We start from the raw sequence: 56,511 nt of genomic DNA, 5'->3' as shown, positions 1-56,511 counted from the left end.
GGCCATCTCTTGAATAGTTTGTTCATCAATATTTTCAGATTCCATAAAGGCTTTATCAATGAGCCGGTAAGACTGTTCCAAATCCACAGCATAAAATACTCTGGTCTCAGCCGTATGATCTTTATATAAAAGTTGTTTCCCGTCTTTAGTTTCTGTCGGGAAGGATGTAGAACGGATGACAGGGAAAATTTTCTTTTCTTTTCCCGACAGCGTTTGAGACTCATTCATAACTGTCATGGCTTCTTCAATATAATAAACAACCTCATCAATCACTTTTTCTTTTTCATTTTCATAACGATTGAGAATCCCAGGCAATGAAAGTGTGATTCCTTTTTTAGTTTTGTTATCTTCTATTCTGAGTTTATCCTGTTTTTTATCATACGACAGGATTCGGTTTTTACCTTTTAATCTTTCTTCTAATATTTTTCTCAATTCTTTACTATCCATGGTCTCACTCCACTTTTACTCATGCTCGTAATCATTTTACCATGTTCACCGCACAATGATAAAGCAAACTAAGCTAACATCGGGGCTTTTTTTACACCGACGCGCATAATAAACAAAGCCGCTGCATGAATAAACTCCTTTGGAGTAAACACCGGCGCAGGAGCACTTAAAAGATACGGGATTATACGACCTTAATTGTCCGTTTCACATAATGATTATAAAAATGTTAAATCTGTTAAACAGATGAATCATACAGAGTAGTTTTTGTGTTAAAATTTTATTGAAAATTATATAAAAGGAGAGTTAGAAATGGAATTAACAATTTACTTAGCCGGGCAAATCCATGACTCATGGAGGGAAAGCATTCGCCGTAAAGCATCATCAATGGAATTGCCAGTATCATTTGTCGGTCCAATGGAGGATCACGACCGATCAGATAACATTGGTGAAGAAATTCTTGGAGAGCAGCCGAATCCGGTTCTGAAGGATGAAGCAGCTTCCACGATTAATAACTTGCGAACTCAACTGCTTTTGAAAAAGTCGGACTTAGTGATCGCTTATTTTGGGGAATCATACAAACAATGGAATACAGCTGTTGATGCGGGCGAGGCTTGTGCTCAAGGAAAACCTCTTATTTTGATTCGCCCGAACAAACTTCATCATGCTCTGAAAGAATTATCAAACAAAGCGCAGGTTGTAGTAGAGAACGAGGATCAGGCGCTTGAGATTATCAAATATATTTTTGCTTAAAGAGATATTAAAGGGTGAGAAGATTCTCACCCCTTTGATTTACTGTAAAATTGGTACTGGCCATAAAGCAGCTGCATAATATGAAAAAACATATCCGTACGTGTTATTAAGCCGTCAGTTAAAATGCCGATTGTTCCTTCGCCTTTGCTAACATCCAATTGATTAGTATATTTATCAATAACGTCTCCTAATTCAATTCCTGTCCGAAGTCCTTCCGCGATAGATTCGGGAAGAGGAATCCGGGCCCCGCTGGCTGTGAATACTTGTCCGTTCCGATCAACTAATGCTCCCCAATTACAAACATAGACTGTATTGTTTATTTCCATAATACCGCCTTCAAGGCCGACGCCAAAATCTGCGTTGCTTTTTTCTATGACTCCCTTTGCTCTTTGGACAGCCCCGCGTTTTGTTTCATCATCAGACCTTGGCTGATCCGATACGCCGGACGGAACATCAACAGCCTGAACAGTTAAGTTAAAAAATTCACTTAAACGCTCAACAGCTCTTATTTTTGCAGGATTATGCGAACCTACGCCAAATGTAACCATATCAAAAACCACCTTTATTAAACACTTAAAAAGCTTGAAAGCCCGTTAAGTCATGTCCCTTTTTATTATGAATTGACGCAACTGTCGTCTTATCTGTTGCTTTGACCAGTTCAGTTAGCAAAGCTTTTGCAGCTGCGTAATCGTCAACATGAACGATGGACGCTGATGTGTGAACGTATCTTGAACAAATGCCAATGACAGCAGAAGGTACGCCTTGTAAGTTTGTATGTACATTCCCCGCATCTGTACCGCCTGGTGAAACAAAATATTGATAAGGAATTTGATGCGTCTCTGCAGTGTCTAATACAAATTCTCTCATGCCGCGATGTGTAATCATTGTTCTATCAAAGATTCGCAGCAATGTCCCTTTGCCTAAATGTCCGAATGCCTTTTTATCACCGGACATATCATTTGCCGGCGAGGCATCAACCGCAAAGAAAATATCAGGCTTGATCATATTTGAAGCTGTTTTAGCTCCTCTTAGACCAACTTCTTCTTGGACGGTTGCACCGGAATAAAGCGTGTTTGGCAACGACTCTCCTTCAAGCTCTTTAAGGAGCTCAATAGCTAAGCCGCAGCCATAACGGTTATCCCATGATTTAGCCAATATTTTCTTCTTATTAGCCATAGGTGTGAACGGACAAATAGGTACAGCAGCCTGCCCCGGCTTTATCCCTAATTTTATCGCATCTTCTTTATCATCAGCCCCTATATCTATGAGCATATTTTTAACATCCATTGGTTTATTTTTTTGCTCATCTTCCAAAAGATGAGGGGGAATCGATGAGATAACGCCAATAACTGTTCCTTTGTCAGTTAAAATTTGAACCCGTTGGGCAAGCAGCACTTGGCTCCACCAGCCGCCAAGCGTTTGAAAGCGAAGCATGCCATTATCTGTAATCTGTGTAATCATAAAGCCAACTTCATCCATGTGGCCGGCCACCATTACTTTCGGACCTTCATGATCTCCCTTCTTAACCCCAAATACACTGCCCAGGCGGTCTTGAATCAATTCATCGGCATATTTCTCAAGTTCTTGTCTCATAAATTGGCGGACTTCATGTTCAAACCCTGATGCACCGCGTAATTCTGTTAACGTTTTAAAAAGTTTTAATGTATCATTATTCATATAGTAACTTCCTTTCCAACATTATTAGGACCTGTTCAAAAAGTTTAAAAGCTGTGTTTATATCGTTTTGAACATTCGCTTCTTATATTTATCTTACAAAAAAAACTTATCCGCTTCCAATTTCACGATATGACGCTATCATTTGATAAATTAAAATTAAGAATTATTTTCTTGGTTGCTTTCCTATTCTTCTGTATACTTTAAGTATAGAGTCATTTTATTTTGAGGGGTGAAAAAAATGAAATTTAAAAACATAGCTATTGCATTCGGTGTTGGCTTAGCAGGAGGATATGTATTACAAAAATCCTTACAAAAATCGCAATTAAGCCCGGAGCAAGTGATGCAGATTGTGAAAAGAGCTGCAAAAAAATCACTTAACATTGATGGCGCCTGGGTATACCTTACTCCGGAAGATTATTATCAAAATGGCCTTTCTTATAAAGTGTACAAAGGCGGACTGACCGCTAAAGACGGTGAAAACCTTGAACATTTCGATTTTATCGCTGACGCATCAACAGGTACAATCCTCGATTTAAAAGCGCAATAAAGTGAAACTTACGGATGACAAGCCCTAAGGCGAAGACAGAGCGTTATTCTTTCCGCCAGTATAAAAAAGCTTGGCAAATGCCAAGCTTTTTTATACTGCCTTCAACTGTAAAAAATCCAAACAATCAACGGTCCAAATATAGAATCTAAAATAGCACATAAAGTCATCGCTACCGAGCTGACTGTGGCTGCCTTTTCTCCATATTCAAACGCCTTGGAGGTTCCGATGGCGTGGGAGGCGCTCCCTAAAGCAATCCCTTTTCCTAATATACTGCTGATTCTTAACCACTTGAGGATATATGGTCCTATAACAGCGCCGGTAAATCCGGCAATCATAACAAAAATAACAGTTAGAGATGGCCTGCCGCCCAATTCCTCAGCAATCCCCATTGCAACCGGCGTCGTCACAGACTTCGGAACTAATGACATAACGAGGCTTTTCTCAACCCCAATAGATTTTGCAAATAGCAACCCGCTGACTATACCGACAATCGAACCGACAATAACACCGCTTAAGATTGGGATGAGGCTTTGTAACAAAACAGCTCTTTGTTTATAAAGCGGGTATGCCAAGGACACAACAGCCGGCCCCAATAGAAGGTTAATAAATTGTCCGCCTAACATATATGTTTTATACGGAACCCCAAAGAGGATAAGCAATAAAACCAGACATAATGTTGATGATAGAGCAGGAATTAGAAATGGTGTATTAAACCTGCGATATAAACGGCTCATAAAAAAATAAATCACTATCGTTAATAGAATCATAGCGATGGCGATGGTTGCTTTTAACATGCTTTATCCTCCTTCCTTTCAGCTTGATGATCCGATTTTCTTTTTGATAAATAATGTGTTGTCAAACCTGAAAAAACCATGACCATTAGTGTACTTAAAATCGTAATAAAGAAAAGAATGACACCGCTGCCCATAAAAAAATGATAATAATTCATTACACCTGTTGTTGCAGGAATAAAAAACACCGGTAAATAAGCAAGTAAAAATTGTGATCCAGTTTCGATAGACTTTAAAGGAACGATTTTAAAACATAGCAGCAGAAACAGCAAAATCATTCCAAGAATGCTGCCCGGTATCGGCAAATGAAGCACATTTTGCAGACAATTACCTATAAAATAAAAAACATATAAAAGAGCAATTTGCAGTATAACAATTACGAATTTCATTTATTTCACCTTATTTCATTTTTAGGTTTCGTCTATTATTTCAACTGGCCCTTCCTTAAGGCATTATATCATCCTTTTATTCTCATTTTTATCGCTTTCATTCAAGATAGAATATTGCCGCAAATCACAAGCAAACAAAAAAACCGAAGAACGATGATTATCATTCTCCAGTTTTTTTAATTTTAAATTACTCGGTGTCTACAAGACCGTTATAAATTTTATACTCCAGTGTTGAAAATTTCTTCTTATTCCAGATGATTAAAAATATAATTGGTACAATAATTAAAAGTGCGAGAAGACCTAAAATCGGACCTAATTCAAGTGTAACGCTGGAAGTATATTTTTTTTGAAAATCTTTAACTGCCGGTATGCTGTTAACATCTCCCGGTGTCAGGACCTGATTGATTTCCGGAGCATAGTAGACATAATCGTTCCAGTCTTTGTAAAATATCTTATCTCTTACTGTTTTGTACGATGCTACAGCCGCTGTCAGCTTCGTAATTTTTACTTTTTTACCAGCCTTATCGACTTTAACAGGCTTTGAAAGATTAATCTGCTCTACATGCTGTAATTGAAGTGAACCATTTTTGTAATCATAATGACCCGTTTTGTTTTGCTTGTTAATTTCATTGTACATTTTTCCACTTGTAACCGTTCTAGCTTCAACGAATCCAAAAGCACTAAAAAAGACCATCATAACAGCTGAAAATGTTACAAATAGTTTTTTTACCATCTTTTCCCCTCCTAAACTAATCATACCACATAACTAGTCAAATGAGTGCGAAAATTTAGTCTTTGCTATTAACCTTTGAAGCTTAGCGAATACGTTTTATTTCATCGATGAAATTACCCTCTTTATCCCATTTTATTGCTCGATAGCAGGCATCATGATAAAAAGAAAACCAAGCTTTATTTTCCATGGTTATTGATCACGAAACACAGCTTCACACCGGTAGATTCGCTGGCCTTTTTTCGAAAATTTCTCTTCATATTCTGTTGTTACATTGCCCTCAAATGAGGAATTATGAAGATCCAGGCTTATGTTTTTTATTAACATGCCGTATCTCGAAAAGCTTTCAAGAGAATATTCAAATAGACCCTGATTATCAGTTTTTAAATTAATTTGTCCGTTTTGATCAAGAATATATTGATATTGGGCTAAAAAGGTATGATACGTTAAACGTCTTTTTTCATGACGGCTTTTTGGCCAAGGATCGGAAAAATTTAAATAAATGGCGGAAATTTCACTTTCAGCAAAATATTCACTAAGTTCTCTTGCATCAGCATTTAATAACTTAACATTATCAAGTTCTTGTTCCAAACATTTATCTAAAGCCGAGACAATGACACTTTCTTGAAGTTCAATGCCTATAAAATTAATGTCGGGATGAGCTTTGGCCATACCAGTGACAAACTTTCCTTTTCCGGTTCCTATTTCTAAATGGATTGGCGCTGAACGGTTAAAAAGGCGGTTCCAATTTCCGGCATGCTCTTGAGGATTCTTAATAACAATCTTTGGATATTTAGCAATTTTGTCTTTTGCCCATGGTTTGTTTCGTACTCTCATGAAGTTATCCTCCTTAATGATGTCAAAGGAAATTTTACCATAAAACCCTTCCTGCTTAAATAACTTCTTATCTCCTTATATCATTTTACTGTCTGCTAAAAAGTATAATAAAAACCACTTCCGTTTATCCTAAGAAAAAAAGATAAGGGAGTGGCTATTTTGGTTCTATCTAAACAGCATAAGTTAAATTTAATTCGCGATATATTAAATTCTCATCATCTAGATGGCGCTGCAAGTGCAAGAGAATATGAACAACTCCACAGAAGTACGGAATCATTAATGTCGGAAATGGCTGACGAGCCATTAAATGGCACACTTGAAGCTATCCATCAATACAGCAGGCAGGGTATGCAATTAAAAGCCTACGATACCCACTTATCAGACAACAAGGAAAATTTCCAGTCATGGCTCAATCAATTACAATAACTTTCGAAGTAACGGCAAGAAAATTGATTGAGCTTCAGTAAATCTTTTTCGTAAAGCAATGCTTCTTTCGGTTGATGGTGATCTTGATGCCAGAACATGAAGAGCAGTGTTTGTGAAATCATATACCAATGCATTCTCAGCTTTAAATGCTCAGTTAATGGCTGCCCATAATTTTCTAGCCATTCTTTCCATTGCTCTTGATCAATATACCAATATAATAATAAGGCCAAATCAAGTGCAGGGTCAGCTATCACTGCCTGATCCCAATCAACTAAATAAAGCTGGTTATCTTCATCAAGAATCCAATTATTATGATTAATATCTGAATGGCAAACCACTTTCTCGGAACTATCTGCTGCTCCCGCCGTCCGTTTTAAAAATGTCATCGCCTCATCTACAGCGGGATTTTTTTTGCGATTCTTGTAACGTTCATGACATTCCTTCAATATTGATTCAGTTGTCATCGGTGTCTTTCCCAGACGGGATAACATAAAAACAAGCGGCTCAGAAGTATGAATTTTTTTCAAAAGATGCGCGACTTTATCACTTTTCATCTCACTTGCTTTAAGTTCCCTGCCATTCAAGTATTTTTGAAACGTGACAACGTCCCCGTTCTCGAGTCGCTTGGTTCTCAGTAATTTAGGTACGATACCTTCAGCAGAAAGTACAGCAAGAAAAGGCGACGAATTTCTCTTAAGAAAAATTTTCTCGTTGCCCGACTGTGCGATATAAGCCTCACCGGTAACTCCACCAGCAGACGAAATTACCCAATCATCATTATCAAAAAATTGCATCAAGATAGGTCACCCTTTAAGTGCGTGTTCAAAAGGAGGTCAAAAAGAGACGATACTGGCTAAAAACGTCACGTCCATGTGACAACGCCAGTACTAGCACGTCCTGTGCGTCGGAAGTTCAAGGAAGCGCCGCCTCCGAGCAACGAAGCGACGAGCAAATGCTTCTCGAACTACTGCGAGCTGCGACGAGAAGTTGGCGATGCTGCGTTGAATAGACGCCGGCGCAGGAGCACCTTACAGTCTCGACAGCTATTTTTCCCGGACTTTTTGACATCCTCTTTAATACGAAAAATGCGGTTTACTCAAGCCATCATCCATTTTGCACATATTGCATTAATTTAACCAACATTTTTATGGAGTGTGTAAAAGAGAATCAATTTATAGGATACCACTTTTTAAACTTAATTAAAACATTTTAATTTAATTGATATGTTGGTTCCTGATTCTTCCGGTTATTTGCTTTCGTTGAACAATATTTATACAGCGTCTTGGCAGCGACAAGCTGATCATGCTTTAATAACGAATGAGGCTTATTTAAATTTTCAAGCCAACCTGCCGCACCCCGGCAATCGTAGAATTCAATTTGCCCGGCATTTTCAACATTCTCAATATAACTTTGCATTGATAATAAACAAAGGCGAACGGGCCGTGTGATATGATGTTGCTTTAAAATATTCGAAACAATAGCCCCTGTATGGCGCAATGATATTAAGGGGTTAACAATATTAATTTGACCGCGGGAGGTGATTTCCCGCCATTTTCTTTGCGAAAGTGTTTGAAACACACTTTGCTTTTCCCCTTGTAAATGTTTAACACACCATATTTCATACGGTGTTAAAATAATTGACTCAAGCGGTACGGCTGCTTTTTTCATTTGTATGACCGGGTTACAAAATAATAGTGTAACATCATTTAATTCTGCGAGACATTGTTTGAGCCAATGATCTTTAAGGTAATGAGGCGGGCATTCCGAAAATTTTTCCGCTGTACTTGTTGCCCATTTGATTTGTTGCTTGAACAGCCATAAATGAAATTTAGCTTTAAATTCCTCTTGTGTTGTTATACCTCTTAACTTTGATTTATATATTTGTCCGGCTTGCGTCTCCCAAGCAGTCTTCCATTGTTCAAAACGCCGGCGTTTTATTTGAATAAAGCGATTAATATAAGTATTTAAATCCAATTGGTATCTGGATATGCATTCATCTAATTTAATCAAGTGAGCCATTTTCATTCCCCTTTTTTTAATTCAAAGCGCTCGATTGGCTGATACCTTGGTGTTTGATTAAGAACGACTTGATATAAAACAAGTTCATGATTTGTCCATTTGATTTCCTGATCGGCAGATATTTTTTCTGACAAAAGCTCCTTAATCGATACGCCATGCTGTGCGCCCCACCTTTTCGCAATGGTTATATGCGGGTGATAAGGGCGTTTATCAAGCTCAAAACCGGCATCAGAACAAATTTGATGGACAGCTTGTTGAAGTGCAAATAAATGTTCGTCCCCTTTTATATCACCATATATCACTCTCGGCCTATCCTTTCTTCCAAACATATCAACACCTTTTAATTGACAATCAAAGGGCTTAGAGTTTTTCGTTAAATGATTCAGTTTTGTTTTAACAGCGGTTAATTGATCCTGAGAAGACCCGCCTAGAAAGACACAAGTAATATGATAATCTTCAATATCTGTCCAATAACGGTAGTCCAAATCATTTTTCAATAAATTCGCCCACTCATACAGCAGTTTTCTTACATTTAAAGGTACCGGGAATGCAATAAAATAATGAGAACCTGTTTGTTTATTCATACTAATCATACCGCCTTTCTAAATATAACGCTTGGCTTTCTTTTCATAACTCCTAAACTTTACTATAATAAAAATAAGATATTGCTGTTGAAGGAAGTGTCAATTATGAAAGTTGTTAATACAATTGCTGATTTAATTGGAAATACACCCCTTGTTAAACTAAACCGCGTGACAGATCCAAATGGGGCCAGTGTCTATGCGAAGCTGGAATATTTCAATCCGAGCCGCAGTGTTAAAGACCGGGCCGCATTTAATATGATTATAGAAGCTGAAAAAAAAGGATTATTAAAAGAAGGTACAACCATCATTGAACCAACCTCCGGGAATACAGGCATCGGCCTTGCCATGAACGCCGCCTCAAGGGGATACAAAGCAATTATTGTTATGCCCGACAATTCCACTCAAGAAAGAATTAACTTACTTAAGGCCTACGGTGCAGAAGTCGTCTTAACACCGGCTGATGAAAAAATGCCAGGTGCTATAAATAAGGCTAATGAACTCGCCAAGGACATCCCAAGCAGTTTTATTCCCATGCAATTTGAAAATGTGGATAATCCAAACGCTCATCGAAAATCAACAGGGCCCGAAATCATTGAAGATATGAAAGAACTCGGAAAACCGCTCAGCGCTTTCGTATCCACAGCAGGCACGGGCGGAACGATCACGGGCACAGGCGAGACATTAAAGAAGGCGTTTCCAAATATGACTATTCATGTTGTAGAGCCGGAAGGATCACCAGTGTTATCAGGAGGTAAACCGGGTAAACACAAATTAGTCGGTACAAGCCCCGGTTTTGTTCCGTCTATCCTTAATCTCGACATTTTTGATGAAATTATTAAAATTAGCGATGAAGATGCCTACGATATGACAAGAAGATTGGCCAGCGAAGAAGGAATCCTGGTCGGTCCTTCCTCAGGGGCTTCCGTATACGGAGCTGTACAAGTTGCCAAAAAGCTGTCACCGGGAGAAATCGTCGTTTGCATTACAAATGATACAGGTGAACGCTACTTATCAGGAGATTTATTCAGATTCGCAGATTAAAAACTCGCCTCGGCGGGTTTTTATACCATTTTCTAGATAATCCTTCCAGATAAAATGTACTAATGATTTGACATTTTAAAAGGAATATTGTGTAATATGGGTAATATCAATTAACATTTCCTTAACCAAATAGAAAATGTTCGAAATTGAACATTTTTCATTACTCCAATAAATAACGTATAGACGAGCCATAAATCCAAGTTGAATTTCATGCAATAAGGGAATGGTTTGAATAGTTTTCCTAATCGGAAAATAAACATAAATTAATTAACATGGTCATTTACCATGTAATTAAAAACGTTAGGGAGTGGTTATGTGAGTCCTTCAACTGATCGAATGTTGAATCGTGTAAAATCCGTCTACTTATTTATCCGGAAGAGGGGCACCGTAACGACACAAGAATTAGTTGAAGAATTTGATATGACACAAAGAACCATTCAAAGGGACCTTAATATTCTTACCTATAACAATTTAGTTAAAAGTCCCAGCCGGGGTAAATGGACAGTCACAAAAAGAAAAGTCAACGTTTCATAAAGTGAAACTTCCATCATTGGGGGTTTTGTTCATCCCCCAATGGATGGTTAGCTGAACAAATCGGGGTGTTATCGAAGCTACTACTTGAGCAAACTGCCTGCAATTTGCGACGAGAAGTTGGCGTTACCACCCTGAATAAACAACGTCGCAGGAGCACTCCGTTATCTCCCGCCTAACTTCAGCGCCTTAACTCAAGTTTTGAGGCGGAAGTTTTACGGACGGTTGCACCGGGATAAAGTGAAAAAGGTTGTTAAGCCCAGCTTAACAACCTTTTTCAGCCTTTTATTCCAACTGTTGTTCGTTATCTAATAACTGATTTTTCGCTTCTTCTTTGACAATTAATGGATCAGGCGACCATTTTATGACTGTTTCTGCCGGAAGAAATTTAATTCCTTTACCCGTTAAGCGCTCCCAAAAACCCTCAGACAGTTTTAATCCTTTTATCTTTTTTTGAACGGGATCAATAACAAAATCTTTAATTGTTCCAATTTCCGTTCCTTCCTCAGTTACACATTTGCGATTAATCATTTCCTTAAGAGAAAGAAATTTAGAATCTATGGTTGCGTCTTCGCTTCTAACCTGACCGTTATAATATATTTTCTGGCTTTCAATCTTACAGGCCCCGGCATTTATAAAATATAACTGCTTACTTTGTTCATTTCCATAAATAGGGACGTCACTGGAAGGGATATTTCCAACATTCCCCTGGCTTCCAGAGCCCATCGCCCCAAACATATCCATAGATTTCTCAACCATCTTTACATCCGCGAATTTATCATTTTGCTGATCCTCATATACAAAGTAGGAAACAGCTCTTTCATTGCCATTTATAAGAATATCTTTAACCGTTCTTCTGTCTTGTTCATTAGATTGGGCATATATGAGAGGATAATGCTTTAAATCATGATATAACATAAGCATTTAAAAGCCTCCTTTTCGTTTACATACAAATACCCAATTGATTAAATTTTCAAACTTAACTTTTATAGAGTTTTTCAATTTCTTCTTTAGTTAACGGCCGGTATTCCCCCTGTTTTAATTTTTCATCAAGAACAAGCGGCCCCATTGTCAGACGTTTTAGATCTATAACTTTTTTACCAACTGCCAGAAACATTCTTTTGATTTGATGGAATTTTCCTTCTGTGATCGTTATTTTGACTTCAGAAATCGCGGCTGAATTTATAATTTCGAGTTGACTGGGCAGTGTCACATAACCGTCTTCAAGCTTTACGCCTTTCCGGAAATATTTTACGTCCTCTTCTGTCACAACGCCGCTAATATGTGCTATGTAAGTTTTTTCCACGTGATGTTTCGGCGACAACAGCTGATGAGCCAATTGTCCGTCATTAGTAATAAGTAAAAGTCCGGTTGTATTTTTGTCTAAACGGCCAACCGGGAAAAGATGATGGATAGCGTCTTTAGGCTTCAATAAATCTAAAACTGTTTTTTGAGACTCATCTTCAGTTGCAGAAATGACTCCTTTTGGTTTATTTAACATAAAATATGCAAACTCGTTGTAGATGACTGGCTCATCATTTACATAAATTTCATCTTTATCAGGCATGACGTGTTGCTTCGAATCTTTGACAATACATTCGTTAACGATAACAGCCCCTTGTTTTAACAGTTTTTTTACATCTTTCCGACTGCCGTATCCCATATTGGCTAATAATTTATCTATACGCAAATCTCAACACCTCATAAAATTAATTTTACTTTTATAAAAAAAAGGGTAATATTGTCTTAGGAGGGGATGCCTATGACAGAGAAAATTGGGTTGTTGGCTACAGCTCGTAAAAAAAGCAATACACCTGATAAAGTGATTGATTTTTATAAAAGCCCATTATTTATAAAATCGGTTCAATACGCCCAAAACCACTATGACCGTTTTTATTTTTATAACGCCAAAGATGGTTTGCTGCTGCCCGATCAAATCATGTCACCATATGATGTTTCCATTAAGACATTTACAATCCAGGAAAAAAAGCGCTGGGGGCAAAAAGTCATAAAAGCCTTTCTTACTTATGAATCCCCTCAAGATAAATTAATCTTTCTTCATGGCGGACAGGTTTATCGAAAATTCCTTGAACCCGAGTTAAGAAAACAAGGATATATCTTCGAAGTACCGCTTAAAGGACTTGGCATCGGAAAACAATTAAAATGGTATGAACAGCATATAGATAGCTAATTGCTATAAATGTTATAGGCAATTGCTTAAACACATTTTCCCTCCATTCATAGACTAAAGATAAGTGCTTATCAGTGAATGGGAGGAGATACGGCATGATCGATCATAAACAACCATATTTTACAATGTTTGATAATAGATTCCCATCTTTTCAAGGACAAGGTGACATACATCCTACACCTTATGATGCCCCATTTGTCGGTGCATCATCTTATAGTCACATAAGTACACCATGGACTGATGGATTAATCAGCCCCTCCGGCTACGAAGCTTCTTTGCCAAGCAGACCGCCGGGATCATCAGCCGGCCAAGGAATTGGAATGAGCTGGAATCATTTATATCATCGCTTCCAACAACTTGAAAAGGAAAATGAAAATAATAAAAAAATGTTAAAAGTCTTTGGGAAAAGACTCAATATTATTGAACAAAGGCTTGGTATTCCAGCCCCGCCATTTGAATTTAATTAAAAACCGCTTCAGATAGAAAATGATTCTTTCCCATTTTATTTACAATCCCAATGAACGGAAATATGTAAAAAACCCCCTTGAAAAATAAAAGAGGGTTTTTTACATTAAAAGCTATAATAACATAACTTAGTTCTATTTCATAAACCTGCCTATAAAAGGTATTCGGTTGCCCAATATTTGACGGGCCAGTCCTGAACGGAACGACAATAATGCAAATACACCGCCGCCAAGAATAACAGAGATGATTGATACAACAGCCCCATGCAAAAGGCTTTTCGGAATCGTACCACCTGTTAATAATAAAACAATTTTAACAACAATTAACATGACTACAGTGAATATTGAAATCAGCAGAAAACGTTTTGCAATAAAACCATATTGGTAACCCGTTGTTCTCGTTATTGCCACCATATTTATGAATACAGAGGCAATGTACCCGACGTTTGTTGCAAGAATAGGACCTACCATACCAAACCACATCATAAAAAGCGGATTTAAAATTAATTTGATCAAAACGCCAACCAGCAGACTAAAAATCGTCACCTTTTGCATATTAATCCCCTGTAAAATTGAGGCCGTGACTGAAAAAAGAGCAAACAACAGTGCAGTTGGCGCATACCATCTTAAAATATGTCCGCCGATAATAATTCCGTTAACATCGTATAGCATACCATATATCATATAACCCAAAATTGACATGCCAGCCGCAGCAGGGATCGTTAAAAATAAAACCAGCTGCAGGGCCTGAGTCGTCTTCTTCTGCACTTCGTCCCGGTTACCCTCTGCATAGGATTTCGTCACGGATGGCACAACACTTAAGGCCAGTGCTGTCGCCAAAGATACTGGAATCATGACAAGCTTTTGGTCATTCATCATTAAATTAGCGATAATGGATACTAATTCATTGTGGCTGTAATGTTGATATATCGATAAATAATGTTTTGATGTCAACTGATCAATAGCTTGATAAAGGTTCATCGCAATCCCAACGGCTACAAAAGGAATGGCATAGGCAATCAATTCACGGTACATTTCCGATAACGACATATTCGATTGAACCGTGCTTTGCGCAACATATGCGTCTAAATGCGATTTTCGTTTTCGCCAATAGCCAATGAGAATAAGCAGTCCAAAAAACGCGCCGACAAAAGCGGCAAATGTCGCAAGTTCGACTGCTGTTAAGACAGAGCCATGAAAAATGACCATGACCAGAAAGGCACTGATTAGAATGAAAATAATACGGACCAGCTGTTCAATGACCTGTGACAGAGCAGTTGGCCCCATCGACTGATACCCTTGAAAGTACCCGCGAATAAGGCTCATGGCCGGTACAATAATTAAAGCAACGCTTATTACCCGGATAACTGAAACAACATCTGCAAAATCGCTTCCTTGTCCGCTTGATAATCGGGCAATAACCGGAGCAAACAGATACAAAATTACAAACCCTAATATCCCGGTGATCGTCATAATCTTGAGGCCTGATTTAAACAGACGCCTGCCGGTAGCATAATCTCCTATGGCATTATATTTAGAAACAAATTTAGAAACAGCGAGCGGTACCCCCATCGTTGCTAAGCTTAAAATGATAGAGTAAGGTGTATAAGCAAAGGAATAAAGATAATTGCCTTTATCGCCAACTAAAGCTGTAAATGGAACAACAAATATTAATCCAAGAAATTTTGATAAAAAAGTTGCGACAGTTAAAATAAACGTCCCTCTAAGCATGCGGGATCAATCCTGCCATATATTGTACAACTCCTAGAACTTATAAATTTTTTTATATTAGTAAGTTTCAAAAAGGAGGACAAAAAGAGCCGAGAAGTTCAAGGAACGACAGTCTCGAGGACCGGAACGTATGGGTTTAATACGTGAGGACCGGAGAGACCGAGTGACGAAGAAATTCGACAGATATTTTTCCCGGACTTTTTGAACATCCTCTATTATTAATTAATAAAAGCCATGAATTATTGTACCACAATGAAATCCAAAAAGGGACTTAATCAATTTTTTTATACGTTAAGAAAATCTAAATTGGCAACAATGTTGCCAATTCGACGCAGCGGCCAATTTTAAGTTCTAAGTATAAGTGCAGCTAAGCCTCTGTCTACGCCTAACGGCTTGCCAATCGGCAAGTTTTCTTTAAATTTCATAAATGACTAATGCTGAAAAGCAAAAAATCGTGCCGTCATCTTTTGTATCCTCAGCGACGGCTACTTGATAACGGATGTCTTTAACCTTTTTTGAATCAATCGTTTCCAAAAAGGAATTAATTTCACTCTCCAGATCTTTTTCATGCTCTTCGTCGAATAATTTTACTTTTAACATAAAAGACACCTCCTTTACGTTAAAAATACGTTAAGGAGATGTCAAATCCTCTAAATTTACACAACAGTAAAGAAATAATCCGGATGATCATGTTTACCGCTTTTTTCAATAATTCGTGCCGCAATTTTTGCTGCACGTTGGTCATCGGTAATAAATACAATTCTTTTCTTACATAATGTTTGATATCTTGCTTTTCTTTTTAAGTATGAGAGAGGTATATTTCGAGCCTCATTTATCGGTTTGTGATGTGACGTAATAAAATCCCGGATATCTATCACACAATGATTCTTTTGATCAATTTGTTCAAAGGATATTTGTTTTACATGCGTTCTTTTGGATATCAGCCGCTGCCACGCAAAGTAAATGCCAACCAATAAGAGGACAAAAATTATAAAACTCATGGTATTCACCGTTTGAGTCCAACCGTTGTTATTCTACGTTTCCTTGCCATTTTATCATGCCGCCAACCATATTTTTCACTTTAAAACCTTTATCTTGTAAAAATTCAGCAGCTTTTTCACTGCGGCGGCCGGAACGGCAAACCATAACGTAGTTTTTACCATTATCAAGATCTTGATATTTTTCCGGTATTTCGGATAAACGGATATGCATTGCTTCAGGAATTTTACCAGCTTGAACTTCTTCATCTTCCCTTACATCTATGACACATACGTCTTCTTTATTATTAAGCATGTTTTCTAATTGTTTTGGCTGAATGATCTGGATTTCGTCCGCCATTTTATCTGGTCACCTCAAATATAAAAATTCTTTTCTTATTGTTACGCCCATCTTTTAAAAAGTCAAGCAGTTAATACGTGTTCAATTTGAACATCCTTGAACATCCTTAAAAATAAAAGATGGCATAATGCCACCTCTTATTTTACGCCTAATTCATTTATAAATACACATTTAAGCGTGTCAAAGTTGTGTCATTTTGCGACAACATTTACAAGTTTGCCAGGTACAACAATGACTTTCCGTATGGTGCTGCCTTCTAAACGGTCTTGTATCGTTTCCAATGCTTGTTTTTCTAATTCGTCTTTATTAATATCTTTGGCAACCGTTAATTTTGAACGGACTTTACCATTAATTTGAACCACAATTTCTGCCGTGCTTTCTTCAAGTTTTGATTCATCATATGTTGGCCAAGCAACAAGACTGACCGGCGCTTTATTTCCTAAAATTGCCCATAATTCTTCGGCGAGATGCGGAGCGACCGGGGACAGGCATTTTACGAAACCTTCCACCATATCTTGCGGCAGTTTATCTTGTTTATAGGCGTCGTTAATAAAGACCATCAATTGCGAAATACCGGTATTAAAATGAAGATTTTCAAAGTCCTCGGTAACCTTTTTAACTGTTTGATGGTACAGTCTTTCAAAGGACTCTGAAGGTCTATAATCCCGGGCAACTTTTGGACTTAAAGTGCTGTCTTCTTCCGTTACCAATAACCGCCAAATTCTATCTAAGAATCGGCGCGAACCGTCAAGACCTTCCTCAGACCATGCAATGGATGCATCAAGCGGACCCATAAACATTTCATATAAGCGGAGCGTATCGGCACCATGCGAAGCGACAATATCATCAGGGTTAACAACATTGCCTTTTGATTTACTCATTTTTTCATTATTTTCTCCGAGAATCATCCCCTGGTTAAATAACTGCTGGAATGGTTCCTTCGTTGGTACAACACCGAGATCATATAAAACTTTATGCCAAAAACGGGCATATAGCAGATGAAGAACAGCATGTTCAGCTCCGCCGATATAAATATCAACCGGCAGCCATTTTTTCAGCTTTTCCGGATCTGCTAATTGATCGTTGTTATGCGGATCAATGTAGCGCAGGAAATACCAGCAGCTTCCTGCCCATTGCGGCATCGTATTGGTTTCCCGGCGCCCTTTCTTTCCCGTTTCCGGATCAACAACATTGACCCAGTCCTTAATGTTGGCTAAAGGCGATTCACCGGTACCAGACGGCTTAATTTCATCAGTTTTCGGAAGCTCCAATGGTAACTGGTCTTCTGGAACGGGAACCATTGTACCGTCTTCCATATGAATAATAGGTATCGGTTCACCCCAATAACGCTGACGGCTAAACAGCCAGTCTCTCAGCCTGTAAGTCGTCTTTTTATTTCCGAAGCCTTTCTCTTCTAACCATGCGATCATTTTTTCAATCGCTTCTTTTTTGTTTAAGCCATTAAGGAAGTCAGAGTTAATGAGTTTGCCGTCGTCAGTGTAAGCCGCTTCTGAAATATCTCCGCCTTCAACGACTTCAATGATTGGCAGATCAAATTTACGCGCAAATTCATAATCCCTTTCATCATGTGCCGGTACAGCCATAATTGCGCCTGAGCCATATGACATTAAAACATAGTCAGCAATCCAAATCGGCAACTTTTCGCCATTAACCGGATTGATACCGTAACCGCCTGTGAAAACACCTGTTTTTTCTTTGGATAATTCCGTTCTCTCTAAATCACTTTTTCTAGCTACTTCGTCACGATAAGCTTGAACAGCCGGCAATTGTTCATCAGTGACAATTTTATCAACAAGCGGGTGTTCAGGAGCAAGAACCATGTAAGTTGCACCGAACAGCGTATCCGGCCGGGTTGAAAATACTGTCAGCTTCTCGCTGTCATGTCCGGCTACATCAAAGGTAATTTCGGCGCCTTCTGATTTGCCGATCCAGTTGCGCTGCATATCTTTAATACTTTCCGGCCAATCAAGTTCTTCAAGGTCTTCCAGAAGACGTTCAGCATAAGCGGTAATCTTAAGCATCCATTGCCTCATTGGCTTTCTAATAACAGGATGACCGCCCCGCTCACTTTTCCCGTCAATCACTTCTTCATTTGCCAACACGGTTCCAAGCGCAGGACACCAGTTAACAGGCACTTCATCCATATAAGCTAAGCCTTTTTCATATAGCTTAAGAAAGATCCATTGTGTCCACTTATAATAATCCGGGTCAGTCGTATTAATTTCGCGATCCCAATCATAAGAGAAACCCAAAGATTTAATTTGCCGTTTAAAAGTATTAATATTCTTTTGAGTAAAGACACGCGGATCGTTTCCTGTATCCAAAGCATATTGTTCAGCCGGCAGTCCAAAAGCGTCCCAGCCTATCGGATGCAACACTTCATAACCTTGCATTCGCTTCATACGGGCGATAATATCAGTTGCTGTATATCCTTCCGGATGACCAACATGAAGCCCTGCTCCTGAAGGGTAAGGGAACATGTCCAGTACATAAAACTTTTCTTTATTGCTTTGATCATCTGTTTTAAATGTTTTATTTTCTTCCCAATACTTTTGCCATTTTTCTTCAATTTTTTTATGGTTATAAGGCAAGGGACATCCTCCTTCTGCTTAAAAAACATAATTGCTTTATAGAAATTTTACCATTTTAGAGGCTGTTCAAAAAGTTGAAAAACATTTATCCCGGTGCAAAGGACAAAAGCTGCCTATTCAGGCAGTACCTTCTTAACCATCAGCGGGGATGAACAAAAACCCCGCTGATGGAAGTTTCACTTTATTGAACATACACTTTAAAGCATTAAAAAAACCTCCCGCCCTTAACGTTAGCGTTAGGGACGAGAGGTTGGTCACAAAGTTAAATGTTTCCCGCGGTACCACCCTGATTAGTGTAATAATTATCACTCACTTATTGGCACCTTAACGCGGTCTACGGCAATGGCTACTAATCAATTCACCAGTGCAACTCAGAGGCGAGTTCATAATTCGTTACCATTGACTTGCACCCACCGTCAACTCTCTTAAGCTTAACAAAATTACTATTATTCCTCTTCATCGTTATTTGTACAAACTCAACTTAATATTTAATTAGTATTTTATGCAAATCATGAAAAAGTGTCAATACTTTGTTCATATATTTTATATTTTACCCTCATAATCTATGTTTTATACCCTATTAATCGCTTAATTTTAAGGGTGAGGGTTCTTTGTTCAAATTTTTGTCATAAATGAGCGTTGTGAATACCGCTCCGATATAAATAAAGAGAAGAATATAAATCAAAACATGAATGTTGGTAAGATCGACAATAAACCCGCCAATCAAAGGACCGACCATCCGGCCGCCTGTTGAGACACTGTTAACAAAACCTTGATAAAAGCCCGACCTGCCCTTTGGTGCGAGATCCTGAGCAATTGATGGAACCGCAGGCCAGACGAGCATCTCCCCTAAAGTTAAAATAATCATAGATATTAAGAATCCCGTAAACTGATGGGAAAATAACAAAGAAATAAAAGAAATAACAAAAATCGCAATCCCGGTGAGGATTTGTGCTTTGGGCAGTTTGAGATACTTCGTCATTAACGCCGCCAAAGGCTGTCCCAACACAATTAAAAGTCCATTAATTGACCATAACAAACTGTACTTAGCTAAAGGGATGCCAAGCGACTGTGTGTAAACCGAAATTGTCGACTGCCACTGAACATAGGCAATCCAACAAATGAACAAACCGATACATAAAACAACCAAGGCATAAAACTTATGTTTATTTTTAATAGCCCCAGATTGTTCGATAATGCTGGTTTGTACATCAATGGCTTCATTTCTGGGATCAATAGACTTGTATGTTAATAAAACTAAGATTGTAAAAAATAGATACATGAAGCCGTTAACGACAAAAATGTAAACAAAAGAAATCGAGGCAATAAATCCCCCTACTGAAGCGCCTAAAGCTACACCAAGATTTTGCGCCACATACAATGCATTAAATGATTTCCGGCCGCCTTCAGGCCATACCGTACCTGCTAATGCATACATAGATGGAAATATCAATCCTGAACCAAAACCAATAATAGTTAGAAAAATAGTATAAGGCCAAGTACTATGGAAAAGCGCCATTAAAAATCCCGAAACAGTCGCAACAATGACACCGGATAGAATAGATTTATAACCGCCGATACGGTCAAATAGTATACCGCCAATTAAATTGCCTACGATACCGGCACCGGAGTTTAACATAAGTACAAATCCGGCAAACGTTAAAGAATGGCCAAGATGCTCATGAATATAAATTGTATTTAAAGGAAAAAGAAATGAAGTCCCGGTAACATTTAAAACCATTCCAATAATTAAAAGCCATAATGATTTTGGCAACTGCCATACCTCCTTACTTTATAATAGTTTCAGCTAACCAGCAGCAATTGAAATGCATGTCAAAAATCCCGGCGCTTGAATTGTGCCGAGTTACTTTATTTGTTTAAAGCATAAAAAATTCCATTTTTACAATAGGCCAAGACAAAGTCTAACCCTTTTCCGACTAAAAAACAATATGTTTTATTGAACTAGTTTCCATTTTGAGTTAACAAGATATCATGCTAAAATTTAAAAGGCATGTGCGTTATAGAAGAAGTAAAATTTTTTCAGGTTTTGGCAGACATTTGACAGTTTGCATGTATAGGAAGGAGTAATCCTATGTCACATAAAGATATCCCCTCACATTTCGGGGATAAAAAGCGTTATTACTCATGGAGCACTTATTTACGGCAACAATTTGGAGAAAAAATTTTTAAAATCCCAATTGACGGCGGATTTGATTGTCCAAACCGTGATGGAAAAGCAGCTTACGGCGGATGTACTTTTTGCAGCCAAAAAGGTTCAGGAGATTTTGCCGGAGACCGCCGCGATGATTTAATAACCCAATTTAATATAATTAAAGACCGTATGCATCAAAAATGGAAAAACGGCAAATATATAGGTTATTTCCAAGCTTTTTCTAACACTTATGCTCCCGTTGATATTTTACGGCAGCGTTATGAAGTTATTTTAGAACAAAATGGGGTTATTGGCCTATCAATAGCCACAAGGCCGGATTGCTTGCCCGATGATGTCATGGAATACCTTGCAGAGCTTAACGAAAGAACCTTTTTATGGGTTGAGTTGGGACTGCAATCCGCTCATGACAAAACAGGAGAGCTAATCAACCGCGCTCACGACTTTGATTGCTATAAGGAGGGCGTCAGCAAGCTCCGCAAGCATAACATTCGTGTCTGTACCCATATCATAAACGGGTTACCCGAGGAAACACCGGAGATGATGCTGGAAACAGCCAAAGAAGTGGCTAAATTAGATGTACAAGGCATTAAAATTCATTTACTGCATCTGTTAAAAAAGACGCCAATGGTTAAGCAATATAAAAAAGGCATGGTCAAATTTCTCGACTTTGAAACTTATGTAAAGCTTGTAGCTGACCAGCTCGAAGTTTTACCTCCTGACATGATCATCCACCGCTTAACAGGCGATGGACCGGCAAACCTCCTCATTGGCCCAATGTGGAGCACGAATAAATGGAAAGTCCTGAACGCCATCGATCAAGAACTTGAAGCGCGTGCAAGCTGGCAGGGAAAATTCCATTATGGGGTCAGACCCCATAAAGCTGTGGATTGCGTTGATATTGTAACTGAGAGGTGAAGCATCTTGATTATTAAAAATGCCGTTGAGCTTAGCCATGAATATCTGGCAAAAGTGATTCAGCCTGGCGATACGGTTGTTGATGCTACGGTAGGAAATGGTCATGATACGCTTTTTCTGGCAAAGTCAGTCGGCAAAAACGGCTGTGTCTACGGGTTTGATATTCAGAAAGAAGCGATTAATAATACAGAGAAAAAGTTGGCTTCTTGCGATGAAAATGAGCAAGTAAAACTTATTTGCAAGGGCCATCATGAACTGAATGCTTTTATATCAGATTCCACAGAGATAAAAGCTGCTGTTTTTAATTTAGGTTATTTACCCAGCGGAGATAAAACGATTGTTACCAGACCTGAAACAACTATTCAAGCCGTGCAATCGATACAGGAACGGCTTCATAAACACGGATTAATTGTTCTGGTCGTCTACCCAGGACACCCCGAAGGAAAAATTGAGGCTGATGCAGTATTGGATTATGTAAAACATTTAGATCAAAAACAATGGCGGGTGCTAAAATACGAAATGTTTAATCAAATTAACAACCCGCCGTTTTTGATTGTAATTGAGGGGGTCTTAATTGAGGGGGTCTGACCCTGTGAACGTTGTGGAAACTGTGGATAATGTGAATATTTTAAAAAACTATTTTATAAATAACCATCTAATTCCAGCAGCATGATCTCTTCAAGAATTGTTTTTTCCGGCAAATTAAGAACCAGCGGAAGTTTAGCCTTTTCCGCTGGGTTTTCTTTTAATATCGTTAATATTTTCTTTTGAATTTCTGATAGGGAACCGTCTCCGTTCTTCACATCTGATATGTTTCTCTCCTTTTCTGATTTTAGTCCTATAGAATCAAGGCCAAGATATATTTTTGCCCTCTTTTCCAATAACTGATTAGAGCCTTGTGCTTCTTTTACAAAAATGGAGTGAGGGGCTGCATATAATTCTCTCCCTTGTTGTATTGCAAAATCAGCGGTGGTCAGAGCGCCGCTTTTTAATGAAGCTTGTACAACAATCACCTGTTTTGACCATGCAGCAATGAGTGCATTCCTTTCTATAAATTGTTTTGATTTGTGAGGCGTTTCAGGCGGATAGGCACTTAAAACACCTCCCTGTTCAATAAGGGCTTGAAACAATCCCTGATGTTCTGAGGGATAACATTTATCCAAGCCTCCGGCCAAAACTGCTAAAGAATATCCCCCCTGTTTTAAACAGGCAGTTTGTGCATATCCATCAATTCCCTTTGCCATTCCAGAAATTAAAGGTATTTTATTTGCGGCCAGTTGTTCACCAAGCTGGACAGCTGCAAGTTTTGCCTCCTGTGTACACCTTCTTGCTCCCACTGCAGCTATACCTAATTGATCAGGAAGTTTACCCCGAAAATATAAAACAACCGGAGATCTCGAAACTTTCTTAGCTTGTTTAATATATTTTGGATCATCATAGGTAAGCACCTGAATGTTATAAGCTTAGCATTTTTCCAGGATACGTTTTGCTTGATCTAATATTTTCTCTTTATCTATACCTTCTGCCGTTTTTATACCAATGCCATCGACACCCATCCAGCTCGTCTTTCCCCCATAAAAAGCGGCTTCCGGAGATCCAAATTGATTTAATAACCGTTTTTGTAAAATTGGACCGACATTTGGCAGTAAACTTAACCATAGCCAATAAATCATTCTCTGTTCCCCCTTTTAAAATTTCTTGTCCATTATAAGTAAGTCATCTCTTTATGTTCTTTGTCTAAATCTCTTGATAACAGACTGGCAACCATGTCTTGCTTCCGGATGTCATAAGCACCATCCAAATCCGCAAAAGTCCTTGCAATTTTTATAAACTTATGGATAGTCCTGCCGCTGTAATTATAAAGTTTATAGGCTTTTTTCAATAACTCCTCAATGCCTGTATTAAGCTGACAATATTTTTTTATTAAATAAGGTGTCAATTCTGCATTACAAGCAATATGCTCTTCACTATACTTTTTTGCTGAATCAACCGAGCATTAGATACTTTTTCCCGGAGAAACGATGAAGAGGGTCCCTCTTTATTTACCTCAAAAAAATTAACTGCTTTTATATATTTTTGGATATCAATTCTATCAATAAGCGGACCGGATAACTTTTGGCGGTAACGAATGATTTCATAATCTGTACAGCGGCAATTTTCTAAGCCAAAATATCCGCATGGGCAAGGGTTCATCGCAGCAATGAGCATAAAATTTGCTGGAAAGGTATTAGTAGATTGAACGCGGCCGATAGTAACTTTTCTATCTTCCAGCGGTTGACGTAAAGATTCCAGCGTTTTTCTTGAAAACTCGGCAATTTCATCCAAAAATAAAACGCCGTCATGCGCAAATGAAATTTCACCTGGCATAGAGTATTTTCCGCCCCCAATCAAAGCATTGGTGGAAATATTATGATGAGGCGACCGAAAGGGTCTTTCCTGTATAAGTCCCCCTGACTTTAACAGGTTAGCAACACTGTAAATCTTTGTTACTTCCAATGCTTCATCTTCCGTCATAGGGGGTAAAATTGTAGGAATACGTTGAGCAATCATTGATTTACCGCAACCGGGCGGACCAATCATTAAAAGGTTATGCCCTCCTGCTGCAGCCACTGTCATATATTCAATTAAGGTTTCCTGCCCTTTTACATCTGAAAAATCAATTGGTGTCAGTATGTCTCTTTTCGGACTTTGATAACATGTGTTATCAATAAACAACTCCCCTGATAGTGCTTTTACGACATCATGTAAGTTTTCGCAGGAAATGATTTTTATGTCTTTTACCAGTCTTGCTTCTCCCGCATTTTTGCTTGGAACGATTAGATGTGAAATACCTGCTTGTTTGGCTGCGAGAGCCATAGGTAAAATACCTGAACAGGGACGAATATTTCCGTTTAGCGATAATTCACCGATTAAAGCAAAGGACTGAAGAGATGTTTTTATTTGATTTGTTCTTAATAATAATGCACAGGCCATGGCGACATCAAAATGAGAACCGCCTTTTTTTATATGTGACGGTGCTAAATTAATAACAAACCGCCCTTGGGGGAAATTGTAACCACAAGATGTGACGGCTGATTCAAGCCGATCCTTGGCCTCTTTAACCGCTGCATCTCCAAGACCGACAATAGACACGTGTTTATCCCCGTAAATCATATCAGCTTCTACTTCTACAAGATAACCATCAACTCCTGAAATTCCAAAACTATAAACAATTGATGCTATTATCTTCACCTTCTCTCTCAATAAATAGTTTATAATTCTGCTTTTGCGGATTAGGAAAAAAAGATAGTATATGGGAGGTTTGCACATGAGGATTTTTTTCATTAGTAGTATACGCCCTGCAGCTGCTCCATTGGTACTGTTCAGGGGAAGAAATCATACCGGCTTCAACTGGATTGAGATGTATATAACGGCTGACATCCAGTAAATATTTCATTGAGTCAGTTAATTCCGCTCCATAACGGCCTTGAAAAACGTGACCGGCATAATCATATTTCTTATTAATATAGCTCGCATACAGGCTGTTAAGATATTGCATAATAACGTTGGATTTCGTATAAATTGTCTTTGATTGAAGATGAATATGGTTGGTCATAAGGCAATAAGATAAAAGGTAAAAAGGATAGCGTTCGCGGGTTTTCTCAAGGAGGGTTAAATAAGTATCCCGGTCTTCACGGTCATGGAAAATATCAGTCTTTCGGTTTCCACGGCAAGTAATATGATACATGGCCCCCGGATACCAAATACGGGGTTTTCTTGACAAAAAAGGCAGCTCCTTTCTAATAGCTTGTCTAAATCTTAACTAGGGGGAGTAGCTGGAGAAAACAACAGGATACACAAATTATACCACAAGAAACAAAATAGTCACATAAGTCAGACCCCGTAAACCAAATAAAAGTTATCCACAGTTCACAGGGTCAGACCCCCGAAAAGGGAGTTATCCACATTAATATTTGTACAGGCAGACCGGGTCTTTATCAAACCATTCTTTGCGAATGAATGTATGGACTTTGTTGAAAATCTCCTCAACATCTTGAGTCATTGAACCAAATACACGCAGTGTAAACCCTGGGATTGTTAACATTGAAAAGCCTGTTCTTACCGGAAAGTTTTGAGCCTCAAGAAAATTGTTCATTTGGTCCAGAAACTCTGGTGTTGCTTGCTCTCCGATAACCATCATGGAGCCAAAGTGAGTATACCCTTCAAAGAATCCTGTTTCATTCATATTTTGATTTTCGGGTTGAAGTCTGAGCAGGTCATATACAGCTAACTCCCCATCCAAATATATATCTGTCTTTAGCCGCAATGTGTCGTATGTAAAGGGTGTTCCGTCCGGAGACCAGCCTGGTGAAATGATTTCGGCGTAGATGAGTGTTGCGCCGCGCTCCATGCGAATAACCGTTTCCTGTCTGAACTTGGCATCTTTAAAAGCGATAATTGGGTCGGGGACATATTCAAAAAGGCTCCCCTTCTTTAATACAATTTCCATCTCTTGAAGGACAAAGCTTTCAGGCGTCTTATAAATAGTTGTCGCCGATTGATTTGACATAAGCAGTTCTGCATTTTCTTGAAGACGAACATCGATTCTATAAGTATCTCCGTCAACGTAACCGCCGCCGGGATTCACAATAAAAATACTTGGCTGTCCCGAGTCGTCTAAATAAAGCGGTTTAATAACCTTTAACTGATCATAAAAGTAAATATCATCAATAATCGTTTTCTCCTGCTTTTTTTTGGCAGAAAGATATAGATAACCGGTTTTATCTTTCACTTTATTCCAGTCCTACTAATAAAGCATTTTGTTTTAACCAATCGACAACATCCCTAAGTCCTGATTCCGCTTTTAAATTAGTAAAAATGTAAGGTTTGTTGCCGCGAAATCTTTTTGTATCGGCCTCCATTACATTAAGATTAGCACCGACGTACGGGGCGAGATCTGTTTTATTAATAATGAATAAATCCGATTTAATCATTCCTTGGCCGTTCTTTCGAGGAATTTTCTCCCCTTGCGCAACATCAATAATGTAGATGGAAAAATCAACTAACTCAGGACTGAATGTCGCAGATAAGTTGTCGCCGCCGCTTTCAACGAAAATAATCTGCAGGTCAGGGTGCCGTTTTTTCAATTCTTCAATAGCTTCAAAATTCATTGAAGCGTCCTCGCGAATAGCTGTATGCGGACATCCGCCTGTTTCAATGCCGATAATTCGATCGGCCGGCAATACACCGTTTTCCCTTAAAATTTTTGCATCTTCTTTTGTATAGATATCATTCGTAATAACTGCCATGCTGTACTCATCATTCATATACCGTGTCAGTTTTTCTACAAGCATCGTTTTCCCAGCGCCGACAGGACCTCCGACTCCGATTCTGATCGGTTCCATCATTGATCACCTCAATTAACATCGTTTTTAAAGTGACTCTAAAAATCTATGACATAAAGATGCGAACATTCAACCGTTCATGCCTCATCTGAGATAATTCAAGTCCTGGAGAAATGCTCCCAAAATCATCGGGCTCAAGTTTGTTGATAGTATCTGCTGCTTGCCGTAAGGTGCCTTGCAATTCTTGTAACAAACGCTGCCCGGCGGTTTGCCCCAAGGGAATGCCGCGAACACCGTTTTGAATCATGCTGGATGTACATGAGTATAAATAGGCTAAAACAGCAGTTGATCCGGGAACATCCAGATGATGAGCAATCATTGCAAACGCAATGGCCGGATGACCATTAGCTTTATTAGACTCTATTTGCTTTTGATACACTCTGAGATTTTCCAAATCAAACATATCCAAACCTATCTGTATAAATCTTCGTCCCATCTTTGTACTGCCTTCTCTTGATTCTTGAGAAAGATTTTGAACAGTGACAAGATGATCCCATTGCCAAACTGTCTCTAAGTCATCGGCTTCTAATGCTTCATAGGCAAAACGGCAAACCAGACCATCGGTATATACCAATTGTTCTTTAATATAAGCGTTTAACCATTCCGCAAAGGTCTTCTTATCGTCGATGCGCTCTTCCTGGATATATGTCTCAAGCCCAAAAGAATGACTAAAGGCACCTGTCGGGAAATTAGAATCACACCATTGCATAAGCGGCAGCAATGTATCAGTCATGGCTGTGTCCGACATGACGAAACGCTCTTTTCACTTTTCTTTTTTCACGATGATAAGGGATTTCTAATTGGTTTAATAAATCTTCTATCACATAATCATACTTAATAAGCATTTTGTCGCTTTCAAATTGGGCGGGTAAATGGCGATTCCCTAATTGGTGGGCAATATACCCCATTTCCTGGATGCTCCCAGGACTAATGACAAGAAGATCGTCCGGCAATACATCAACGACAATCAAGCTTTTATTATCCATATAAAGGATATCACCGGCTGTAAGGTCCTTTGCTTCTTTTAAACGAATGCCAAGCGTTCGGCCTGTATTGGTTGTTACGCGCTGGATACGTTTAACGAGGTCATCACTTGGCAAATATACAATCTCCTTTAAGCGGTGATTTCTTTCCTTTTCACTAAGGTTATCTATATGACAGACGACTTGCTCAATGATCATCTCATCACCTCAAAATAAGAAATAGCGCTGTGCCAGCGGAAGAACTTCTGCAGGTTCTGAATGTATATGTTCACCATTGAAATACACTTTGTATGTTTGCGGATCGACATCAACATCGCCTGTTGTACTGTTATGAATCATATTTTTCTTTGAAAGTTCACGGACGCCATATATTGGAAGCACAACTTTTTGCAGCCCGAGCTTTTTGTGCAAGCCTTGTTCATAAGCCAATTTAGATATAAATGTAACACTTGTATGATATCTTGCCTTTCCATAAGAAGCATACTGCGGACGGTATAAAACAGGCTGAGGTGTCGGTATCGAAGCGTTAGGATCACCCATAATACTGTGGGCAATCATGCCGCCTTTGATGATAAGATCCGGCTTCGCACCGAAGAATGGCGGATCCCAGACAACAAGATCAGCAAGTTTGCCAACTTCGACAGAACCGATATAAGAGTCAACCCCGTGTGTAATAGCCGAATTTATTGTATATTTTGCAATATATCTTTTGACACGAAAATTATCATTACCCTTCCCTTTGTCCTCTGGCAATGCACCGCGTTGTTTTTTCATTTTACTGGCCATTTGCCAAGTACGCGTGATCACTTCTCCGACCCGGCCCATTGCTTGTGAATCAGAGCTCATCATACTGATAAGACCCAGATCATGAAATACGTCTTCAGCCGCAATCGTTTCCGAACGTATACGCGATTCGGCAAGCGCGATATCTGTTGGGTTATTGGGGTTAAGATTGTGCGTAACGATAATCATGTCAAGGGGTTCCTCAGTGGTATTAACAGTATAAGGAATAGTAGGCGATGTTGAAGAAGGCAGCACGTTTTTCAGACCGGCAACTTTTATAATATCCGGTGCGTGACCGCCGCCTTCACCTTCTGTATGATAAGTATGGATGGTCCGCCCGCCGATTGCTTTTATTGTATGTTCAACAAATCCTCCTTCATTTAATGTATCTGTATGAATACAAGTTTGCACATCACATTTATCTGAAACACGCAAACTATGATCAATGGCCGATAAGGTTGCTCCCCAATCTTCATGGACTTTAAAACCGATCGCCCCTGCCTGCACCTGTTCAACAAGAGGCTCATCCGCAGACGTGTTTCCTTTGCCCCAATATCCAAGATTTATAGGAAATCCTTCTGATGCTTCAAGCATCTTAATAAGATTCCATGCCCCTGGCGTACAGGTTGTTGCCTTAGTTCCTGTAGCAGGGCCTGTGCCCCCGCCAAACATTGTCGTGATACCCGATTCCATTGCTGTACGAACGAGCTGAGCCGAAACAAAGTGAATGTGCGGATCAATGCCTCCCGCCGTTACAATTTTTCTTCCCGCATCAATCACCTCTGTTGACGCACCGATAACTATATTAATATTATCCATTAATAAAGGGTTGCCGGCGTTGCCAATAGCTGCGATCTTTCCATCGCGAATGCCGATATCGGCTTTATAAATCCCGGTATAATCGATGATGACAGCATTAATAATGACGAGATCCATCGCGCCCTCCGCCCTTGTAATGTACGGATGCTGGGCCATGCCGTCGCGAATTGACCTGCCGTCGCCATAAGACGCCTCATCGCCGTAGTACTTATGGTCTTCCTCTACCTCAATAATTAAATCGGTATCACCCAATCTGATTTTATCGCCTTTTGTCGGCCCGAATAATGTTGCATAGTGTTTCCTTGTCATACGAAATCCCATTGTTACTGACCCCCATCTATGCACGCATTTGTTAAGTTATTCAGGCCATAAACACATCGTTTTCCGCCAAGAGCAACTAAATGCACTTCCTTTGTATCGCCCGGTTCAAAGCGGGCCGACGTGCCTGAAGGGATATCTAGACGCATACCATAGGCTCTGTTGCGGTCAAATTGCATAACAGAATTGACTTCATAAAAATGAAAGTGTGATCCTATCTGAACGGGCCGATCCCCAGGGTTAGTGACTTTAAGGGTAATGGCATGCCTATTTGCATTACAGATAATTTCTCCTTCACCATAGATAATCTCTCCTGGTTTCAAATCATTCCCCCCTCTTTAATCACTTTCGACTTCTTTAACTTTGTAATGTAATTCTTATTTTATCGGGTCTTGAACCGAAACGAGCTTCGTACCATCCGGAAATGTTGCCTCTACTTGAATCCAATGCTCGATCATTTCCGGAACACCTTCCATAACATCCTCTCGCGACAATATTTTTGCACCTTCCCTCATCAATTCAGGAACCGATTTCCCATCGCGTGCCCCCTCCATAATTTCATAAGTAATAATCGCCACTGCTTCCGGAAAATTAAGTTTTAAGCCGCGTTTTTGACGCCTCCTTGCCAGATCATTGGCAACAACTACTAATAACTTTTGCTGTTCACGGGCTGTAAGTTTCATAATATACCCTCCTGCTTAATGATCTTAAAGTTCATCCTTAATAAGCTTGTTAACGCATATCTACTCTATATCTATTTCATAATGTAACTTGTATGCCTGTACCCATAAAAATTCCAAAAACAAAAAACAGCTTTCCTCTGGTAAAAGGGAAGCTGTTTATTTTTTTATGTAACACTATAGCAACCTATAGTGACAATTGATTTAAAATATTTCACGGTACTTTGCCGTTTACTTAGTTAAGGCCAGTGACCCCATCGGATCCCAAGGATCAAGTTCAATCGGTTCTTGCTCCCAGGCTTTTAATAAATCCCCGGACAGGTATTTTTTATTTATAACAATTTGATAAGTATATTCATCCATCCAATTATCGCTCATTACAAAATAGCCTTTATGCCCAACATCTTCACCCCAGCTGTTTTCCACTTTCCACCGGTCAGGTTCACCGTCTAAAAGATTTACTCCAGTCAGCACCATAGCATGTGTTAACATACTTTCTTTATAGTCCAATCGTTCAGCTTTGGTAAGATTGAAATGGGTGCTGAAGGCTGCTTCGTAATCATAGAGATCCGGATCTAATATGCCTATCTTACGATCAGAATATCTTGAAACATCACAACCAAACCAAACAGTTTCGCCGTCCTTGATTTGTTCCAAAGCCAGCGCTTTAAGCGTTTTCATATCGACATTAAGATATTTAATTTGTCTTCCGTTGACGACATTTCCAAGGAATTTTACCGTATAAGTTTTGTTGTAAGGCTTATCCTTTGTCGGGGCATTGATAATGCTGACATAATCATCTAAATTTTTCTCAACGTATTTCTTGAAAAACCCTTGAGGCGATAAATTTTCATCACTGTGAAAATCACCTTCTTTATCTCTATACTCAAAATCAAATGTTTTTGGCGGTTCACCTAACGCAAACGCTAATATAGTGTAAATGTCGTCTAGCATGTTAATTTTGGCATCTTCTAATTCTTTTTTGGATTTACCCTCTTTTTCATATGATTGTCTTAAATCACGAGCACATTGCCGTAACTTAGCATCTAAAATTGAATTTAGTTCTTTTGATTGGCTGCTTTGATATGTTTCCGGCATCACCTGTTTTGGGACAACCCCGTATTTATCAACAAGAGCAACCAGCATATCCCATTGACCGCCGTCTTGCTGCGGGTGAGTTAAAAGCCAAGAAAGAAGCCTTCCATCCAATGGTTCCTCCAGTGTTTTTATAATGCTGTCTAAAAAGTAATTAGACTTTTCAAGTTTATCCCAGAACATCATGTAATTTTGAGATAACTCAAAGTCCTCTTTAATATTAAAACGCTCACTTATTTTATGGCGAAAAGTATTAAGCGCTGCGAAAATCCAGCATCTTCCGCTTTTCTTTTGATTGGCTACTTCACCTGTTTCAATTTCTTCTGAGAAGACCGGATTCATCGCTACAATTGAATTATTATCCAGCGCTGCGCCATTAATCCCATTGGTCATAATGGCATCTTTTAACACTTTATTTATTGGCGTTTCATTAAGACTTTGTGTATATTTTTCAATCATTTCTTCTGATAATTCACTCATTGTTTAATCCCTCTTTTCCTAATAACTTACGTATATAGGATAGGATTATTAAGAAAAAATATGTATTACCGCTAAATTTACAAAAAACACCTTAAAAGCCTTCTCATATTTTTAATTAAATGAGCTAAAATAATCAGGTACCTTTAGAAAGGAGTGTTTTTAAAAATGACACAACAACAAGGAAATAACATAGGAAATGTTGCGCTTCCTTTATTAGCCGCTATTGGTACTGGTGCAGCAACTTATTACACTTTACGAAATAGCCAAAATGCAAACCAGCAGTCAATGCAACAAATTGGGCAATCAATGCAACAGTTCTCAGGTGCTGCTAATCAACAAAAAAATCAACAAAACCAGTATTCTTAAGACAAATCCTATAAAGTTTTTATTAAGCACGGCGGCAATTTAATTTGCCCCTGTGCTTTTTTCATTTAGTTAATTTTTCTTAGAGTCTCCTTAAAAAACACATCCAAGATAAAATTTCCGCTGCTCAAGTTATTTTAAAATGACCAATTATATTTAATTATATTCATGATATAATCCCCATACAGATGGGGATTTCAAGTATGATTTATTTATTCTCAAGCAATATTACCGCCTTACCTTGCTTTTCAGAAAGACCTTCTCCTTATCTTATCCATCACAAACCTGCTTTTAGGCAGGGTAGGCATTCTCACCATACTGAATCTTAAATCCTGATCAGGCACTTCATACTCTATATGTTTTATCAGAAAGTCAAAGCTTGTCTTCATCACTTCAACAGTCACCCACTCTCCCGCACATCGATGTCCTTTGTAATAGTCGCCGCCTCCCTGGGGAACAAAATCAAACAGACTCCCTTCCCAATTGCTAAACCGTTCAGGCCGGAATTCATTAGGCTTTTCCCATAAGCGCGGATCATGATTGATACCATACATATCAAGTAATACCAATGTTCCTTTTTTGAAATGACACTGTTTCCAGGTAAAGTCATGACGTACCCGTGCACCTAAAAAAGGGCCAAAAGGATAAAAACGGCGAATTTCCTGGACAAACATTTGAATATAGTTGTCTTTATTGGCCAGCAACTTCTCCCGGCATTCGGGATGCTCATGTAAAGCCAGTGCACCAAATGTAATATATGTTGCAATTGCAACAATCGGTCTTAATATATTTATCAGTTCGACGGCTGCCATTTGTGTGTCTAAAAGTTTTCCGTATTGATTTTGGTGCCAGGCCATTGCATAAGCTGCTGTATCTTCAGGAGGGTGCAGCTTGAAGGAACGGATTTGATCAATGATCTCTCTGATCCATTTTTCCGCTCTTTGGCGTGCCGATTTCCCGCTCCAGTATCTCGGTCCTATGGCTCCAAATGCATCAACCATTGTCCCAAAATCGTTTGCCCTCTGCTTCACTTCTGATTCCAATAACGGAACACCAGCCCACTGACAAGCAACACGGCATAGGATTTCCTGCACTTCATCGAAAAGGACTATCTTCTCCTTCCTTTCCCATCTGCCGATACTGGCCTGCCATTGTTCCCGGGTAAGATCTGAAAGAACTTTTAGCCGTTCAGGAGTCATTAGCGACATAAACAAAAGCTTACGGTGTTTATGCGCGGCACCATCCATTGTCTGCACACCATTTTCCCCAAACAACGTTTTTTGTACTCGTTTCGGTGCTGCTCCCTTTCTCTGAAATCGTTCATTATCATAAAACACCTTTGCAGCTTCCTCTCCGCTCATGCAAATCACTTTTTGGCCTAGCAAACGTGTTCGAAAAATGTCAGACTGAAAACGTTGGCATCTATTTTGAATAAACCGATAACCTTCACACAACACAGCAATGGTATTATCTAAGCTTTCATCAACAGGAATTGGGCTATTCAAGTCTATTGATCCTTGCCCATTATTTTTTCTGTTTCGAAGGGTATAATATGTCGCCGCTCCTGTCCCGACAGCAGCTAAAAACGGAAGAATGACATTTCTTTTATTATTTCCGTGTTGCCCTTGTTTCTCCATTACTTGATGCCTCCTTGTTTCTATACATGGATTATGATGCTTAAACTGGCGGGAAATTATAAATGGATTTAAGAAAAATTAACAACATAGTTTTACTTAATTAACGAATATGAATAAAAGGTGTACCTTTCTTCTTTTTAGGGAATAATATGAATCATTTAACTTCCTGTTTTTAGAAAAAACATTTTATTACACTGTAAAACGAGATTCAATTATGTTATTTTTACTTTAGAGAGCGTTTTCAATTATGACAAGGGAGATGGAATATGATGATGGATTATCAGTACCGCCGTAAAGCATATGAACTATTATCCCAGCAGAGAGAAGACGTTTTGAAAGAGTTAAAAGAAGAGTATTTAAAGAAGAAACCTGATCACATTGACCGTTTTTTTAAAGGCTGCAGAGCTGCCTTTTCATCCTTTTTCCATTTTTTTTAAAATAAAAAGGAAATCTAAGTTGGATTGTTCCAATGTTAGATTTCCTATGAAACTTACTTAATAACTGCCGGCTGAATCCAGCCCTGCCCGTTTAATGATTTTAGTGCTTTCTTCATTAAGTCCTATTAGCGTCACTTTTTTATGATTACCTTTATACTTTTTGACCACTTTTGCAATGGCTGTTACACTGGAATGGTCCCAAATATGAGAATGGGTAAAATCAATTTCTATATCATCAGGGTCTTGTTCATAATCAAATTCTGATATAAAGCGGCTTGACGTTCCAAAAAACATTTGCCCAGAAAGGATATAAGTTTTCTTATTTCCTTCGGTTTTAGAAGAAATCTTAATATGAGCCATTTTCCAGCCAAATACAATCGCACATAAAGCGACACCTAACACAACACCTATTGCTAAATTCTTTGTATAAACAACGACTGCGACAGTTAAAATCATTATCATCGCTTCCGATAACGGGTATCTATTTAAATGCCGAACAGAGTGCCAATCAAAAGTACCGACAGAAACAGTAATCATTACCCCTACTAATGCCGCCATTGGCACTTGCTTTACAACATTCCCTAATAGAATAATAAGGATTAATAGGAATACACCCGCTACTAAGGTTGACAGCCGTTTTCTTCCCCCGGACATTACATTAATAACCGATTGCCCAATCATACCGCATCCTGCCATGCCGCCAAATAATCCGGAGACAATATTCGCAATGCCTTGGCCCCTTGCTTCACGGTTTTTATTCGATGGCGTTTCCGTCATTTCATCAACGATTGTAGCTGTGACCAATGATTCGGTCAGCCCGACAATTGCAATCGCTAAGGAAGTAGGAAATACGATAAAAAGGGTATTTAATGATAAGGGAACAGATGGAATATGAAAGACTGGAAGGGCGTTGCTAAGATGGCCCATATCTCCTACGGTTTTTAAATCAAACTTAAAGGCAAAACTAATAATGGTCATAACTATAATGGCGACTAATGCAGATGGAACAGCCTTTGTGACATAAGGAAACAAATAAACGATAGCCAATGTACCAGCTAACATCGCATACATCATCCAATTAGCATGAACGAATTGAGGGAGCTGTGCCATAAAAATGATAATGGCCAATGCATTTACAAAACCGGTCAAAACGGTTTGTGGCAGGAATGAAAGCAGGCGTCCAATTTTCAGTACCCCAAACACAATTTGAATAATCCCTGTTAAGATCGTGGCTGCAAATAAATACTCCACTCCGTGATCATGGACCAGTGAGACCATCAGGACGGCCGTTGAACCGGTTGCTGCTGAAAGCATCGCCGGACGTCCTCCCGTAAAGGCAATCACAATGGCAATACAAACAGATGCATAAAGCCCTACCATAGGATCGACACCGGCAATAATAGAGAAGCCGATAGCTTCCGGGATAAGTGCAAAAGCAACTGTTAATCCTGATAAAAAGTCTGCTCTGACATTCGAAAACCATTCTTGTTTAATTGCCGCAAAGTTCAAACACTATCACCTCATATTAATTTTTATCAACATTGACTTTTGACTCTCACAAAAGCCGGGGCCGTTTGTAACCAAAATATCCTATCATAGAATACAAGATTTGTATAGACGAAAAAAGTAAAAAGGCCTCCCCCTGTTAAGAAAGAAGCCTTTTCTCATATCATTTAGTAAAACAAGTTATACACTTGGCTTAAAACGGCGATATAGCCAGCCGTTAATAAAAAAGAACATTCCGGCACCGCCGGCCTTTTTCATAATCTTCCTTGCCAGGATGCGAACTTGCTGCTGTTTGGCTACTTTTTTGTCAGCTAAATAAATACCTAATAACCCTCTGTTAACCATCTTGTGGAAATTAACATCGGGAAGATTTGAGATGCTTTCATCAGCTTGTTCAATAAAATGATTGAATCTGTCCATCATCATTTCTTCGCTTTCATAATAAAAACAAAAATTTAAATCGCCGCCCTGTTTGTCTTCTTCTTGGTCTATAAAATAGTCTAATAAAATATGCAATCCCTGCACCCAGGGGAAATATCCTTCTTTCAGCTGAATGGCCAAGTCTTTCATATGATGTTGACCAGCTGCATATGAAACGATACAAAAGATTCCAAGCGTTGACCCGGAGCAGGCAGAAAATTCATACCAGCTCATTTCCGGCAATTTTTCTTGATACCGGCGAAACCACTCTTGCAGCCTTGGCACCCGCTGATCCTGCTTAACATGCTTATGTACTTGGAGATCACAATAAAAACCTGCCAATTCATGGAGAGACGGCTGAATATCTTTTAAAGACGGCAAATGTTTCAAAAAATCTTGGCATGTCCTAACCAAGTCAGCCAAGTAGCCGTCATCAGATGTTATCTTGCGGAACCGGTAATAATCTTTAAGATCTGCACCTGGAGTGAGCGCATCAAGCATTGATTCATGCAATGCCCGAAAGTCCGCCGGATCAAGTGAAACGCTTCGATCGCAAAGATTATCAAGATAATCACTGATTGTTTGATAAGCAACAATAAAGCGGATAACCTTTTGATACTCATCTTTAGCAAGAAGGCTGTAAATTGAACCGCCTTCGCAGTGAAAAGTTTTGGTTTGAATACTTGCCAAGGCTTGCTTTCTCAACTCTTCATCCGGTATAGCCATTGCTTTTTCTTTCCACTTCTCTAATTCCTGATGTACATTTGGAAGAACTTTTCGATAAATTTGTGTCATCATTCCAAAAGGTTTTTTAGGTATTTTCACTAAACAGTCCTCCAGACGACATATTGTTTTCGATAAATGTTAAAGCATGTTGAAAAACAGTTTTTCTTTCGGGTTCATTAAATATTTCATGGTATAAACCAGGCCATTCTTTATAGGTCTTATTTTTTATATTTAAAGAGTCGAACCATTCTTTAACTGAATGCTTATTAACTATTTTATCATCTCCTGCTTGTAAAATAAGCATAGGAAGGTCCGGGAATTTATCTATATTTTGAAAAGCTTCTTCCATCGCAGTTTCTAATTCCCAATACCACCGCGCTGAAATTTTTGTAAGCATAAGAGGGTCTTCAGCATCTCTTTTTAAAACCTCTTCATTACGGGTTGCCTTTTTGTTGCCTGCCGATCTTTTGGTAGGAATTAATAATTCCGGTGCTATTTCGTTTAATAAATATCCTGTTTTCTTTAACAGTGCCGGAAAAGGAAAAGTAAGCCCTAAGCAAGGCGAAGATAAAACAACACCTTGAACGTGTATTCTTTTTTCTTGCAACATTCTTATTATCGACAATCCGCCCAGGCTGTGGCCGAGAAGAAATAATGGCAGCTGAAACTTTTTTCCGTCCTTTACCCAAAATTCAATTGAATTAATATATTCATTAAAGCTTTCGATATGTCCTTTTTTTGACGGGCTTTTTCCGTGGCCGGGCAAGTCCCCCATGACAACATGGAATCCCGCATTCAGCCATTGATCTCTTAGCCACTGGTAACGCCCATGATGCTCGCCGGAACCATGAACAATGACGATAACGCCTTTAGGCACATTTTTGGTTTCCCAAGCCCACACTTGTGCCACCCCTTATATGTTATAATTTTTTCATACTTTCTTTATCCGATTTGTTCTGCTAACCGTTAGCGGGAGAAAAAACCCTCCCATTAATAGAGGCTTTACTTTATTATACTAAGTTATCAGGAGGTGAATACATATGATCTTACCATACAATGGGGTTTACCCTGAAATTTCAACAAGCGCATTTATTGCGCCGGATGCTGTTATCAGCGGTGATGTCAAGATTGGGGAAGAATCGAGCATTTGGTTTGGAACGGTTATACGCGGTGATGTCGCACCGACGCGTATTGGCAACAGGGTTAACATTCAAGATTTAAGCATGCTGCACCAAAGCCCTAATCGTACGCTTATCATAGAAGACGATGTGACAGTCGGTCATCAGGTGACCATTCATAGTTCGATTTTACGTAAGAATTGTTTGATTGGCATGGGATCTATTATCCTTGACGGCGCAGAAATTGGAGAAGGGGCATTTATAGGTGCGGGAAGCCTTGTTCCTCAAGGAAAAGTCATCCCTCCGAATGTACTGGCTTTTGGACGTCCTGCAAAGGTCATCCGGCCTTTAAATGAAGCAGATATCCAGGACATGGCAAGGATCCGCCGTGAATATGTCGAAAAAGGGCAGGCATATAAAAGGCAGATTACAGAAGAGTAGTTTATAAAAAGAGGAGCTGATTGTGATCAGCTCCTCTTGCTTTTTTAAGCTTCGGTTTTAAGAAGTTCGGCTTTGTCTGTTTGTTCCCATGGCAAATCAACATCAGTACGGCCGAAGTGTCCATAAGCTGCTGTTTGTTTATAAATAGGTCTTCTAAGGTCAAGCATTTTAATAATACCTGCCGGACGAAGGTCAAAATGTTTGCGAACAAGTTCAACAAGGCGTTCTTCGGTTACCTTGCCGGTTTCAAAAGTATCAATGGAGATAGATACCGGCTCTGCAACACCAATAGCATAAGCAAGTTGGACTTCGCATTTATCTGCTAATCCGGCCGCAACAATATTTTTTGCGACATAACGCGCTGCATAAGCCGCGGAACGGTCAACCTTAGTAGCATCTTTTCCGGAGAAAGCACCGCCGCCGTGACGGGCATATCCCCCGTAAGTGTCAACAATGATTTTACGGCCTGTTAAACCGGCATCGCCTTGAGGTCCGCCGATAACAAATCGCCCTGTCGGATTAATAAAATACTTTGTATTTTCATCAATTAATTCTTCAGGTACGATCGGTTTAATGACGTGGTTGATAAGATCTTCTTTAATTTGTTCTAATGTTATTTCCGGGTGGTGCTGAGTGGAAATAACGATTGTATCAACACGTTCAGGTTTTCCTTCTTCATTATACTCAACAGTTACTTGTGTTTTTCCATCCGGTCTTAAATAAGGAACTGTTTCGTTCTTTCTCACTTCAGCCAGGCGTCTTGACAGCTGATGGGAAAGCGAAATTGGCAGCGGCATTAATTCAGGTGTTTCATTAACAGCAAAGCCGAACATCAGCCCTTGGTCACCTGCGCCAATTGCCTCTATTTCGTCATCAGTCATTTGGCCTTCACGCGCTTCAAGTGACTGGTTAACGCCTTGGGCAATGTCAGGAGATTGTTCATTAATTGATGTTAATACCGCGCAAGTTTCTGAATCGAAACCGTATTTCGCCCGGTCATAACCAATTTCACGAACTGTTTCTCTGACAACCTTAGGTATGTCAACATAGGTTGAAGTCGTAATCTCTCCAGCAACTAGAACCAATCCTGTACTGACTGTAGTTTCACAGGCGACACGCGCATTTGGATCACTCTTAATGATTTCATCCAAAATGGCATCCGAAATTTGGTCGCAAATCTTATCAGGATGGCCTTCTGTTACAGACTCAGAAGTGAACAAACGTCTAGAATATTTTTTTGTCATCCTAATCCTCCCAAAATATAATAATGAAATAATATGTTATGAAAACGGTACTCGTGCCCCTGAAAATTTGCATGAAAAAAGCCCTTTCCAACTGAGGACAAGGACATTATAACTCTCGCCTCTTATCGTCAAGGTTGAACTAACCTTGCAGGTTAGCACCGTTCCCAGCACTCAGAACTGCGCTGATTACGCTATTTAGGCGCCGGGTGGTTGCCGGGTTTCACAGGGCCTGTCCCTCCACCTACTCAGGATAAGAGCAGCCGTTTTTACTAAGAATAGCGCAGGCGACAACAACTGTCAATAAACAATCAAATTGTCTAAATACAATTAATATATTTTAGGTTATACTATTTAGATAGTTAAATATGTTGGATTGAAAAATTAGAGATATCATTATTATATCTGAAATAACCATCAAAAATCCCCATTTACTTAGGACAATACCCATTTATATGTTCCAACGTATATTTTTTAAAAATAATTCGCAATTAGTATGGACTAAAGAATAAAATATGTTATACTAATTCTAACTTATAAAGGATTGAAATTAACACAAAGGATGGTTTTTAACTATGAAAACAATGCCATTTACTTCAAAATTAGATGAATGCCTAAAATTAGATCATACGTATATGAATTTATCGGTTTCACACCTTATCGAGAAAGCTTTAGAGAAAAAAGAAGCCATTTTAACAAATACCGGTGCCCTGGCGGCAAATACCGGAAAATATACTGGACGCTCCCCTAAAGATAAGTTTATTGTAAAAGAGCCGGAAATTGAAGGTACAATTGACTGGGGAAACAATCAGCCTATTGATGAAAGTGTTTTCGAGAAATTATATTTCAAAGTGATTGATTATCTGAAAAAAAGAGAAGAACGCTTTGTTTTCCGCGGTTTTGCAGGGGCAGACCCTGAATCGCGCCTATCATTGCAAGTTGTCAATGAATACGCTTGGCATAATTTATTTGCCCAACAGCTTTTTATCCGTCCGACAGCTGAAGAATTAAAAACTCACAGCGCTGAGTTCACGATTGTCTCGGCACCAGGCTTTAAAGCCGATCCTGAAGTTGATGGCACACACTCTGAAGCATTCATTATCATATCATTTAAAAGACGCGTTGTATTAATTGGCGGTACACAATATGCCGGAGAAATGAAAAAGTCAATATTCAGCGTTATGAATTACATTTTGCCAAATCAAGACATCCTATCTATGCATTGTTCCGCAAACGTTGGCGAAGAGGGTGACGTGGCATTATTCTTTGGTCTTTCAGGAACCGGCAAAACAACATTATCAAATGATCCAAACCGAAAGCTTATTGGTGATGACGAGCATGGCTGGTCTGCCAGCGGTGTATTTAACATTGAGGGCGGGTGTTATGCCAAAACAATTCATTTGTCTGAGGAAAAAGAACCGCAAATTTGGAATGCCATTCGTTATGGTTCTGTCTTAGAGAATGTCGTTGTTGATGAACAGTCCCGCGAACCTGATTACGATGATAATAAATATACGGAAAATACACGTGCAGCTTATGACATTCACAATGTACCGAATGTTATTTTACCAAGCCTTGCCGGCCATCCTAACACCATTATCTTCTTAACAGCTGATGCTTTTGGTGTTCTGCCGCCGATTAGCAAACTTACAAAAGAGCAAGCAATGTACCATTTCTTATCAGGTTATACGAGCAAATTAGCAGGTACAGAAAGAGGCGTTACTTCACCTGAAGCGACTTTCTCTACATGCTTCGGCTCACCATTTTTACCTTTAGAAGCAGCAAAATACGCTAGTATGCTTGGAGAAAAAATTGACGGTCATCAAGTGGACGTTTATCTCGTTAATACCGGCTGGACCGGCGGTGCATACGGTGAAGGCAAACGTATTAATCTCGCCTATACAAGAGCGATGGTTCAAGCTGCATTACACGGTGAACTAAGTAACGAAGAATCAATGCTCGACCCTATTTTCGGATTAAATATTCCGCTTCATTGCCCAGGTGTTCCTGATCATGTCCTGCAGCCAAGCAAGACTTGGCCAAGCCAAGAAGCATACGAAGAAAAGGCCCGCGAGCTTGCCAAAAAGTTCAAAGACAACTTCAAGAAATTCAAACATGTCTCTGAAGAAATTAAAGCAGCCGGACCTAGATAAATTATTGCCCCTGAATCTTCTTAGAATAACATATTATCAAAAGCCTTAGGGTACCGACCCTAAGGCTTTTTTAAAAACTTTTCACAAATGCGTTCCAGGCTGTATTGAAGTACATTATCCTTCATCATAAAGCTGTATTGATTAGAATGCTTAATATCTTTTGGTATCTCATGAATAAGTATTGGTCCATTTGTTTCAAGGTAATTATCTTTAAGTTTAATTTGCCCAATGGTTGCATAATAGACATTTTTAATAATTACCCCGCTTTTTCCGTCCACTTTATATTGACCAATATAATACAAATCTAAGACATCTGCACCGGTTTCTTCATACACTTCGCGAACGGCCGCTTGTTCAGCATTCTCCCCTTTTTCCACTTTTCCACCCGGGAATTCCCATCCTCTTCTCGGATGTTGAGTTAACAACCACTGATTATGGAAACGGCTTATGACCCAAACATGTTTTGGCGAGCTTGAAAAAGGATGATCTTTAAAGGAAAATGTAACCTGATTTTGATAAAAATCTTCAAAAGTAAATGAATCCATCATTTTTTAACTCCATCCTGTTAGTATCCCAATTTTATTTTAAGCAAGTTGCACTGTTATTGTCCAATTTTTATCCAGAAATAAAGAAAACTTGCCGATTGGCAAGCCTGAAGGGCGTAGACAGAGGTTTAGATGCACTTATACTATCGACCTTATCTTGGCAACTGCGTCGAATTTGCTTCTAAGTTGCCAAGATATACCGATAGTATAAAGAAAACTTGCCGATTGGCAAGTTTGATTAATGATGAGATTTAAATTGAACTTCAGAATTGAAATGCCTGCAGCGCTCCCATTCTTGCTCGAGTTCTGTCAAAGTTAAATGATGAAGCTCATTTCTATCATACTTGTATGTATTAGTTAATATCAAATTGTTAATTAAGCGCTTTTTCCGTGTTTCCACCGCCATGCGCAATAAATTTTTTTCCATTTATTAACCACCGCTTCAACCATATTTTTAATCATTATGGCCAATTATTAATGAATATAGACAAGTCTACTGTTAAATGGATGGTTATCTAGAATTTTTAATATAATAAGATTATGTTCAAAAGGAGACGGAAGTGTTTATGAATCTAACCAATGGATTTTTCCATCGTCCGACATTGGACCTTGCTAAAGCATTATTAGGCAAAACAATTATTCATAAAACGGATCAAGGAACAACGTCCGGAGTGATTGTTGAAACTGAAGCATATATGGGCCCTGAAGATCGTGCTGCCCATTCCTTTGGAGGAAAACGTACCAAACGGACAGAAATTATGTATGGGGAAGCGGGTTTCGCTTACATTTATCTTATTTATGGCATGCATCTCTGCCTTAATATTGTCAGCGGGCCAAAAGAAAAGCCCGAAGCTATCCTAATTCGGGCTTTAGAACCAACTGACGGGATTGACCTTATGTGCAAGAGAAGAAAAATATTAACTCAACCATTAACTTTATCAAAAAAGAAACTTTTAACAAATGGACCAGGTAAATTAACAAAAGCAATGGGTATTACAATGTCGCTGTACGGGCACCATCTCACTCAACCGCCGCTGTCATTATCTGACAGCAATTATCAACTCTGTGACAGCGAAATTGCCTCAGGGCCAAGAATTAATATTAATTACGCCCAAGAAGCGATTGATTACCCTTGGCGTTTTTGGATTAAGGATAATCCTTTTGTTTCGGTATAAAGTGAGACTCCATCAGCGGGGTGTTTTTATCCCCTGCTGACGGTTAGCCGAACAAATCGGGGTGTTGCCGTCCAGTATCTCCTGCCTAAACTTCAGCGGCTTATTTTAAGTTTGAGGCGGAAGCCTCACGGACGGTAGCGCCGGGATAAAATTACTTTTTATCTTTTGAAGGATCAAAACGAGTATTAAACCCGGCATTTCTGTTTTTGACATTATAAGGTTCAGGATTTTTATTTTGTTTGTTGGATTTTCTCCGGGCTTGTTTGCCGTGAATTTCTTCATTTAGTTCACGGTTCGTATCTTTTAGCTTTCCATTTTTATTGGCATTAAGATAAGGTTTATGGCTTAACTTTTCTTGCAAATTTGCAGATGGAATCCATGTTTTTCGAAGTTTCTCTTCATTTGTTATTTCTTTTTCTTCTNTCTTCTTTTGGCTGTTTACTGCTTAACTCTTTAATCTTCTGTTCCGCCCTGGCTGGTGTAAGGCTGTTAGATTGGGTGAATTGCTTTAACGGATTCGGGCTTTCTTTGAGGTTGGAATTTCCGGCCGGCTTCTGGTCTTTTTGATTCATGTTAGCCGGTGATGATTTTGAAGACTTTTCGCCTGTAATTTTTGTATCCTTTTTGTCCTTTAAAGCATGATTAATGTATGGTTGTTGAGGTTTTTCAGATGCTTCATTTGTCTTGCTGTTCAACGCTTTTTTGTTTATCGCCGGTCTTGATACCTTTTTTCCATCTTTTGAATGATCGCTTTTACTTAGCTCCCGTTTCTTTTGATCCGTTTCGGTATAAGACATATCCTCCGGCTTTTCGCCTATTTCCAGCTTTTTAGCCCTGTCTTTTAGATCTTGTTTATTAACAGGAGTTTGAACTGTACCGCTCTTTTTAACAGTCGGCGGTTTGAATGCTTTTTGAACAGACGATTGCTTTATATCTTTTGTTACATGATGAACATTTTGTTTTTCGAGTGTATTAATTGGCTTTGTTGGCGACGGGCTCTTCGGTGTTGGTGCCTCCTCACTTTTTGAGGCTGCTCTCTTGTCTTTTTTATTCCCATGTGTACCTAAGTTTTCCCGTTTGTCATCCGGCCGTAATGGCGCAGATTTCTTCGGTGTCGTTGACGCTTCTCTTTTCGGGGTCTCTCTCCAGTCTTTTTTATTCTCATGAATACCAAGGTTTTCCGGTTTGTCATCCGGCCATAATGGCGCAGGTTTCTTTGGTGTCGGTACTGCTTCTCTTTTCGGGGCTTCTCTCCTGTCCTTTTTATTCTCATGTGTACCTAAGTTTTCCGGTTTGTCATCCAGCCATAATGGCGCAGGTTTCTTCGGTGTTGGTGCCGCTTCTCTTTTCGGGGCTTCTCTCCTGTCCTTTTTATTCTCATGAATACCAAGGTTTTCCGGTTTGTCATCCGGCCATAATGGCGCAGGTTTCTTTGGCGATGGTACCGCTTTTCTTTTCGGGGTTTCTCTCCTGTCTTTTTTATTCTCATGTGTACCTAAGTTTTCCGGTTTGTCATCCGGCCATAATGGCGCAGGTTTCTTTGGTGTCGGTACCGCTTCTCTTTTCAGGGCGTCTCTTTTGTCTTTTTTATTCTCATTAGGACTTACGTTTTCTGTCTTATCGTTTGGAGATAATGTGGGCGGGTTCTTTGGTGTTAACGCCGTTTTTCTTTCTGGCGCTTCTTTCTCATCTTCTATATCATAATGAATTCTGAAATCTTCCAGATTATCATTTGTCCTTACTGGCGGCGGGTTCTCAGGTGTTTTAGGTGTTTTAGCTGCTTTAGTTTTTGGTTCCTCTTTATTGCCGCCTACATCGTAATGAATTCTAAAGTCTTCTAATTTTCTGGTTGCCTTTTGTTTTGATGGAGATTCCGTCTGTTTTACAGTATTTTTCTTATCTTGTGTTCTCAATTGATTTGAGGATTTTTGATCATTGTCATGATGTTTTTTCGAAGATTGGTCATTCTGTTTTTGCGGTGATTCTTCTTTCTTTTTAAAATTAATACTTGGCGAATGATCTTGCCTGTCTGATCCCCCGGATGGTAATCCTTTCTTTTTTTGATCCTTTTTCTTTCCCGTTTGATCAACTTTCACACCAAAATTATTACCTAAATTTAAGGCGCCGCTGACTTCTTTTACGTCTAAAGCATCAAAAGAGAATGTAAGACTTTCAAGCTTTGGATCATGGACATGTAAATTTTCAACCGTTACTTCATAAGTAAAAGCTTTACTGCCCAGCTTGGTTAATAAGTTTTCAACCTTTTCTAATTTCTTATCTAATTCAGTTCTCTTGTCCGAATCGATTTTTTTTATAGCATCAATTGTTCTTTCTAATTCCTTGTTCTTGCCTGACTCCATTTTTTTTATCGTTTCAAGCGTTCTTTCTAATTCCTTTTTCTTGTCTGACTCTATTTTCTTTATCGTATTAAGCGTTCTTTCTAATTCCGGATTTTTATTCGTTTGATTTCTGGTTTGCGGCTGGGATGAATGCCTATTGTCCAAAACCACATGATGATTGGTCTCATGTTTCTTTTCCATTAACAAATTTCTTATTGCTTCAATCTTTCTCTCTAGTTCTAAAAGCTTATGATCATTGTTTTTTCTTCTCCAAAACATAAGCAATCCCTTCATTTCAGACTTTTTTTAGAAAAGAATACCGCATTTAATTAGAGATTTAACTAGAGAAATCTGAATCCTTGTATAGTTGATTACCCTTTCTAAGTTTTAATGAAATATAAACGCAAACAATAATAACGAATAGGATAACGCCAACCAATTCAAAATTAATTTCTAAAGAAGGTTTGAAATAAGTCACGGCTTCGTAAAGTGAAACCCCATATGCAAGAACAACAATGACCCATCCCATTATTTTAGATGCTGTTTGCCCCATTTTTCCAGATTGACTGATCATACGAAAGGTAATCAAGGAATCTGCTGTATCAGTTAACATCATACCAACCATGAAGGTAACGCCCAAAATAATCGGCATGTAGCTTGCAAAATGAGTGGAAGCTAATGCCCAAACAGCTGTTTGGCTCACCGTATCTGCAGCTGCCGCAAAAACGATACCGGTTAAAATGATAAATAAAGGATTAGTCGTTTCCCTAAATATTTTTGGAACCATTTTTCCTTTAATGCCTGTTGGCTCGTATTCTTTGGTTTTAGTATGTAGGAGATTATAAATGTTAAGAGTTCCGATAAGAAATAAAGATAAAACAGAAATCCAGGTTCCAATCGTATCAAAATAACTTGGGTACTTGAAAGTTTGACTGACCATTCCAAGAATGACAGCTATAGAAGCGACAATTAGTCCATGGCCAAATGAAAAAAATGTTCCCACCCAGCGGGCAAAGGGACTGTTTTTCCGCCAATTATGCCGGGCGACACCGTCAATATAAGCAAGGTGGTCAGCATCCAGCCCATGACGAATTCCAAGAATAAAAACTAAGAGAATTAGAGATAATGTTTCCACTTTTTCCCCCCTCAAAATTTCCTTTTTTCTAATCTATGTCTTATCCCAAATAATAATTAATTTTTCATTAAATAAGGATAAGTCCTTTTAAAATTTTATGTTAATCGTAATAGTATTAAAGGAAAAGTTTATAATATAGGTTTAAAAAAAAAAATAGATGGGTAATATAATAACAACCCTAACCCCAACACACTTTCATCTATGTCCTGCCATTTTTACGGCGGGACATCTTTTTTTTATATACATATTGATTTTTAAATGTTATTCAAAATAATCGAGATCGTCCTCGGTAAACTGTTCGTGTTGATTATTTTGTTCACTTTGTTCATTTTGAGCTTCCTCTTGATCATCTTGAGCTTCCCCTTTGGCATCTTGATTGTCTTGAGTATTCTGTTCATCTTCTTCATCATCGCCTATATCAACATGCTCTGTACCGCCGACAGCTTCTTGCAGCCACTCCGGAAGCTGGCCCATTTCAGATTGATTTAGCATATCAACAAAATCCGGATCATTAAGTAAAGCACGTATTCCTTCGATACTGTTATTATCGCCTGTAATACTGCCAAAACCTTGATTTTGCTTTTTATTGCTCTCGAAATGAGTCGGGAAGTTATTTCCCATGTTCAAGACCGAAGCATCGCTGATTGATCCAACCCGTATTTGCCCGATAAAGAATGAGGGAGAAAGCATGCCCACGATTATTTAACCTCCCAACTCAATGAATTTATCCGCACCTTTGTTTGCTTAAGGAATAAATTAATATAGAAATGGCTTATTCTTTATGAACATCTTGGTTGTCTTGGTCATTAACAATATTCATATGATTTTCAGATTTATTGTTTAAACCAGAAACATTTCCAAAGCCATGATTTACTTTACCGATTGAAGACCAGCTGTCCTGGAAATTTTCGCCCGAAAAAACACCTGAGGATTTTGACACTTGCTCGATCTTAAGGTCATCAAATTTAAATTTCATTGATAGCTCCTTTAAAAAAGTTTTTATTATATGTCTATTAGTTTTTTTAAAATTTATTTCAAAAAATGAAGGAGGGAAAAAAGATGTTTCCTTTTTCAAATCCAAATGATGTTCAGTCTTATGTTGATAATATGAAACAACCGTTCATGCAAGGCTTTCCTTTTAACGGAACTGATATTCAAAAAATGGTTAATGATTCCATACAACAGGCTTTCCCAGACTTCTTAAAAGACCCGGAAAATCAGCAGAATCAGCAAAATCAACAAAACCAATCAAATCAACAGATGAATCGTTCATCTCAAGCAGCCGGAAATCAATCTTCATCTAATTATCAAGTATTTGAAACCCACGATTTTGTTATTGCCAGAATACCAGTTGATCAGACAGATGAGCGGGCTCATCCAAGAATTTATATGGACACTTATCATTTGTATGTGAAAGGTTTGCCCAATGATCCGAATGGTTTAAAAATTCCTCTTCCTTCTCCCGTCCGCCCTAAATTTGCAAAAGCGGAATACAAAAGCAACATTCTGGAGATCCGCATGCTTAAAAAAGGGCCTGAGCCATTAACAGAAATAAATATGGATGAAACTTAAGGTTTATATAATGTGAGGTAGTTAATGGGTTTAACCAGGAGGTTAACCCATTAATACCGTGTTCTAATTGCGGCGCGGCGATTAATCCCTGTACCCAAGAATATAAAATCACTCACTCATACTTTCACAGTCCCGCTTTGCACTGCGTCGATTACTAACATGGCTGTCTTAACTTATTAAAAGTTTTTGGACAACCTGTCATTGAAATTGGACTTTTTTAAGCAAAAAAAGACTAGCCATGTGATGTCTTGGAATAACAACACACGACCAGCCAATTTTTAAAACATTTATCATATTGCTTTTTTCTTATAATATATCAACTTTAATTTCTGAGAACATAGGGTTCTTTTTCGGAACTTTAATTTCCAAAAAGCGATCTTTTATAATAGCATTGCTGCCCTGTGCAAAGCCGTTAGATGGAAGATCAACATATAGATCTCTGTTCATTTCTATACCCTGAATAAAGATTTTGTTTGTATCAAAAAAAACTTTAATGTCCTCTGGATTCGTTTGTTCTGGAATTGGTATTCGGGCAATAATCAAATTGTGTGTTTCAAAAATGTCTGGTTCATAATGTTTTTCACCAGATCCCCTGTTCATATTTGAATCAAAATTAGTGTTAAATTGTGATTTTGTCTGCTCTAAAATATTGTTAGTCAAATCATTAATCCACGACAAATCGAATCCATTATTTGCACCGTTTCCCGGCCCTCCAAAGCCTTTTTGATGTTTCGAGAACTCTTTTTGAAATAGATCCCAAGGGTTAAAATTATTCATTTTTCCCCCCTCTTTACCGCTTTTTTTTATAAACTAAATGCCTAATGCTTTCTTTAACCTATAGTATGTTATAGATCAATATAGGTGCCTATTTAAAAGGATTTCCCTAAATTCAAATCATCCATGGACTGTTATTTTTGATATAATAGATGAAATGATTTTAAATTCACGTGCTTAAAAAGGTGTGGACATAGATGAATATTCACTCATTATCGGCAACAGAACTCATAAATATGTACAAAACTCAAGTACTCTCTCCCGTTGAAGCAGTTGATGCACTTTATAAACGCATCGAACAACTTAATCCGGAGCTTAACGCCTTTGTGACACTAAACCGGGCAGAAGCTATCGTCCAAGCAAAAAAGGCGGAAAATACTTACTATTATAATCATCCATTACGCCCATTAGAAGGTGTTCCCGTTGCAATCAAGGATTTAACGAATACAAAAGGGCTTAGAACCACCTATGGGTGTGCCGTCTACCACGATCATGTTCCAGACCGGGATGCAACTATTGTAAAACGTCTCAAGAATGCCGGTGCCATTATTATGGGTAAAACCAACACACCGGAGTTTGGCTGCAAAGCAACAACAAATAATCCCTTATTTGGCCCGACACGCAACCCCTTTAATATGGAGAAAGCAACCGGAGGATCCAGCGGCGGATCAGCCGCTGCCGTTGCAGCCGGCTTTGTTCCTTTGGCGGAGGGAAGTGACGGCGGCGGATCTATTCGTATCCCTGCCTCCTTATGCGGAGTATTTGGTTTTAAGCCAAGCTTTGGTGTTGTTCCTTATGATAACCATCTTGATGGGATTTACGGCAATCATGAACCTTTTGTTCATTACGGGACCTTAAGCCGTACGATTGATGATGCTGCGCTTATGTTTGATGTTATTAAAGGCGCATCGGACACGGATCCTTTTTCATTACCTGCGTCCAAGGAATCAGCATTTGAAGCATTATTTAATTGCTATAAGTCATTTAAAATTGGCTGGACTTTAGATTTTGGCATGTACGAAATAGATTCTGATGTCAGAGAAGTATTTTTAAATAAAATTGCCGAGTTGGAATCTGAGGGGCTCAAAATAGAACCTGTTCAAATTAATTTACAAAAGAACTTACCGGATTTTATTGATTACTTTGAACAGCTTTGGACAGTCGGCTTAGCTGCCGGCTGCGGGGATTTAGCGGACAAGCACAAGGATAAAATATCTTCAGGCCTTCTTAAAATGATTGAAAGAGGCAGAAAATTATCGGCCGTAGAATTTAAATCTCTTGAAAGCTACCGGGCTCTGGTATGGCATGCTATGCAAAGAATATTTAAAGATTATGATATTTTATTGTCGCCGACACTTGCCGTTACGGCCTTTGATTATCAATTAGAAGGTCCCGAGATGATTAATGGAAAACAAATCAAACCTGATTCTGATTGGGTAATGACCCAAATCTATAATTTAACGGGTCACCCTGCCATCTCCATTCCAATCGGTTTTAATAACGAAAATTTACCAATTGGCATGCAAGCAGCCGGACGACGCCTTGGTGATATAGAACTTTTACAATTTGCAAAATGGATGGAAATCATTTCTCCAAAGAGTTTAGAAATAATTGAATCTTGATGATGAAAAAACGCGGGGCATTGGCCTCGCGTTTTTTATCCCGGTGCAACCGTCCGTAAGACTCCCGCCTCAAAAATTGAGTTTAAGCGCTGAAGTTTAGGCTGATGGAAGTTTCACTTTATAAGACAGTATTTTTCAATCTTCCAATACCTTCGATGCTAACTTCAATATTATCTTCTGATTTAAGCTGTCCGACTCCAGCCGGCGTTCCGGTAAGAATGATATCCCCTGGATAGAGCGTCATGACTTCTGTAACAGTTTCGATAATCTTGTGGACAGAATGAATCATATCTTCTGTATTGCCATTCTGTTTTAATTCTCCGTTCTGTTTAAGGGATATTGATAACTGTTTCGGCTGGACGCTTGTACTGATCCAAGGACCGACTGGCTTATAAGTCTTAAATGATTTCGCTCTTGTAAATTGGCTGTCTTTCTTTTGTAAATCCCGATCCGAAACGTCATTTGCACAAGTATAGCCAAAAATATAATCAGACGCCTCTTCCTGCTTTACTCGATAAGCTTCTTTCCCAATGACAATCGCAAGTTCGGCTTCGTATTCAATACGATGGTGATCACGGGCAAGTTCGATTTTTTCTTCAGGCCCGATAACAGCACTTGGAGATACCATAAACATCATTGGTTCTTCCGGAAGTGTTTTGTTTTGCTCTTTGGCATGATCGCTGTAGTTCAATCCTATAGCAACGACTTGCTTAGGTTCGACAGGTGCCAGCAGTTTGACCTCATTAAGGTTATGGACTTGATCTGTCGGAACATGAGACTCATCCTCAAAAAAAGATCCTGCCAGTTCAATAACGCGGCTGTCATCAACCCTTCCGTATTTAACCTGACCATTATGTAAAAATCTGCAATAATTCATAATCGAATCTCCTTTCTCTATACACATGAACAGTTCTATCTTATCATAATATTAGAATAATTCTACCTAAAGGGAATGATTGATATGAAAGAACCGGTTGGAAAATGCATCGACTGTGATAAAACAGTTTATTGTGCAGGAGGGTTTTTACAAGGGATTGTTTTGGAGAACCACCGTATTCGTTGTTTTGAATGTCAAAATAAAAAAGAACAAGAAATTTCATATTCAAAAAGCAGTGCAAAGGACACTTCCCTGTAAAACGGGCAAGTGTCCTTTTACTTATCCTTAAAACCTGCTTATCTCCGGTATCCACATTATCCACACGTTCACAGGGTCAGACCCTATGTTCATCGAAATCAATTTTACATTCTTCTAACGGTATGACTTTTGTTTTCTTTATAAACTTATAACCAAACCACAATACCAGGAATAATGGGATGCCCAGATAAGCGGCGATAACACTTCCCCAATTAATATGATTTCCAAGAAATGCTTGGTAGTCTTGAGCTAATAAAACGACTAAGCAAAGGATGAAAGCAAAAATAGGACCGAAAGGAAATAATTTGGCGCGATAAGGGAGATCGTTTAATGAATAACCTTGAGCAATGAATGCTTTTCGAAAACGATAGTGACTGGCAGCTATGCCAAGCCAAAAAATAAACCCTGTGACACCAACTGAATTCATTAACCAAACATAAACGATTCCATCGCCAAAAATGGAAGATAAAAAAGCAAGAATTCCGACCAATGCAGTGACAACTAATGCCCAAACGGGAATCCCCCGCTTGTTAAGCTTCGTGAAAAAGCGCGGAGCAAGTCCATCCTTTGCCATTGCATACAGCATCCGGCTAGTTACATAAAGACTTGAGTTGCCTGCGGATAATACAGCCGTTAGAATAATCGCATTCATAACGGAAGCCGCAAAGGCAAGTCCAGCTTTCTTAAAAACAAGCGTAAACGGGCTGACCATTACCGTTTCGCCCTCCAGACTGCCGTTCGTATAAGGAACAATCAATCCGATAATAAAAATTGCGAGACAATAAAACAGTAAAATACGCCAGAAGATGCTGCGCACGGAACGCGGTACATTTTTTGCAGGATTTTCACTTTCACCTGCAGCGACGCCAACAATTTCTGTGCCTTGAAAAGAAAAACCGGCTGCAATAAAAATACCTAAAGTTCCCATAATACCGCCTGCAAACGGGGCATGACCAACTGTAAAATTTGTAAATCCTATCGGCTTTCCTCCCATAATTCCAATTATCATTAATATACCGACAATGATAAAAATGATAATGGTTGCCACTTTAATCAGCGAAAACCAATATTCCCCTTCACCGTACCCTTTGACAGATAAATAATTTAACAGGAAAAGCAGGATCAAGAATAAAGGACTCCAAAGTAAAGTAGAACTATGAGGAAACCAAAATTTCATAACCATTGTTGAAGCGGACAGTTCGGCAGCCAGTGTCATCGCCCAAGTCAGCCAATAGTTCCAACCGAGTGCAAACCCAAGGGCTGGATCAATAAAGCGGCTTGCATACGTACTGAAAGCACCGCTTACCGGCATAAACGAAGCCAGTTCACCAAGGCTTGTCATGATAAAGTAAACCATAATGCCAATAACGATGTAAGCAACTAAAGCGCCGCCCGGACCAGCCGTGTGAATAGCCGGGCCGCTTCCAAGAAAAAGACCGGTTCCTATCGCTCCTCCTAAAGAAATCATTGTTAAATGCCGGGCCTTTAATTTTCTTTGTAAAGTATTTGATGACTGATTTTGTTTGGTTTCCGGAATTTGTTCTAACTGTTGATTTGGCAAATAGATTCCCCTCCTAATAATAATTAATAGTACAATGCAGTTTAAATTGTTCTTTCATAATAGTTGATGTAAGGGCTCTCATTTTTTGGGTTTTAAAACTCTAAAGATTCTGTTATATAAGATGATAAATCCGTATCATGATTCATCAATAGTATGATACGGATTTATCTAATGTGTCTTCTAAAACACCCTTTTTTTATTTATGTCATCCTTATAGTTTCAAACTTTCTAAAAATAATTGCTTCCATTCATTTGTTAATAACCAGCCGGCAAGTTTTTCAATATCTTTTGAAAATACACGATCATGTTCAACGGCAGGTACCTGTTCTCTTCCTTTTAAATAAACGGCTTTGGTCCGCTCTGCCATCTTGTCTTTATCCCTAAATTCCAAGGCTTGCATTGCACAGAATAATTCTATTGCTAAAACCCTTCTTACATTTTGTATGATTTGATAGGCATGACGGGAGCCAATCGTCCCCATACTGACATGATCCTCCTGGTTCGCTGATGACGGAATTGAATCAACGCTTGCCGGATGGGCTAATGTTTTATTTTCAGACACGAGTGAAGCGGCTGCATATTGTAAAATCATCGCTCCTGATTCGAGACCCGAATTTTTGCTTAAAAACGGCGGCAGATCATTAAGCTGCGGATTAACGAGACGCTCGATACGACGTTCGGAAATATTGGCGACCTCTGCCATAGCAATACCTAAGAAATCCATCGCTAAAGCTATCGGCTGTCCATGAAAATTCCCGCCTGATATAACTTTGTCGCCATCATCAAATATTAACGGATTATCTGTGGCCGCGTTCATTTCAATTTGCAGTTTTTCAATCACATAATTTAGTGCTTGCCATGTTGCTCCGTGAACCTGCGGGATGCAGCGAAGCGAATAAGCGTCCTGAACCCTTAATTCACCCTGCTCAGTTACAAGGCTGCTGCCGGATAAATATTCCCGAAGTCTAGCAGCAACATCAATTTGCTCCTGGTATCCTCTTGCCTTATGAACAGATTCATCAAAGGCCGTAACAATGCCGTTAAGCGCTTCGATAGTTAAAGCGGAAATAGCTTCAGATTGTTTTGCCAATTGGATAGCTTCCATAACAGCGACAACTCCTTGCGCTGTCATCGCTTGAGTACCATTGATAAGTGCTAATCCTTCTTTGGCTGTTAATGTTAACGGGAAAATCCCCAATCGTTGATAGACTTTTTCCGTTGGCTGCCGCTCACCTTTATAGAACACTTCACCTTCACCGACCAATACCAAAGCTAAATGTGAAAGCGGGGCTAAATCACCGCTCGCTCCCAATGAGCCCTGCTGAGGTATAACCGGGTGGATGTTGCTATTAACTAATTCTATTAATCTTTCAATTAAAACTGGACGAACACCTGAAAAGCCTTTTAATAAAGCGTTAGCCCTTAGAAGCATCATTGCCCGGCTGACTTTTTCAGGAAAAGGATCGCCAACACCGCAGGCATGGCTTCTGATTAAATTGATTTGCAGATCTTCAACATCTTCAGAAGGAATATATACATCGCTTAGTTTGCCAAATCCTGTCGTAATCCCATAAATAACTCTTCCTTCATTAACGATTTTCTCAACAGCTTCCCGGCTTTTGACGACTCGCGCCATACTTTCTTCCGACGCCTTAATCATCTCTCCATCATTCAATACTTTTTCTACTTGATCAAATGTTAAATGTTCTCCATCTAAAATAACCACTGCGGTCACCGCTTTCTTATAAAGGTTCTACGTCAAATGTTGGGGTAGGAGTAATAGCTCCTACTCCTTAACCTAACTGATATGCCATTGATTTATATTGATGATGTAATAAAACACGTAATCGTAAACGATCATAACGCTTAAAACCAA

Annotated in this window: 63 protein-coding genes, 1 pseudogene, 1 riboswitch and 1 other annotated feature (1 of these 66 only partly in view); of the genes and pseudogenes, 17 read left to right on the top strand and 47 right to left on the bottom strand. The window is 39.0% G+C overall.

Annotation, left to right across the window (positions count from 1 at the left end; translation table 11 throughout):
- Window positions 1-447, bottom strand: the 5' portion of a protein-coding gene (locus ACFQRG_RS11590; RefSeq protein WP_380966110.1) for a DUF1444 domain-containing protein. Its footprint begins 357 nt before the window's first position; only the first 447 of its 804 coding nucleotides appear in the window; its start codon is at window positions 445-447; its stop codon lies beyond the left edge, outside the window.
- 309 nt (window positions 448-756) lie between these two features.
- On the opposite strand from ACFQRG_RS11590, the gene ACFQRG_RS11585 reads away from it, so the two are divergent.
- Window positions 757-1,197 carry a YtoQ family protein gene (locus tag ACFQRG_RS11585; RefSeq protein ID WP_380966109.1) on the top strand — a complete coding sequence of 147 codons (441 nt, stop codon included), beginning with the start codon at window positions 757-759 and terminating at the stop codon, window positions 1,195-1,197.
- 26 nt (window positions 1,198-1,223) lie between these two features.
- Here the strand turns inward: ACFQRG_RS11585 and ACFQRG_RS11580 are convergent, their stop codons facing one another.
- Both ACFQRG_RS11580 and ACFQRG_RS11575 read right to left on the bottom strand, forming a co-directional pair.
- On the bottom strand, window positions 1,224-1,745 hold the full coding sequence (locus ACFQRG_RS11580) for a DUF84 family protein (protein WP_380966107.1): 522 nt from the start codon (window positions 1,743-1,745) through the stop codon (window positions 1,224-1,226).
- Between the two features lie 25 nt (window positions 1,746-1,770).
- Entirely contained in the window at window positions 1,771-2,874 is a 1,104-nt protein-coding gene (locus tag ACFQRG_RS11575; RefSeq protein ID WP_380966106.1) for a M42 family metallopeptidase, read from the bottom strand.
- A gap of 238 nt (window positions 2,875-3,112) precedes the next feature.
- Between ACFQRG_RS11575 and ACFQRG_RS11570 the strand changes: the two genes are divergently transcribed.
- Window positions 3,113-3,421, top strand: a complete 309-nt coding sequence (locus ACFQRG_RS11570) for a PepSY domain-containing protein (RefSeq protein WP_380966105.1) — start codon at window positions 3,113-3,115, stop codon at window positions 3,419-3,421.
- A gap of 101 nt (window positions 3,422-3,522) precedes the next feature.
- Here ACFQRG_RS11570 and ACFQRG_RS11565 read toward each other — a convergent pair whose 3' ends face one another.
- From ACFQRG_RS11565 to trmB, 5 genes and pseudogenes are all read right to left on the bottom strand, one after another.
- Window positions 3,523-4,215 carry an LrgB family protein gene (locus ACFQRG_RS11565; RefSeq protein WP_380966104.1) on the bottom strand — a complete coding sequence of 231 codons (693 nt, stop codon included), beginning with the start codon at window positions 4,213-4,215 and terminating at the stop codon, window positions 3,523-3,525.
- On the bottom strand, window positions 4,209-4,601 hold the full coding sequence (locus tag ACFQRG_RS11560; RefSeq protein WP_380966103.1) for a CidA/LrgA family protein: 393 nt from the start codon (window positions 4,599-4,601) through the stop codon (window positions 4,209-4,211). Before ACFQRG_RS11560 ends, ACFQRG_RS11565 begins: the two co-directional genes overlap by 7 nt.
- A 187-nt stretch (window positions 4,602-4,788) precedes the next feature.
- Window positions 4,789-5,334: a hypothetical protein gene (locus ACFQRG_RS11555; RefSeq protein WP_380966102.1), complete on the bottom strand. Its 546-nt coding sequence runs from the start codon at window positions 5,332-5,334 to the stop codon at window positions 4,789-4,791.
- An 82-nt stretch (window positions 5,335-5,416) separates the two neighbouring features.
- Window positions 5,417-5,518, bottom strand: a pseudogene (locus tag ACFQRG_RS11550) (MBL fold metallo-hydrolase); the annotation flags it as partial.
- A 5-nt stretch (window positions 5,519-5,523) separates the two neighbouring features.
- Window positions 5,524-6,168: a tRNA (guanosine(46)-N7)-methyltransferase TrmB gene (gene trmB, locus ACFQRG_RS11545; RefSeq protein ID WP_380966101.1), complete on the bottom strand. Its 645-nt coding sequence runs from the start codon at window positions 6,166-6,168 to the stop codon at window positions 5,524-5,526.
- A 159-nt stretch (window positions 6,169-6,327) separates the two neighbouring features.
- Here trmB and ACFQRG_RS11540 point away from each other — a divergent pair, with 159 nt between their 5' ends.
- Entirely contained in the window at window positions 6,328-6,594 is a 267-nt protein-coding gene (locus tag ACFQRG_RS11540; RefSeq protein WP_380966100.1) for a YtzH-like family protein, read from the top strand.
- On the opposite strand, the gene ACFQRG_RS11535 is transcribed toward ACFQRG_RS11540, so the two are convergent.
- The 3 genes from ACFQRG_RS11535 to thpR all read right to left on the bottom strand — a co-directional run bounded on the left by ACFQRG_RS11535 (window position 6,582) and on the right by thpR (window position 9,197).
- Window positions 6,582-7,388 carry a phosphotransferase gene (locus ACFQRG_RS11535; protein ID WP_380966341.1) on the bottom strand — a complete coding sequence of 269 codons (807 nt, stop codon included), beginning with the start codon at window positions 7,386-7,388 and terminating at the stop codon, window positions 6,582-6,584. The genes ACFQRG_RS11540 and ACFQRG_RS11535 overlap by 13 nt on opposite strands.
- A gap of 415 nt (window positions 7,389-7,803) precedes the next feature.
- The gene (locus tag ACFQRG_RS11530; protein WP_380966099.1) at window positions 7,804-8,613 is read right to left on the bottom strand and encodes a hypothetical protein; all 810 of its coding nucleotides are present in this window, start codon (window positions 8,611-8,613) and stop codon (window positions 7,804-7,806) included.
- 2 nt (window positions 8,614-8,615) lie between these two features.
- Window positions 8,616-9,197, bottom strand: a complete 582-nt coding sequence (gene thpR, locus ACFQRG_RS11525; protein ID WP_380966098.1) for an RNA 2',3'-cyclic phosphodiesterase — start codon at window positions 9,195-9,197, stop codon at window positions 8,616-8,618.
- Window positions 9,198-9,302: 105 nt separating this feature from the next.
- Between thpR and cysK the strand changes: the two genes are divergently transcribed.
- Together cysK and ACFQRG_RS11515 are read left to right on the top strand one after the other, a co-directional pair.
- Window positions 9,303-10,238: a cysteine synthase A gene (cysK, locus tag ACFQRG_RS11520; protein WP_380966096.1), complete on the top strand. Its 936-nt coding sequence runs from the start codon at window positions 9,303-9,305 to the stop codon at window positions 10,236-10,238.
- Between the two features lie 315 nt (window positions 10,239-10,553).
- Window positions 10,554-10,772 (top strand): DeoR family transcriptional regulator, encoded by a 219-nt coding sequence (locus ACFQRG_RS11515; protein WP_380966095.1) that lies wholly within the window; start codon window positions 10,554-10,556, stop codon window positions 10,770-10,772.
- Window positions 10,773-11,054: 282 nt separating this feature from the next.
- On the opposite strand, the gene ACFQRG_RS11510 is transcribed toward ACFQRG_RS11515, so the two are convergent.
- The gene (locus tag ACFQRG_RS11510; RefSeq protein WP_380966094.1) at window positions 11,055-11,693 is read right to left on the bottom strand and encodes a PRC-barrel domain-containing protein; all 639 of its coding nucleotides are present in this window, start codon (window positions 11,691-11,693) and stop codon (window positions 11,055-11,057) included.
- Between the two features lie 55 nt (window positions 11,694-11,748).
- The gene (locus tag ACFQRG_RS11505) at window positions 11,749-12,459 is read right to left on the bottom strand and encodes a pseudouridine synthase (protein WP_380966093.1); all 711 of its coding nucleotides are present in this window, start codon (window positions 12,457-12,459) and stop codon (window positions 11,749-11,751) included.
- Between the two features lie 72 nt (window positions 12,460-12,531).
- Between ACFQRG_RS11505 and ACFQRG_RS11500 the strand changes: the two genes are divergently transcribed.
- A complete protein-coding gene (locus ACFQRG_RS11500) occupies window positions 12,532-12,960 on the top strand; it encodes a DUF6884 domain-containing protein (protein WP_380966092.1) in 429 nt (142 codons plus the stop codon).
- A gap of 95 nt (window positions 12,961-13,055) precedes the next feature.
- Window positions 13,056-13,427 (top strand): hypothetical protein, encoded by a 372-nt coding sequence (locus ACFQRG_RS11495; protein ID WP_380966091.1) that lies wholly within the window; start codon window positions 13,056-13,058, stop codon window positions 13,425-13,427.
- Between the two features lie 132 nt (window positions 13,428-13,559).
- On the opposite strand, the gene ACFQRG_RS11490 is transcribed toward ACFQRG_RS11495, so the two are convergent.
- The 6 genes from ACFQRG_RS11490 to ACFQRG_RS11465 all read right to left on the bottom strand — a co-directional run bounded on the left by ACFQRG_RS11490 (window position 13,560) and on the right by ACFQRG_RS11465 (window position 20,879).
- Window positions 13,560-15,155, bottom strand: a complete 1,596-nt coding sequence (locus ACFQRG_RS11490) for a putative polysaccharide biosynthesis protein (protein WP_380966089.1) — start codon at window positions 15,153-15,155, stop codon at window positions 13,560-13,562.
- 414 nt (window positions 15,156-15,569) lie between these two features.
- The gene (locus ACFQRG_RS11485; protein ID WP_380966088.1) at window positions 15,570-15,755 is read right to left on the bottom strand and encodes a sporulation protein Cse60; all 186 of its coding nucleotides are present in this window, start codon (window positions 15,753-15,755) and stop codon (window positions 15,570-15,572) included.
- A 56-nt stretch (window positions 15,756-15,811) separates the two neighbouring features.
- Window positions 15,812-16,156 carry a rhodanese-like domain-containing protein gene (locus tag ACFQRG_RS11480; RefSeq protein ID WP_380966087.1) on the bottom strand — a complete coding sequence of 115 codons (345 nt, stop codon included), beginning with the start codon at window positions 16,154-16,156 and terminating at the stop codon, window positions 15,812-15,814.
- A 28-nt stretch (window positions 16,157-16,184) separates the two neighbouring features.
- Entirely contained in the window at window positions 16,185-16,493 is a 309-nt protein-coding gene (locus ACFQRG_RS11475) for a rhodanese-like domain-containing protein (protein WP_380966086.1), read from the bottom strand.
- 191 nt (window positions 16,494-16,684) lie between these two features.
- Window positions 16,685-19,105, bottom strand: a complete 2,421-nt coding sequence (gene leuS, locus ACFQRG_RS11470; RefSeq protein WP_380966084.1) for a leucine--tRNA ligase — start codon at window positions 19,103-19,105, stop codon at window positions 16,685-16,687.
- 235 nt (window positions 19,106-19,340) lie between these two features.
- Window positions 19,341-19,574: a binding site (T-box leader), on the bottom strand.
- 111 nt (window positions 19,575-19,685) lie between these two features.
- Window positions 19,686-20,879 (bottom strand): MDR family MFS transporter, encoded by a 1,194-nt coding sequence (locus ACFQRG_RS11465; RefSeq protein ID WP_380966083.1) that lies wholly within the window; start codon window positions 20,877-20,879, stop codon window positions 19,686-19,688.
- Window positions 20,880-21,197: 318 nt separating this feature from the next.
- Here ACFQRG_RS11465 and mnmL point away from each other — a divergent pair, with 318 nt between their 5' ends.
- Together mnmL and mnmM are read left to right on the top strand one after the other, a co-directional pair.
- Window positions 21,198-22,193: a tRNA modification radical SAM protein MnmL/YtqA gene (gene mnmL / locus ACFQRG_RS11460; RefSeq protein ID WP_380966082.1), complete on the top strand. Its 996-nt coding sequence runs from the start codon at window positions 21,198-21,200 to the stop codon at window positions 22,191-22,193.
- 6 nt (window positions 22,194-22,199) lie between these two features.
- A complete protein-coding gene (gene mnmM, locus ACFQRG_RS11455; protein WP_380966081.1) occupies window positions 22,200-22,781 on the top strand; it encodes a tRNA 5-(aminomethyl)-2-thiouridylate-methyltransferase MnmM in 582 nt (193 codons plus the stop codon).
- A 53-nt stretch (window positions 22,782-22,834) separates the two neighbouring features.
- Here the strand turns inward: mnmM and dprA are convergent, their stop codons facing one another.
- The 13 genes from dprA to ACFQRG_RS11390 all read right to left on the bottom strand — a co-directional run bounded on the left by dprA (window position 22,835) and on the right by ACFQRG_RS11390 (window position 32,735).
- Window positions 22,835-23,641 carry a DNA-processing protein DprA gene (gene dprA / locus ACFQRG_RS11450; RefSeq protein WP_380966080.1) on the bottom strand — a complete coding sequence of 269 codons (807 nt, stop codon included), beginning with the start codon at window positions 23,639-23,641 and terminating at the stop codon, window positions 22,835-22,837.
- A 15-nt stretch (window positions 23,642-23,656) separates the two neighbouring features.
- The gene (locus ACFQRG_RS11445; RefSeq protein WP_380966079.1) at window positions 23,657-23,866 is read right to left on the bottom strand and encodes a hypothetical protein; all 210 of its coding nucleotides are present in this window, start codon (window positions 23,864-23,866) and stop codon (window positions 23,657-23,659) included.
- A gap of 32 nt (window positions 23,867-23,898) precedes the next feature.
- Window positions 23,899-24,132: a magnesium chelatase subunit ChlI family protein gene (locus ACFQRG_RS11440; RefSeq protein WP_380966078.1), complete on the bottom strand. Its 234-nt coding sequence runs from the start codon at window positions 24,130-24,132 to the stop codon at window positions 23,899-23,901.
- Window positions 24,129-25,424: a YifB family Mg chelatase-like AAA ATPase gene (locus ACFQRG_RS11435; protein WP_380966077.1), complete on the bottom strand. Its 1,296-nt coding sequence runs from the start codon at window positions 25,422-25,424 to the stop codon at window positions 24,129-24,131. Before ACFQRG_RS11435 ends, ACFQRG_RS11440 begins: the two co-directional genes overlap by 4 nt.
- Window positions 25,396-25,956: a transposase gene (locus ACFQRG_RS11430; protein WP_380966076.1), complete on the bottom strand. Its 561-nt coding sequence runs from the start codon at window positions 25,954-25,956 to the stop codon at window positions 25,396-25,398. Before ACFQRG_RS11430 ends, ACFQRG_RS11435 begins: the two co-directional genes overlap by 29 nt.
- Before the next feature lie 183 nt (window positions 25,957-26,139).
- Entirely contained in the window at window positions 26,140-26,964 is an 825-nt protein-coding gene (locus ACFQRG_RS11425; protein ID WP_380966075.1) for an urease accessory protein UreD, read from the bottom strand.
- 1 nt (window position 26,965) lies between these two features.
- Window positions 26,966-27,577, bottom strand: coding sequence for an urease accessory protein UreG (gene ureG, locus ACFQRG_RS11420; protein ID WP_380966339.1), 612 nt, complete (start codon window positions 27,575-27,577; stop codon window positions 26,966-26,968).
- A 46-nt stretch (window positions 27,578-27,623) separates the two neighbouring features.
- Window positions 27,624-28,325, bottom strand: coding sequence for an urease accessory protein UreF (locus ACFQRG_RS11415; protein ID WP_380966074.1), 702 nt, complete (start codon window positions 28,323-28,325; stop codon window positions 27,624-27,626).
- The gene (gene ureE, locus ACFQRG_RS11410) at window positions 28,303-28,758 is read right to left on the bottom strand and encodes an urease accessory protein UreE (protein ID WP_380966073.1); all 456 of its coding nucleotides are present in this window, start codon (window positions 28,756-28,758) and stop codon (window positions 28,303-28,305) included. Before ureE ends, ACFQRG_RS11415 begins: the two co-directional genes overlap by 23 nt.
- A gap of 9 nt (window positions 28,759-28,767) precedes the next feature.
- Window positions 28,768-30,483: an urease subunit alpha gene (ureC, locus tag ACFQRG_RS11405; protein ID WP_380966072.1), complete on the bottom strand. Its 1,716-nt coding sequence runs from the start codon at window positions 30,481-30,483 to the stop codon at window positions 28,768-28,770.
- A gap of 2 nt (window positions 30,484-30,485) precedes the next feature.
- Window positions 30,486-30,803: an urease subunit beta gene (gene ureB, locus ACFQRG_RS11400; protein ID WP_380966071.1), complete on the bottom strand. Its 318-nt coding sequence runs from the start codon at window positions 30,801-30,803 to the stop codon at window positions 30,486-30,488.
- A gap of 54 nt (window positions 30,804-30,857) precedes the next feature.
- Window positions 30,858-31,163, bottom strand: a complete 306-nt coding sequence (locus ACFQRG_RS11395; RefSeq protein ID WP_205004389.1) for an urease subunit gamma — start codon at window positions 31,161-31,163, stop codon at window positions 30,858-30,860.
- A gap of 228 nt (window positions 31,164-31,391) precedes the next feature.
- Window positions 31,392-32,735: a C1 family peptidase gene (locus tag ACFQRG_RS11390; RefSeq protein ID WP_380966070.1), complete on the bottom strand. Its 1,344-nt coding sequence runs from the start codon at window positions 32,733-32,735 to the stop codon at window positions 31,392-31,394.
- Between the two features lie 165 nt (window positions 32,736-32,900).
- Between ACFQRG_RS11390 and ACFQRG_RS11385 the strand changes: the two genes are divergently transcribed.
- Window positions 32,901-33,101, top strand: coding sequence for a hypothetical protein (locus tag ACFQRG_RS11385; RefSeq protein WP_380966069.1), 201 nt, complete (start codon window positions 32,901-32,903; stop codon window positions 33,099-33,101).
- Between the two features lie 245 nt (window positions 33,102-33,346).
- On the opposite strand, the gene ACFQRG_RS11380 is transcribed toward ACFQRG_RS11385, so the two are convergent.
- A complete protein-coding gene (locus ACFQRG_RS11380) occupies window positions 33,347-34,603 on the bottom strand; it encodes a cytochrome P450 (RefSeq protein WP_380966337.1) in 1,257 nt (418 codons plus the stop codon).
- A gap of 398 nt (window positions 34,604-35,001) precedes the next feature.
- Here ACFQRG_RS11380 and ACFQRG_RS11375 point away from each other — a divergent pair, with 398 nt between their 5' ends.
- Window positions 35,002-35,172 (top strand): hypothetical protein, encoded by a 171-nt coding sequence (locus ACFQRG_RS11375; protein ID WP_380966068.1) that lies wholly within the window; start codon window positions 35,002-35,004, stop codon window positions 35,170-35,172.
- A gap of 57 nt (window positions 35,173-35,229) precedes the next feature.
- On the opposite strand, the gene ACFQRG_RS11370 is transcribed toward ACFQRG_RS11375, so the two are convergent.
- The 3 genes from ACFQRG_RS11370 to ACFQRG_RS11360 form a co-directional block, all read right to left on the bottom strand.
- A complete protein-coding gene (locus tag ACFQRG_RS11370; RefSeq protein ID WP_380966067.1) occupies window positions 35,230-36,681 on the bottom strand; it encodes a SulP family inorganic anion transporter in 1,452 nt (483 codons plus the stop codon).
- Window positions 36,682-36,858: 177 nt separating this feature from the next.
- On the bottom strand, window positions 36,859-37,923 hold the full coding sequence (locus ACFQRG_RS11365; RefSeq protein ID WP_380966066.1) for a tetraprenyl-beta-curcumene synthase family protein: 1,065 nt from the start codon (window positions 37,921-37,923) through the stop codon (window positions 36,859-36,861).
- Entirely contained in the window at window positions 37,910-38,725 is an 816-nt protein-coding gene (locus tag ACFQRG_RS11360; RefSeq protein WP_380966065.1) for an alpha/beta hydrolase, read from the bottom strand. Before ACFQRG_RS11360 ends, ACFQRG_RS11365 begins: the two co-directional genes overlap by 14 nt.
- A 139-nt stretch (window positions 38,726-38,864) precedes the next feature.
- Between ACFQRG_RS11360 and ACFQRG_RS11355 the strand changes: the two genes are divergently transcribed.
- A complete protein-coding gene (locus ACFQRG_RS11355; RefSeq protein WP_380966064.1) occupies window positions 38,865-39,383 on the top strand; it encodes a gamma carbonic anhydrase in 519 nt (172 codons plus the stop codon).
- 44 nt (window positions 39,384-39,427) lie between these two features.
- On the opposite strand, the gene metK is transcribed toward ACFQRG_RS11355, so the two are convergent.
- On the bottom strand, window positions 39,428-40,627 hold the full coding sequence (metK, locus tag ACFQRG_RS11350; RefSeq protein WP_380966063.1) for a methionine adenosyltransferase: 1,200 nt from the start codon (window positions 40,625-40,627) through the stop codon (window positions 39,428-39,430).
- Window positions 40,628-40,746: 119 nt separating this feature from the next.
- Window positions 40,747-40,884, bottom strand: a riboswitch (SAM riboswitch).
- 324 nt (window positions 40,885-41,208) lie between these two features.
- Between metK and pckA the strand changes: the two genes are divergently transcribed.
- Complete coding sequence (gene pckA, locus ACFQRG_RS11345) at window positions 41,209-42,777, top strand: phosphoenolpyruvate carboxykinase (ATP) (RefSeq protein WP_380966335.1); 1,569 nt, start codon at window positions 41,209-41,211, stop codon at window positions 42,775-42,777.
- A gap of 59 nt (window positions 42,778-42,836) precedes the next feature.
- Here pckA and ytkD read toward each other — a convergent pair whose 3' ends face one another.
- Both ytkD and ACFQRG_RS11335 read right to left on the bottom strand, forming a co-directional pair.
- Window positions 42,837-43,322: an RNA deprotection pyrophosphohydrolase gene (gene ytkD / locus ACFQRG_RS11340; RefSeq protein WP_380966334.1), complete on the bottom strand. Its 486-nt coding sequence runs from the start codon at window positions 43,320-43,322 to the stop codon at window positions 42,837-42,839.
- 238 nt (window positions 43,323-43,560) lie between these two features.
- The gene (locus tag ACFQRG_RS11335) at window positions 43,561-43,749 is read right to left on the bottom strand and encodes a Fur-regulated basic protein FbpA (RefSeq protein ID WP_380966062.1); all 189 of its coding nucleotides are present in this window, start codon (window positions 43,747-43,749) and stop codon (window positions 43,561-43,563) included.
- Window positions 43,750-43,888: 139 nt separating this feature from the next.
- Here ACFQRG_RS11335 and ACFQRG_RS11330 point away from each other — a divergent pair, with 139 nt between their 5' ends.
- Window positions 43,889-44,497, top strand: coding sequence for a DNA-3-methyladenine glycosylase (locus ACFQRG_RS11330; RefSeq protein ID WP_380966061.1), 609 nt, complete (start codon window positions 43,889-43,891; stop codon window positions 44,495-44,497).
- A gap of 151 nt (window positions 44,498-44,648) precedes the next feature.
- Here ACFQRG_RS11330 and ACFQRG_RS11325 read toward each other — a convergent pair whose 3' ends face one another.
- From ACFQRG_RS11325 to ACFQRG_RS11310, 4 genes are all read right to left on the bottom strand, one after another.
- The gene (locus tag ACFQRG_RS11325; protein WP_380966060.1) at window positions 44,649-44,858 is read right to left on the bottom strand and encodes a hypothetical protein; all 210 of its coding nucleotides are present in this window, start codon (window positions 44,856-44,858) and stop codon (window positions 44,649-44,651) included.
- Window positions 44,859-47,173: 2,315 nt separating this feature from the next.
- On the bottom strand, window positions 47,174-47,971 hold the full coding sequence (locus tag ACFQRG_RS11320; protein ID WP_380966059.1) for a HoxN/HupN/NixA family nickel/cobalt transporter: 798 nt from the start codon (window positions 47,969-47,971) through the stop codon (window positions 47,174-47,176).
- A gap of 261 nt (window positions 47,972-48,232) precedes the next feature.
- Complete coding sequence (locus ACFQRG_RS11315; protein WP_380966331.1) at window positions 48,233-48,661, bottom strand: spore germination protein; 429 nt, start codon at window positions 48,659-48,661, stop codon at window positions 48,233-48,235.
- An 82-nt stretch (window positions 48,662-48,743) separates the two neighbouring features.
- Window positions 48,744-48,947: a hypothetical protein gene (locus ACFQRG_RS11310; RefSeq protein ID WP_380966058.1), complete on the bottom strand. Its 204-nt coding sequence runs from the start codon at window positions 48,945-48,947 to the stop codon at window positions 48,744-48,746.
- An 83-nt stretch (window positions 48,948-49,030) separates the two neighbouring features.
- Between ACFQRG_RS11310 and ACFQRG_RS11305 the strand changes: the two genes are divergently transcribed.
- On the top strand, window positions 49,031-49,543 hold the full coding sequence (locus ACFQRG_RS11305; RefSeq protein WP_380966057.1) for a hypothetical protein: 513 nt from the start codon (window positions 49,031-49,033) through the stop codon (window positions 49,541-49,543).
- A gap of 306 nt (window positions 49,544-49,849) precedes the next feature.
- Here the strand turns inward: ACFQRG_RS11305 and ACFQRG_RS11300 are convergent, their stop codons facing one another.
- Window positions 49,850-50,320, bottom strand: coding sequence for an Hsp20/alpha crystallin family protein (locus ACFQRG_RS11300; RefSeq protein WP_380966056.1), 471 nt, complete (start codon window positions 50,318-50,320; stop codon window positions 49,850-49,852).
- A 194-nt stretch (window positions 50,321-50,514) separates the two neighbouring features.
- Between ACFQRG_RS11300 and ACFQRG_RS11295 the strand changes: the two genes are divergently transcribed.
- The gene (locus ACFQRG_RS11295) at window positions 50,515-51,939 is read left to right on the top strand and encodes an amidase (protein ID WP_380966055.1); all 1,425 of its coding nucleotides are present in this window, start codon (window positions 50,515-50,517) and stop codon (window positions 51,937-51,939) included.
- Window positions 51,940-52,057: 118 nt separating this feature from the next.
- Here the strand turns inward: ACFQRG_RS11295 and ACFQRG_RS11290 are convergent, their stop codons facing one another.
- Window positions 52,058-52,816, bottom strand: coding sequence for a fumarylacetoacetate hydrolase family protein (locus ACFQRG_RS11290; protein ID WP_380966053.1), 759 nt, complete (start codon window positions 52,814-52,816; stop codon window positions 52,058-52,060).
- A gap of 84 nt (window positions 52,817-52,900) precedes the next feature.
- On the opposite strand from ACFQRG_RS11290, the gene ACFQRG_RS11285 reads away from it, so the two are divergent.
- Window positions 52,901-53,074, top strand: coding sequence for a hypothetical protein (locus ACFQRG_RS11285; RefSeq protein ID WP_380966051.1), 174 nt, complete (start codon window positions 52,901-52,903; stop codon window positions 53,072-53,074).
- Between the two features lie 76 nt (window positions 53,075-53,150).
- Here the strand turns inward: ACFQRG_RS11285 and ACFQRG_RS11280 are convergent, their stop codons facing one another.
- Both ACFQRG_RS11280 and hutH read right to left on the bottom strand, forming a co-directional pair.
- Window positions 53,151-54,542 (bottom strand): amino acid permease, encoded by a 1,392-nt coding sequence (locus ACFQRG_RS11280; protein WP_380966329.1) that lies wholly within the window; start codon window positions 54,540-54,542, stop codon window positions 53,151-53,153.
- A gap of 304 nt (window positions 54,543-54,846) precedes the next feature.
- A complete protein-coding gene (gene hutH, locus ACFQRG_RS11275; RefSeq protein ID WP_380966050.1) occupies window positions 54,847-56,361 on the bottom strand; it encodes a histidine ammonia-lyase in 1,515 nt (504 codons plus the stop codon).
- Between the last annotated feature and the right edge of the window lie 150 nt (window positions 56,362-56,511).

The sequence above is a fragment of the Scopulibacillus cellulosilyticus genome, from assembly GCF_042665295.1.
Taxonomy (GTDB): Bacteria; Bacillota; Bacilli; order Bacillales; family Sporolactobacillaceae; genus Scopulibacillus_A; species Scopulibacillus_A cellulosilyticus.
The sequence above is the reverse complement of the archived record's forward strand: the minus strand, read 5'-3'. Positions and strand labels throughout refer to the sequence as shown.

What these genes read in the sequence shown, in the direction of transcription:
- ACFQRG_RS11490 (WP_380966089.1), bottom strand. Translation starts at nt 15,155, where the DNA reads ATGCTTAGAGGGACGTTTATTTTAACTGTCGCAACTTTTTTATCAAAA.
- ACFQRG_RS11530 (WP_380966099.1), bottom strand. Translation starts at nt 8,613, where the DNA reads ATGGCTCACTTGATTAAATTAGATGAATGCATATCCAGATACCAATTG.
- ACFQRG_RS11385 (WP_380966069.1), top strand. Translation starts at nt 32,901, where the DNA reads ATGACACAACAACAAGGAAATAACATAGGAAATGTTGCGCTTCCTTTA.
- ytkD (WP_380966334.1), bottom strand. Translation starts at nt 43,322, where the DNA reads ATGGATTCATTTACTTTTGAAGATTTTTATCAAAATCAGGTTACATTT.
- ACFQRG_RS11495 (WP_380966091.1), top strand. Translation starts at nt 13,056, where the DNA reads ATGATCGATCATAAACAACCATATTTTACAATGTTTGATAATAGATTC.
- ACFQRG_RS11535 (WP_380966341.1), bottom strand. Translation starts at nt 7,388, where the DNA reads ATGCAATTTTTTGATAATGATGATTGGGTAATTTCGTCTGCTGGTGGA.
- ACFQRG_RS11290 (WP_380966053.1), bottom strand. Translation starts at nt 52,816, where the DNA reads ATGAATTATTGCAGATTTTTACATAATGGTCAGGTTAAATACGGAAGG.
- ACFQRG_RS11285 (WP_380966051.1), top strand. Translation starts at nt 52,901, where the DNA reads ATGAAAGAACCGGTTGGAAAATGCATCGACTGTGATAAAACAGTTTAT.
- ACFQRG_RS11305 (WP_380966057.1), top strand. Translation starts at nt 49,031, where the DNA reads ATGTTTCCTTTTTCAAATCCAAATGATGTTCAGTCTTATGTTGATAAT.
- ACFQRG_RS11510 (WP_380966094.1), bottom strand. Translation starts at nt 11,693, where the DNA reads ATGCTTATGTTATATCATGATTTAAAGCATTATCCTCTCATATATGCC.
- ACFQRG_RS11335 (WP_380966062.1), bottom strand. Translation starts at nt 43,749, where the DNA reads ATGGAAAAAAATTTATTGCGCATGGCGGTGGAAACACGGAAAAAGCGC.
- ureE (WP_380966073.1), bottom strand. Translation starts at nt 28,758, where the DNA reads ATGATCATTGAGCAAGTCGTCTGTCATATAGATAACCTTAGTGAAAAG.
- ACFQRG_RS11300 (WP_380966056.1), bottom strand. Translation starts at nt 50,320, where the DNA reads ATGAATAATTTTAACCCTTGGGATCTATTTCAAAAAGAGTTCTCGAAA.
- trmB (WP_380966101.1), bottom strand. Translation starts at nt 6,168, where the DNA reads ATGAGAGTACGAAACAAACCATGGGCAAAAGACAAAATTGCTAAATAT.
- ureG (WP_380966339.1), bottom strand. Translation starts at nt 27,577, where the DNA reads ATGGAACCGATCAGAATCGGAGTCGGAGGTCCTGTCGGCGCTGGGAAA.
- ACFQRG_RS11390 (WP_380966070.1), bottom strand. Translation starts at nt 32,735, where the DNA reads ATGAGTGAATTATCAGAAGAAATGATTGAAAAATATACACAAAGTCTT.
- ACFQRG_RS11580 (WP_380966107.1), bottom strand. Translation starts at nt 1,745, where the DNA reads ATGGTTACATTTGGCGTAGGTTCGCATAATCCTGCAAAAATAAGAGCT.
- ACFQRG_RS11585 (WP_380966109.1), top strand. Translation starts at nt 757, where the DNA reads ATGGAATTAACAATTTACTTAGCCGGGCAAATCCATGACTCATGGAGG.
- ACFQRG_RS11480 (WP_380966087.1), bottom strand. Translation starts at nt 16,156, where the DNA reads ATGAGTTTTATAATTTTTGTCCTCTTATTGGTTGGCATTTACTTTGCG.
- ACFQRG_RS11475 (WP_380966086.1), bottom strand. Translation starts at nt 16,493, where the DNA reads ATGGCGGACGAAATCCAGATCATTCAGCCAAAACAATTAGAAAACATG.
- ACFQRG_RS11500 (WP_380966092.1), top strand. Translation starts at nt 12,532, where the DNA reads ATGACAGAGAAAATTGGGTTGTTGGCTACAGCTCGTAAAAAAAGCAAT.
- ACFQRG_RS11555 (WP_380966102.1), bottom strand. Translation starts at nt 5,334, where the DNA reads ATGGTAAAAAAACTATTTGTAACATTTTCAGCTGTTATGATGGTCTTT.
- ACFQRG_RS11375 (WP_380966068.1), top strand. Translation starts at nt 35,002, where the DNA reads ATGATGATGGATTATCAGTACCGCCGTAAAGCATATGAACTATTATCC.
- ACFQRG_RS11280 (WP_380966329.1), bottom strand. Translation starts at nt 54,542, where the DNA reads ATGATTTCTTTAGGAGGAGCGATAGGAACCGGTCTTTTTCTTGGAAGC.
- ACFQRG_RS11395 (WP_205004389.1), bottom strand. Translation starts at nt 31,163, where the DNA reads ATGAAACTTACAGCCCGTGAACAGCAAAAGTTATTAGTAGTTGTTGCC.
- ACFQRG_RS11415 (WP_380966074.1), bottom strand. Translation starts at nt 28,325, where the DNA reads ATGTCGGACACAGCCATGACTGATACATTGCTGCCGCTTATGCAATGG.
- ACFQRG_RS11575 (WP_380966106.1), bottom strand. Translation starts at nt 2,874, where the DNA reads ATGAATAATGATACATTAAAACTTTTTAAAACGTTAACAGAATTACGC.
- ACFQRG_RS11445 (WP_380966079.1), bottom strand. Translation starts at nt 23,866, where the DNA reads ATGATTTATTGGCTATGGTTAAGTTTACTGCCAAATGTCGGTCCAATT.
- metK (WP_380966063.1), bottom strand. Translation starts at nt 40,627, where the DNA reads ATGACAAAAAAATATTCTAGACGTTTGTTCACTTCTGAGTCTGTAACA.
- pckA (WP_380966335.1), top strand. Translation starts at nt 41,209, where the DNA reads ATGCCATTTACTTCAAAATTAGATGAATGCCTAAAATTAGATCATACG.
- ureC (WP_380966072.1), bottom strand. Translation starts at nt 30,483, where the DNA reads ATGGGATTTCGTATGACAAGGAAACACTATGCAACATTATTCGGGCCG.
- ACFQRG_RS11565 (WP_380966104.1), bottom strand. Translation starts at nt 4,215, where the DNA reads ATGTTAAAAGCAACCATCGCCATCGCTATGATTCTATTAACGATAGTG.
- ACFQRG_RS11310 (WP_380966058.1), bottom strand. Translation starts at nt 48,947, where the DNA reads ATGAAATTTAAATTTGATGACCTTAAGATCGAGCAAGTGTCAAAATCC.
- mnmL (WP_380966082.1), top strand. Translation starts at nt 21,198, where the DNA reads ATGTCACATAAAGATATCCCCTCACATTTCGGGGATAAAAAGCGTTAT.
- ACFQRG_RS11330 (WP_380966061.1), top strand. Translation starts at nt 43,889, where the DNA reads ATGAATCTAACCAATGGATTTTTCCATCGTCCGACATTGGACCTTGCT.
- thpR (WP_380966098.1), bottom strand. Translation starts at nt 9,197, where the DNA reads ATGAATAAACAAACAGGTTCTCATTATTTTATTGCATTCCCGGTACCT.
- ACFQRG_RS11355 (WP_380966064.1), top strand. Translation starts at nt 38,865, where the DNA reads ATGATCTTACCATACAATGGGGTTTACCCTGAAATTTCAACAAGCGCA.
- ACFQRG_RS11570 (WP_380966105.1), top strand. Translation starts at nt 3,113, where the DNA reads ATGAAATTTAAAAACATAGCTATTGCATTCGGTGTTGGCTTAGCAGGA.
- ACFQRG_RS11485 (WP_380966088.1), bottom strand. Translation starts at nt 15,755, where the DNA reads ATGTTAAAAGTAAAATTATTCGACGAAGAGCATGAAAAAGATCTGGAG.
- ACFQRG_RS11560 (WP_380966103.1), bottom strand. Translation starts at nt 4,601, where the DNA reads ATGAAATTCGTAATTGTTATACTGCAAATTGCTCTTTTATATGTTTTT.
- ACFQRG_RS11295 (WP_380966055.1), top strand. Translation starts at nt 50,515, where the DNA reads ATGAATATTCACTCATTATCGGCAACAGAACTCATAAATATGTACAAA.
- ACFQRG_RS11315 (WP_380966331.1), bottom strand. Translation starts at nt 48,661, where the DNA reads ATGCTTTCTCCCTCATTCTTTATCGGGCAAATACGGGTTGGATCAATC.
- cysK (WP_380966096.1), top strand. Translation starts at nt 9,303, where the DNA reads ATGAAAGTTGTTAATACAATTGCTGATTTAATTGGAAATACACCCCTT.